Genomic DNA, 44,325 nt, shown 5'->3' on the forward strand with positions numbered 1-44,325 from the left:
CGCCCGGTTACATTCCGAACCCGGAAGCTAAGCCTTACAGCGCCGATGGTACTGCAGGGGGGACCCTGTGGGAGAGTAGGACGCCGCCGAACAATTATTCAAAGAAATCCCCCGTGCCATTCGGCACGGGGGATTTCTGCGTTCAGGGCCTTTACGGCTGTACCAGTTTCGTTTCGTACGCCAGGATCACCGCCTGTACCCGGTCTCGGGAACCAGTCTTCGCGAGGACGCGACCCACGTGGGTTTTCACGGTGGACTCCGCGAGGTGGAAGCGCGTGGCTATCTCATGGTTCGTCCAGCCCTTCCCGATGACGGTGAGGATTTCCCGTTCCCGGTCCGTGAGGGTGGCCAGGCGGGGATGTGGGGACGAGGGATCGGAGCCGATGCCGGCCGGGAGGTGGTGGACGTAGGCGTCCAGGAGGCGGCGGGTCAGGCTGGGGGCGACCACCGCGTCGCCCGAGGCGACCGCGCGGATGCCGGAGAGCAGGTCTTCCGGCTGGGCGTCCTTGATCAGGAAGCCGGAGGCTCCCGCGCGCAGGCCGGCGTAGGCGTACTCGTCGAGGTCGAAGGTCGTGAGGATCAGGATGCGGGTGCGGTCGCCGGTGGCGGTGATGCGGCGGGTGGCCTCGATACCGTCCAGACCGGGCATGCGGATGTCCATCAGGACGACGTCGGGGTGGAGCTCGGCCGTCATGCGGACCGCCTCGCTGCCGTTGGACGCCTCGGCCAGGACATGGAGGTCCTCCTGGCTCTCCAGCAGCATGCGGAAACCCAGACGCTGCAGGGGCTGGTCGTCGGCGATGAGGACGGTGGTCACTGCGGGCTTTCCTCCGGTAGGTGCAGGTGGACGCGCCAGCCCCGTTCGGGGTGCGGGCGGGGGCCGGCTTCGAGTGTGCCGCCGTAGAGGGACGTGCGTTCGCGCATTCCGGGGAGTCCGCGGCCGCCGTCCGTGGCGGGTGGGCCGCCCCGGCCGGTGTCGGTGACGGTGGCGGTGACGGCGCCCGTGTCGGCGTAGGAGAGCGTGATCGTGGCGGTCGCTTCGGGGCCGGCGTGTTTGAGGGTATTGGTGAGGGCCTCTTGGATGACTCGGTAGACGGTCAGCTGACGGCCCGGGGGGATGGTGGGGGTGCCCCGGACGGTCATGTCGACGGGGAGACCCGCGGCCCGTACGCCTTCGAGGAGCTGGTCCAGGTCGGTCAGGGTGGGCTGGGGGGTGAGTTCCGGGTTCGGGCCCGCGGTGTCCTCCTCGCGCAGGACGTCCAGGAGGCGGCGTAGTTCGTTGAGGGCCTGGCGGCTGGTGGTGGAGATGGCGTCGAGGGCCTGGGCGGCGCGTTCGGGAGACTTGGTGGCGGCGTAGCGGCCGCCGTCGGCCAGGCCGGTGATGACGGAGAGGTTGTGGCCGATGATGTCGTGCATCTCGCGGGCGATGCGGGTGCGTTCGGCGGCCGCGGCGAGGCGGGCCTGCTGGTCGCGCTCCCTCTCCAGACGGCGGGCACGGTCCTCGAGAGCCTCGGTGTAGTCGCGGCGGGTGCGGACCGTGACGCCGATCGCGGCCGCGAGGAGGACGGAGGTCAGCACCGGGATGACGTCCTCGTCCCAACTGCCCTGCGGGTGGCGGACGGCGGCGACGACGGTCGGTGCGACGACGAGGGCCGTGGCCCACCACAGCGAGCGCAGGGGCCTGCGCAGCGCGATGTGGAAGATCACCGCCAGTTGGAGCAGGGCGGCCTGCAGTACGGCGCCGGACCAGGCGTTGACCAAGGCGAACGGGGCCATGGCGAGGAGGACGGCCCTGGGGTGGCCGCGGCGCCAGAGCAGGGGGAGGGACAACCCGAGGCTCATGACGAACACGAGGGGAACCGGGGTGTCCGGTTCGCGGGCGACGTTGCGCCAGCCGCCGTCGGCGTCGATCAGCGCCGCCAGCGTCCAGAAGACGGTGAGGTGCAGGTCCCACAGCAGGGGATGGCGGCGGTCGAAGGTCTGCACACGTCGTACGGCGCGCTGTACGTACCGGGTGAGGGGCTCCGTCGGCTCGGTGGCCCGCTCGCCTCGGGCGGCCTCGCGGGTGGTGGCGTCCCTGTGCTGCGGCACCGTGTACATGGTGGGGTGTCCGTTCGCCGTGATCGTGCTTCGATTCTGCGCCGGGACGGGGTGATCCGGCGTCCGGCTGGGGGGCGTATTCGGGGTGAGGCGTGTAGTACCCGGGTACTACGGTGACCCGCATGAACTACGTGATCCGGTCCGTGCGGGCCGATGAGTGGGCCGCGGCGCGGGAGCTGCGGCTCCTGGCGCTGCGGGATCCGGTCGCTCCCCTCGCCTTTCTGGAGACGTACCAGGAGGCTCTGGCGAAGCCGGAGGCCTTCTGGCGGGAGCGGACGGCGGGGGTCGCCGAGGGCGCCGACGGGGCGCAGCAGGTCATCGCCGAGGGACCGGACGGTGAGTGGGTCGGGACGTTGACCGTGCTGGTGGAGGAGGCCGGGACGAAGGACTGGGCGGGGTTCCCGGTGGAGCGGCGGCAGGGGCATGTCGTCGGGGTGTTCGTGCGGCCCGAGTTCCGCGGGATAGGGCTGACGGAGGTGCTGTTCGACGCCGGGCTGGAGTGGGCGTGGGCGCGGGGGGTGGAGCGGGTGCGGCTCATCGTGCACGAGGAGAACGGGCGGGCGCAGGCCTTCTACCGCAGGGTGGGGTTCGTGCCGAGCGGGGTGGTCGTGCCGCTGGCGGCGGGGCCGGATCCGGACGCCCGGGAGCTGGAGTTCGTCCTGGAGGGCCCCTGAGGCGGGCGGCTACACCGGCAGTTCTGTGTCGGGCCAGCGGGTGCGGGCCTGCTCGCGGGAGCGGAGGAGGGCCAGGGTGGGCAGGCCGCGGTCGGTGCCGGTGGTCAGGAGGTCCGGGAGCTGGGCGAGGGGGGCCACGGCCGCGACGTCGTCCAGGACCAGGGTGAGTGGTGGGTCGAGGCGACCGGAGGATGACCGTTCGGCCATGCGCCGGCCGCGCTCGACCACGCTGGAGACGAGGGCCGTGAGGAGAGGCATCGCGCCGGGGCGGGTCCTCGGGTCCTCGATGGATTCACCTACCACGTAAAGCGTTCCCCCTTCGTTCACGAAGGAATCCAAGGCGAGGGCATCGGTTCGGTTGGGAGTGCAGGCCTCGCGGATGTTCACCGTGGAGAGGGCGGACAGGGCCCGGGTGGTCAGCTCCTGGGCGATGTCGCGGCGCTCGGGGTGGGAGGTGAGGGCGGCTTCCAGTTCGCCGGCCGCGCCGGGGGCCGCCTTGGGGTTCGTCCGGAGGGTACGCACCGCTTCCTGGATTCCGGTGCCCTGGGACCAGCGGTGGACGTGGCGGATGGTGCGGCCGTCGATGGCGGCGGCGTGCAGGTAGCTGCGCAGGAGGGTCTCGGCGGTGTCGGTGACGGCCTGGTCCAGGCGGGCGGTGGGGCGTACGGGGGTCAGCAGGGCGGCGGCTCGCGCCGCCGCGGTGGGCTTGTCCTCGCAGCCGGCGGTGGGGGACCAGTGGAGGCGGGCCGGGGTGTCGCAGAGGTGGGCGGGGTCGTAGAGGAGGACGGGGCCGAGTTTGGCTCGGGCGTCCTTGGTGGTCTGCCACAGGGCGGGGGCGGAGGTGACGACGAGGGCGGGGCCCTCCGCGTCGCGGACGGTGCCGGCCGCGGTGGTGTGGCGGGTTTCCGGGGGGCCGTAGTGGACCGCGCCCTCGGTGCGGTGCGTTTCCCAGCCGCCCGTCCGTTCGGCGGCGAGCAGCGAAGTGGCGGGCTCCTGGGGAGGCGGCGTCGGCCGCGGCGGTGACGCCGGCTCCGAGGTGGGCTGGGCGAGGGCCTGTGCCGGTGGCTGGGCGAGGGACGGGGCCGGTGGGGCGGCCTGCTCCGTCGGCTGCTCGGGCATCCGCGGTGTCGGTACCTCGTGGCGGTCCGGACCGGGATGCGCGACCGCCGTCCTTCGCCGCGCCCGCACGGCCCGCCACCTGGCCACCGTGCCCATCACGAACACGGTGAGGACGAACAGCAGCATCAGCTGGCCGATGAGCAGGCCCCAGAAGAGGCCGTAGCCGGAGAGCGCGCTGGCTTCCGCGTCAGGCCAGGCGCCCGCGATGTCGTGGGGGCGGGCGACGAGGTGGCGCATGGCCAGGGGGGTGCGGGTGAAGGTGACGCCGGCGGGCCAGGTGCCGTGGGAGAGGACGGCTGCCAGTCCGGTGGCCGTCCACACCAGCAGCGTCATGCCGAGCAGGAACGCGAGCAGGCCGACCAGGAGGCCGTCGGGGATGCCGCCCTGGGCTCCCCGCTGGCCTCCCCGGCCCTGAGGGTCGTCACCCGGTCTCATGGCACCCCCGCCCCTACGCCACGGTCGACTCGGACGAGCCGTCCAAGTCGGGCAAGTGCTGTTCCATGAAGGCCGCCGCCCGCTGTTCCTGCTCCATCTCGGCGGCGCGCAGCGCGTCGTCGGCGAGGTCGACGGACGACTCGGTCATCGCGCGGTCGGTGAAGACGAGGGGGCGTTCCGTCTCGGTGACCAGGTGTTTGACGACCTGCACGTTGCCGTTGACGTCCCAGACCGCGATGCCGGGGGTGAGCGTCGGGATGATCTCCACGGCCCAGCGGGGCAGGCCGAGGACCCGGCCCGTCGCCCTGGCCTCGTCCGCCTTCTGGGCGTAGATCGTCCTGGTCGACGCCATCTTCAGGATCGCGGCCGCCTCCTTCGCCGCCGCTCCGTCGACCACGTCGGACAGGTGGTGGACGACGGCCACGAAGGACAGGCCGAGGCGGCGGCCGAACTTCAGCAGCCGCTGGAACAGCTGGGCCACGAACGGGCTGTTGATGATGTGCCAGGCCTCCTCGACCAGGAAGATGCGCTTCTTCCGGTCGGGGCGGATCCAGGTGTGCTCCAGCCACACGCCGACGATCGCCATCAGGATCGGCATGGCGATGGAGTTGCGGTCGATGTGGGAGAGGTCGAAGACGATCAGCGGGGCGTCCAGGTCGATGCCGACGGTCGTCGGGCCGTCGAACATGCCCCGGAGGTCACCGTCGACCAGGCGGTCCAGGACCAGCGCCACGTCCAGGCCCCAGGCGCGTACGTCGTCTATGGCGACGTTCATCGCCTCCGCCGACTCCGGTTCGGGGTGCCGTAGCTGTTCGACGATGTCGGAGAGGACCGGCTGGCGTTCGACGATCGTCTCGTTGACGTAGGCGTGGGCGACCTTGAGGGCGAAGCCGGAGCGTTCGTCCAGGCCGTGGCCCATCGCGACCTCGATGATGGTGCGCAGGAGCGCGAGCTGGCCCGTCGTGGTGATCGAGGGGTCCAGCGGGTTGAGGCGGATGCCGTGGTCCAGGGCGGCCATCGGGTCCAGGCGGATGGGAGTTATGCCCAGCGCCTGCGCGATGAGGTTCCACTCGCCGACGCCGTCCTCGCCCTGGGCGTCCAGGACGACGACCTGGCGGTCGCGGAAGCGGAGCTGGCGCAGGACGTACGTCTTCTCCAGCGCCGACTTGCCGTTGCCGGACTCGCCGAGGACCAGCCAGTGCGGGGCCGGGAGCTGTTGGCCGTACAGCTGGAAGGGGTCGTAGATGTAGCCCTTGCCGGAGTAGACCTCGCGCCCGATGATCACGCCCGAGTCGCCGAGGCCGGGGGCGGCGGTCGGGAGGTAGACCGCCTGGGCCTGGCCGGTGGAGGTGCGGACCGGCAGGCGGGTCGTCTCGACCTTGCCGAAGAGGAAGGACGTGAAGGCGTCGGTGAGGACGGTCAGCGGGTCCCGCATGTGAAGCCCTACCTTCGGATGCCGGTGGCGAACGGAAGTGTGTTCACGAAGGCGCGGTGGTGCTCTCGGTCGCACCACTCCAGCTTGAGGTACGACTTGCCGGCCGAGGCCCTTATCGTCCGCTTGTCGCGGGCGAGGGCCTCGGGGTTGCGGGAGGAGACGGTGATGTAGCCGACCAGGTTCACGCCGGCGGCGCCGCTGGCCAGGTCCTCGCCGCGCTGGTCGAGGCGGGAGTGGGCGGCGACGTCACGGGGGTCCACGGTGCGGTTCATCTTGGCGGCGCGGCTCGCCTCCGCCGCGTCGTTCGTCTTTTCGGTCAGCATGCGCTCGATGGCCACCTCGGTGGGCTCGAGATCCATCGTCACGGCGACCGTCCGGATGACGTCGGGGGTGTGGACGAGGAGCGGGGCGAGGAAGTTCACGCCGACCGGGGTCATCGGCCACTCCTTGATCCAGGCGGTGGCGTGGCACCAGGGGGCGCGGGTGGAGGACTCGCGGGTCTTGGCCTTGAGGTAGGTGGGCTCCATGGCGTCCAGCTCGGCCGGCCAGGCGTTGCGCCTGGTCATCGCCTGGATGTGGTCGATCGGGTGGTCCGGGTCGTACATGGAGTGGATGAGCGAGGCGAGGCGGCCCTGGCCGAGGGGCTGGCGGACGCGGATGTCCGCCTCCTGGAGGCGGGAGCAGATGTCGGTCAGCTCGCGGGCCATGACGACGGCGAGTCCCGCGTCGCGGTCCAGCTTGCGGCCGGACTGGGGGCGGGCGGCGCGGGCCATGGCGTGGGCCTCGGCGGCCAGCTCACGCGTGTAGTGCATGCAGGCGACGAGGTAGGCGCGGTGCTGCTCGCTGCTCGTGGAGACCATCGACTGGAGCTGGTCGTACGACTGCTGCAGCCACGGCAGCGCCCGGTCGTCGCCGCGCTGGGCGACGTCCTTGGCGTGGGCGTCGGGGTCGGCGGGGAGGGTGCGGGCGAGCATCTGGAGGCGGGTGACGAAGCCGTCGCCGTTGGCCACGTGCTTGAGCAGGGTGCCGAAGCGGTCGACGAGGGCCTCCTGGTCCTCGCTGTCGCGCAGGCCGACGCCGGGGCCCTCGATCTCGATCGCGGCCGTGACCGTACGGCGGTCGGCGTGCAGGAGCACGGCGATCTCGTCGGGTCCGAAGGGGGCGGCGAGCCAGGTGATGCGGCCGATGCCGGGCGGCGGGCCGATCTCGACCTCCTCGCCGTCGAGCCGGGTGCCTGCCTCCATGGCGCCGGAGCGGTACGTCGTGCCCTGGCGCAGGGTGCGCTTGTAGCTGCGGTTGATCTCGAACCACTTGTAGAACGTGCGGTGCTTGTACGGCACGTAGACCACGGCCAGCGCGAGCATCGGGAAGCCGGCGAGCAGCATGATGCGCAGGGCGAGGAGGGGGACGAGGAGCCCGCACATCATGCCGAGGAACGCGCCGACGACGATGAGCGCGATCTCGCCGGTCTCGCGGTTGCGGCCGACGATCGCGTTGGGCCGGGCGCGGCCGATCAGATATGTACGGCGGGGCGTGACCGCGTGGGACACGTGGGACTCGGTCGTCAACGCCCTTCACCTCCCGTGCGGTTGGTACTGCTGTTGCGGGTGTTGCTGGCGTGCGGGGTGTTGACCGCGCTGCTCGTGCGGGGCGCGGGTGCGGCGGAGGGGACAGATCCGCCGCCTCCGTTCGAGGTGCGCGAGCTGTGGGCGGCGACGCCGCCGGCGGTCTGGTTGGCCGGGCGGGCGCCACCGGAGGCGCCGCCGTTGCTGTCGGCGCGGGTGCTGTGCGTCTTGATGCCCTGGGCGACGAGGGTCGCCGGGGAGCTGATGACGGCGGCGGCCTTGCCTTCGGCGCCCTGCATGAGGCGGTTGTTGCGGGAGTTCGCGATCTCGTCGCCGAAGCCGGGGACGAAGCGGTAGATCATGGCGCTCGCGAAGATGGCGAGCAGGATGATGGCGAGGCCGGAGACGACGGCGGAGAAGGCGTCCGGGCCGTCGTCGGCGGACAGGGCGCCGGCGAGGCCGAGCACGATCACTATGACCGGCTTGATCAGGATGACGGCGATCATGATGCCCGCCCAGCGGCGGACGTGGCCCCACAGGTTCTTGTCGACCAGACCGGCGTAGACGACCGTGCCGAGCAGGGCGCCGACGTAGAGGAGGGCGGCCCGGATGACGAGCTCCAGCCAGAGCACGCCGGCGGCGAGGATGGAGACCAGGGAGACCACGATCAGCATGATCGGGCCGCCGCCGATGTCCTCGCCCTTCTCCAGGGCGGCGGAGAAGGTGCCGAAGAAGGTGTCGGTCTGGTCGCCGGTGGCCTTCGCGAGGACCTCGGTGATGCCGTCCGTCGCCGATACGACCGTGTAGAGGATCAGCGGGGTGAAGGCGGAGGCCAGGACGGTGAGCCACAGGAAGCCGACGGCTTCGCCGATGGCGGTGGTCAGGGGGACGCCGCGGACCGCCCGCTTGGCCACGGCCAGCAGCCACAGCAGGAGGGTGAGGACGGTCGAGGCCGCGAAGACGACGGCGTACTGCTGGAGGAACGTGGGGTTGGTGAAGTCGACGTTCGCCGTGTCCTTCACGGCCTCGCTGAGCTTGTCGACGGTCCACGCGGCGGCCTCGGCACAGCCCTTGGCGAGGGAGGAGAGGGGGTCGAGGGTGTCGGAGACGCCGGGGTTGGTGGTGGTGCCGGAGCGGCTCTCGCCCCGGTTGCAGTACTCCGCGGCGGGTCCTCGGATGAGGTCGCAGGTGCTGTCGCTCGGAGAAGGCGACGCCGAGGGGGAGGGGGACGTCGATCCGGAGGGGGACGCCGACCCGGAGGGGTTCGGGTCGGGTGTCGGCGCGGCGAAGGCACGGCTCGCCAGCAGCACCGCAGTGGTCTGAACGGCGGCGAGGGCAGCCGTCAGCTTCAGGGGGAGGTGCTTAGCGCGCATAGGTGAACCCTCCGTACTCCTCGACGGCCTTCGTCATGTCGTCGGCGGTGGAGGCCTTCTGGTCGCGCCCGACCGGAACGGGCCCGTCCTTCTGCTGGAAGTCCAGGACTTTCCAGTCGTTGTCGACCCACGTGAGCCGGTAGGTGGTGGTGTACCAGCTCTCGGACACGGGATTGGTCGAGGCTTCGCCCGAGAGGCCGAAGAGCGACGTGTACCAGACCTCGACGGTGGCCGCGTTGGCGCTGGACGCCGTGACCTTGGTGCCGACGGGGACTACCCGCGAGACGAAGGTCTGGCCTTCCGGGGCGGTCCCGTCCGCGTCCAGGCCGATGTTGCTCAGGAACGTTCCGTTCGAGTACGCGGTGTCCAGGGCGGTCTGTCGGGCGGCGGCTACGTCGGGGGCGTACACGGTGTCGACGATCTCGTGCCGCCGGGCCGTGTTGAACATCTCCGCGGACCCCAGGGCCACGCAGTAATTGGCCGCGGCACTCTGCGCACCCTGCTCATCGGGTGCGTACCCCGTGGGGATGCCCCCGCTCGTCGTCCCCACCGGCTTCGTCCCGGTCGGGGTCGTGGCGGCTGCCTTCGGCCTGTCCGCCTCGCCCGTGGTCGTGGAGGATGCGGAATCGTCTCCTCCACGGTTCGCGAAGGCGATCGCGGCGATGAGGAGGACGACCACGCCGACCACCGTGACCATGCTCCGTGAGGAGGAGCGGCCGGGGCGGCGGGCGCCGCCGTAGGGGTCGGTGTCGGGCAGGCGCATGCGCGTGCCCGCGGGTTCACCGTAGTCCTGTTCGTCGCCGGGACTCATGCCGCGTACGCCCCCTCGCTGCCGTACCGGAACACGTAGAAGTACGACGGTAGCCGTGCTGGTTCCCGCGCGGGCGCGGTGTGGTGACTCGACATCAGGGAGACGCAACCTCAGCCGGTGGGCACGACGGGTGGGTGGGGTGGAGGGGGCCGGGCGTGCCCGGACGGGTCTGGGTGGGCCCGGGCGGCTAGACGGCCATGCCGTACACGATCGTGAACAGGGTGCCGAGTGAGCCGATGATGAAGACGCCCGTCAGTCCGGCGATGATGAGGCCCTTGCCCTGTTCCGCGCTGAAGGTGTCCCGCAGGGCCGTGGCGCCGATGCGTTGCTTGGCCGCACCCCAGATGGCGATGCCGAGGCAGATCAGGATGGCGACCGCCATCACGACCTCGATCATCACCTTCGCCTCGTTGCCCAGGCTGCCGAAAGGCCCCCAGTCCGGAGCGATCCCGCCGATGATGGTGTTGATGTCTCCCTTGTCGGCCGCAAAGAGCATGTAAGTCACCGCCCCTGGTGGGTAGTTCCGCAGTCGTCCCCTGCGGTGTGCAGAGGTCACGCCTCATTGTCGCCGACAAAGTCGCCGTCGTATGTCGACTTGGCGTCATTGACGGTCGGGATTCGTACGAATGACTCGTACGGTCACTCTGTGTATCACGGCAGGTCACCCCGGGCAATGAGGTCGGTGCGGAACCTGTCGTGTGGTTCCGTCGTTGTCCCACTTCACGGCCCGTGCCGTTTCTGACGGCTGGTCGGGTGAGAGGCCGTCTCGATGTTCTCATGCCGACCCAAGGCGTACGGCCCCACGGTTGACCGTGGCTGTCGAGGGGTGTGACGCGATGACGGAGGGTCAGGCGGGCACCCGGTGAAGGCGGTCGTGCCCTGCGGGGTGCCCGAGGCCCGTGAGGGTGTCGTAGCCGGCCGGGCGGGGCGGTGGGTGCGTGGGCGCCGCGCTCGCGTGGGCCGGGGTGCCGCATCCGGCACATGGTGCGGGGGCGGCGGGGTGAATGACGCGGGCTTGACCTCAAGCGTGGTTGAGCTACGAGCATCGGCGGCATGGAGAACACGGAGGGGAGGGCCGCTGTGACGGCTGAGGGGAAGAGTGACGTGACGGCCGGTGCGACGAGTGATGTGACGGTCGGTACGGCCAGGGATGTGACGGCCGGTCGGGAGGCCGATCTCGAAGCGATCCGGGCCGTGGTGGCGACCGTGCAGCACAGCCAGCGCAACGAGCTCCCCGACGAGTTCGTCTCCCTCTTCCGCGAGGACGCCCTGTGGACGACGGCCCACGGCAGACGCCTCTACGACCGCGCCGAGATCGCCGAGTTCACGCACCGGGTGCTGCCCGGCGCGATGGGGGACGGGACGGTCACGTACGAGGTGGAGCACGTGCTGTTCATCCGGCCGGACGTCGCCGCCGTGAAGGCCCGCGCGCAGTACTGGACGAAGGACGGCGGCGAGCCGGTCGGGCATCCCAACAGTCCGCTGTACGTGATGGCGAAGGAAGACGGGCGGTGGCTGATGGTCGCCTGCCAGAACACGGAGGTGATCGACGGCTGACCGCTCACGCCCGGGTGCGGCGGCGGTGGTGGTGGACAGTGACCGCCGCGAGCAGGGGGCCCAGGCGAGCAGGGGCCCCAGGCGACCAGGGGGATGTAGGAGGCGTTGACGATCCACTGGCCCCACGGGGCGATGTCCATCCGGGCCTGGAGGGTCGTCCACACGAGGAGCACGCCGTACACGGTACAGGCGAGGGCGCCGAGGGCGGCGGGGACGACGGCGGCGAGTACGGGGACGGAAGGGCGCGCCGCCCGCGTCGCGACCGTGACCGGCGTCAGGTGAGTTCGACGCCCTCCACGAAGTGGTCGAACTCACCCGCCTGCACGCCCAGGACGAACGCGTCCCACTTCCGGCGGTTCGTCGTCACGACGTTCTCGGGAGCGCTGGTCTCGCGGAGGTAGACGGGGGCCTCACCGTCGTCGCCCTCGCCGAAGGCGATCTCGATCCAGGGGCCGGGGCCGGTCGCCTCCGGCGGGGCGGCGCGGACCCAGGTGAGGTCGGGGGGGATGTCAGCCACGGGGGGTGTCCTCCTCCAGCTTGAGGGTGGTCAGCAGGGCGGCGAAGGCGGCCGGGGCCGCCGTGAGTATCGCGGCGGTGGGGTCGCTGCTTTCGGTGAGGTGGACGTGGTGGGGGGTGGCGGCGACGTGGACGCAGGAGTTGCCCTGTGCGCAGTAGGACGACTTCTGCCAGGAGAGGGCGGGCATTCGGGTTTCCTCACAGGTCCTGGACGACTTTGTGGATGAGATCCCGCGACTCCGAGGGGGAGAGTGCGCAGGCCTCCATACGGTTCAGCAGGATCCGGTACTTGTCGAGTTGGGCCTCGGAGTCGAGGAACACCGGGCCGTGCGACTGGTCGAGGTTGATGGTGTCGAGTTGCGGTACCGGGCCCGCGCAGAAGTAGATCGACTGACCCGAGCCGGGGAAGGTCCCGGCGTCGAACGGGATTACCTGAACGGTGATGTGTTCCCGCTCGCTCATGCCCAGGAGGTGCTGGAGCTGGGCGCGGGTCACGGAGGATCCGCCGAACTTCATGCGCAGGGCCGCCTCATGGATGATCGCTTGGTGAGGGGTCGGTGAGTCCTGGTAGAGCACGGCCTGGCGCTTGATGCGGAACGAGACGCGGTGCTCGATGTCGGGCGGTGACATCTCCGGTACGTCCTGACGGAAGATCTCGCGGGCGTAGTCCGTGGTCTGGAAGAGGCCGGGGATGTGGACGGTCACGGCGGTTCTGAACCCCGTGGCGTGGTGTTCGACCTCGGCCATGTCCAGCAGGGCGGCGGGCAGGATCTCGCGGTACTCCTCCCACCAGCCGCGCTTGCGGTCGGGGGTCATGGCGGCGAGCGCCTCGATCAACGCCTTGTCCGAGCAGTCGTAGGCGCAGGCGATGCTGCGCAGCCGGTCGGGGCTCACGCCGTGGCGGCCGGCCTCCATGTTGCTGACCTGGTTCTGCTTGACCCCCAGCAGTTGTGCCGCCTGTGTCGAACTCAGGCCCGCGCGCTCGCGCAGCTTGCGCAGCTCGGCGCCCAGGCGGACCTGGCGGCCGGTGGGGGTGCTTCTCATGGCCAACGTTCGACTCCTTGTCACCCACACGCGTGATTGCTGAAGAGCTTTGACGATCTAAGTCTAAGAACTTACAGGTTGCCGTTACCTTCGTTGGCAGGCGCCCACTCCGCCCAGAAGTACCCCGCCCGACGGGGCGGCACCGTCACTGGGTCACCACCACCTGCACGCGCCCAACTCCTCACAGTGATCGGAGACTTCCGTGCCCACCGTAACCCCGCCCTGGTCCTACACCCTCCAACTCCCGCACGACCCGCGCGCACCGGGGGTCGCCCGGGTCACCCTCCGTGCCGTCCTCGCCGCCCACTCCCTCGCCGAACTCACCCCCACCGCCGAACTGCTGGCCGCCGAGCTCCTCGCCAACGCGCACCTCCACACCACCGGTGACTACGGCCTGCGGCTGCGCTCGGTGGACGCGGGTGGGCTGCGGGTCGGGGTGTGGGACAACGACCCCCGCGTGCCGCCGGGGTTCGCCGCGACCGACGGCGTCTCCCTCGTCGTGCCGCCGGACGACGACGCCGAGCACGGGCGCGGGCTGCATCTCGTGCGGGCCTGTGCGGAGCGATGGGGGGCCGCCGAGCTGCGGGCGGGAAAGGTGCTGTGGGCCGAGTGCCGATGAGCCGTGTCTGACCGGACTCTCACCTTCGTGGGACACCGTGGGGACGATGAAGCGCAGCGCCCGTCTCCTTCTCGTCTCCGTCGTGCTGCTGGCCGTCATCGCCGTCTCGGAGGTGGCGGCCGATGACGGGACAGGCCCCCTGGGCGTGACCGTCGTGGCGGCGGCGACGGCGCGATCCGCGTCGGTCGGCGCGCTGTTCGCCTCCGACGACCTCACCGGCGGCCACTTCTGCACCGCCTCCGTCGTCCACAGCCCGCACCACGACCTCGTCGTCACCGCCGCGCACTGTCTGGGCGGGGACGGCGACGGCGGTCTCTTCTTCGTCCCCGGATACCGGGACGGGGAGGCCCCCTACGGGGTCTGGAAGGTCAAGCGGGTCTTCCTGCCCGACGGCTGGGCCGAGGGGCAGGACGAGGACAGCGACGTGGCGTTCGCGGTGCTTCACGACCGGGGCGGGAAGGGGGTCGAGGACGTCGTCGGTGGCCATCGGTTCGTCGCCCGGGCCGCCACGGGTGCGGGCGTCGTGACGGTCACCGGCTACCCCGACTCCCGGGACGCCCCGATCACCTGCACCAACTGGGCCACCCTCCACAGCTCCACCCAGCAGCGGATCGACTGCCCCGACTTCACCGGCGGGACCAGCGGCAGCCCGTGGGTCGACGGGGACGGGGAGGTGGTCGGGGTCCTCGGGGGGCACGAGCAGGGCGGGGCCACGGCGGACATCTCGTACAGCGTGGTGCTCGGGCCGGAGGCCGCGGAGCTGTACCGGGACGCGGCCACCGACCCGTAGGTGCGGCTCCTAGGCGATGCGGTGGACCAGTTGGGTGGTCAGCTCGTAGCGGGCACCCACGACGGCCAGTTTCCCGGTGGTGATCCTCTCGGCGAGGTCGGGTTCGGCGGCGAGGCGGGAGCGGACGGCTCGGATGTTGGCGTCGATGGTCGCGTCGACGCGGGCGTCACCGGTCTTCGTGCGGTCGATGGCCGGGGCTATCCGGTCGGCCAGGTACTGGATGTGGGCGGGCAGCGCCTCGCCGGTCAGGTCCGCCTGGACAGCCGCCTTCACGGCCCCGCACGACTGGTGGCCGAGCACCACGACCAGCGGTATCCCGAGTTCGAGGACCCCGTAGGCGATGCTGCCGAGGACGGCCTCGTCCAGGACCTCGCCGGCGCTGCGCACGGTCATCAGGTCGCCGAGCCCCTGGTCGAAGACGAGCTCCGGGGGCACGCGGGAGTCGATGCAGCCGAGGACCACGGCGAACGGGTGCTGGCTGGAGACGAGGGTCTGGCGGACGGCGGGGGTCTCGTCCGGGTGCCGCTCGCGGAATGCGCGCCACCGGCGGTTGCCCGCGGCCAGTTCCCGCAGGGCCTCGTCGGCGGTGGTGGGGCGCGGGGTGGCGGCCGGGGTACGGGAGGAGGCGGAGGCGGGGGCCGCCGCGAGGGCCGTACCGCCCAGGGCCACGGCCCCGGCGAGGCCGCCGCGCAGCAGCGATCGGCGGGCGAAGGCGCGGCGGACGGATCTGAGGGGGGTGTCTTCGGAGTTCACGGAGGGGAACGTATGCCCGAGTCCGGGGCGTGGCGCACGGGTTGCCGAATCATGGGCGGGGATGGGAAATCCGGGGCCGAATGATGGGGAGTGCTTGACGTGCGCGATGGCTGCCGTTGACGTGTCGGGGTGTCTGCGGGGACAGGTTCGGGGTGCGTGCGGGGACACATTCGGGGGCGCGCTTCCCTTGGCCTTCACCGTCACCTGATCCGTGACCCGACCCCGTTCCACGCACCGCGCCGGCCGTCTCCCGACCCTTGGGGGCGGCCCGTTCTCCCGCGGCTCCCGGCCCGGGCCCGGAGTGCCGAACCGGTCGCTGTGGCAGGGTCGTTCAGTGGACGTACTCAAGGCGCGGGATCCCGCCCGGACAGGCGCGTAGATCCTCCTCGCCCGGCTGTCGAACCGACCCACCTCGACGACTTCCGGAGCCGCTCGCCCCAGGGCCGGGTCGACCCGGCGATCCCCGTGGCGAACGACCCGGGTGACTGGACCGCGGTCGTCTATCACGTCAAGGGCGGCCCCAGCGCCTACCGGAGCACCGGTTGTACCGGCTTCCGGGTGGGAAGCTCGTAAACTGACGCGAGCGGACTCCCCTTGGGTGATGGGCGGTTGACGGTGCGTAAGGCATGGGTCGTGGCGGGTGCCGTCGGCGCGGCGGGACTCAGCTTCGTGATGCTGCTCGTCATCGGCGTGTACGTCGTCGCCGGGAACATCGTCAACGGCGTGGGCGGCAGGAGCGTGGGACTGGCCAAGGGAGCGGTCCCGGCCGCGTACCAGGCGCTCGTGCAGAAGTGGGGCAACCTCTGCTCCGCGATCAACCCCGCGCTGCTCGCCGCCCAGCTGTACCAGGAGAGCGGATTCAATCCGAACGCCAAGAGCCCGGCGGCCGCTCAGGGGATCGCACAGTTCATCCCCGGGACGTGGGCCACGCACGGAATCGACGGCGACGGGGACGGCGACCGGGACGTCTGGGACCCGAATGACGCGATTCCATCGGCCGCGTCGTACGACTGCGAGCTCGCGTCGTACGTGAAGGACGTCCCCGGGAACGCCACGCACAACATGCTCGCGTCCTACAACGCGGGGGCGTACGCGGTCATCAAGTACGGGGGTGTGCCGCCGTACAAGGAGACCCAGAACTACGTGAAGAGGATCACGACGCTCGCGGAGTCCTTCGCCGCCCCCGTCACCCGTGTCGACCCCTCCGAGCAGGCCGCCGGGGCCATCTACTACGCGCAGAAGAAGCTCGGTACGCCGTATCTCTGGGGTGGGAACGGTACGCCTGAGCAGGGCGGACGGTTCGACTGTTCCGGGTTGACCAAGGCGGCGTACGAGAGTGTCGGGATCACCCTGCCCCGGGTGGCGAACGATCAGTACAACGCGGGGCCGCACCCCTCGCGGGACGAACTGCTGCCGGGGGACCTGGTGTTCTTCTCGCCCGATCCGAACAACTCCCGGGCCATCGATCACGTCGGGATCTACGTCGGTGGGGGATACATGATCGACGCGCCCTACACGGGGGCCGTCATCCGGTTCGACCCGATCGACACCCGGAAGTACTTCGGCGCCACCCGGGTGACGGAAGATGGCGCGAAAGCACTGCCCACGACTGTCTGAACCGGCTCATAAGCACCCCGCTGAGCTGCGGCGACGTATCTCTCTTCGATAACGTCTGCGTGATCATTCAGTGGAGAGTGGAACGTATCAACGGGGGACGTGCGTTCCTGTTGACGTAGCCGAGCAATGCCTGTGACCGACTGGAACGGCGGAAGCGGATCTACAACCCACGGGGGTGGGTACGAGCGGCGTGCGTGAGGCGCGCCGGGCAGAACACGACGAAGGGGCCGCAGCACCATGGCTGGACTCGCCGCATCCGGGTCGAACCCCGACGTCGACCTGCTCTACGACATCAACGGCCTCGCCAAGGACGCCCCGCACTGGCTGGACCGGGTCGTCGAGTTCGTCGGCGAGTACGGGCTGCTGCTGGCCATGGTCCTGCTGGTGCTCTGGTGCTGGTGGACCGTGCGGCGCCGCCCCGGCTCGGCCGAGGAGGCCGCCTCCTCCGTGGCCGCCCTGGTCTGGGCGCCGCTGGCCGCCGGGGTCGCGGTGCTGGTGAACGTGCCGATACGCGGCTTCGTGGAGCGGCCCCGGCCGTTCTACGACCACCAGGGGCTCGAGGTCCTCGTCTCCGGCAAGACGGACTACTCCTTCGTGAGCGACCACGCCACCATCACCATGGCGATGGGGGTCGCGCTGTTCGTCGCCAACCGGAAGTTCGGGCTGCTCGGGCTCGGGCTCGGGCTGCTGGAGGGCTTCTGCCGGGTCTACATGGGGGTGCACTACCCGACGGACGTCGTCGGCGGATTCGCGCTCGGTACGGCCGTGGCGCTGCTGCTGTCCCCGGTGGCTTCCCTGCTCCTCACCCCGGTGCTGAAGGCGGTGGAGCGGTCCCCCCGGGTGGGGTGGGTCGTGCGCAGTCGCTCCGCTCGGATGGCGGCCGGGAGCGACGCGGTGGTTCCGGGGGCCCGGGTCGAGGCCTCGGCCGGGGAGCGGGATCTCGCCGCGTAGCCGGCGTCCGGGTGGCGAGCTGGAGACCCTGGGGTACCGGAGCCCCTTGGGGTACTAGAGCCCCTGCGGGTAGGTGAAGACGCCCCTCGGGTCGTACTGCTTCTTCAGCTGGGTCAGGCGGGGGAGCGCGTCGCCGTAGTAGGCCTTCTTCCAGTTCCTCAGGGTCGGGTCCGCGTAGTTCTGGTACGCGGCGCCCGAGGCGTACGGCCGCATGGCGCCGTGAGCCGAGCCCAGCCAGGACTGGGCCGTGGTGCCGGCCGTGCCGGCGCGCCAGGAGGCGATGTACTGGGCCAGCATGCGGGAGCGGCGGTGGACGAAGGCCGTGGCCGTGGGGGAGACCCGGTTCACCGCGCCGCCCAGCGCCGTGAGGGCGATGCTTCCGGAACCGCCGCGTATCGTCCTCATCTGCTGGAGCAGCGTCTGGACGCCGGCCGCCGTCAGTGAGCGGTCGAAGAAGTCGGAGCGGGCCGCGTACGTCTCCCGGCCCAGCTTGCCCTGGGGGGAGCGGCCCGGGGTCGAGCCCGGCAGGTGGCACTGGGCGTCGGTGGTGAAGGAGGAGCAGCCGGCGTAGACCTCCATGGCCTCCTCGTAGGAGCGGCGGCGCAGGGAGACGCCGGTCGCGGGGGCGCCCACCCGGTCGGCCAGGCGGTCCACGGCGTTCTGGAGCTGGCCGTAGGTGCCGATGCAGAAGGCGGCGACGGAGACCCTGGGCGTGCCGCCGGGCGTGTTCGACAGGTGCAGGGAGGACCAGATCTCGTCCGGCTGGGCCGGGCCCCACTCCTGCCAGGCCCTCACCACCGCGGCCGCCCTCGACCAGGGCCAGGACAGGGAGCAGGTCACGGCCTGCGGCGCCGGGTGGGTCCGGAAGTGCAGTTCCGTGACCACGCCGAAGTTGGCGTTGCCGGCGCCGCGCAGGGCCCAGAACAGGTCCTTGTTGCGGGTGGCGTCGGCGGTGAGCTGTTTGCCGTCCGCCGTGACGATCGTCGCCTGCGTGAGGCTGTCGCAGGTCAGGCCGTACGCGCGGGAGACCACGCCGTGGCCGCCGCCGAGGACCAGGCCGGAGACGCCGACCGTGGGGCAGGAGCCCGCCGGTATCGTCACGCCCTTCGCGGCCAGCGCGCGGTAGACGTCGATCAGCTTGGCGCCGGCGCCCACCACGGCCGAGCCGCCGCTCGCGCGGACCCGGCTCAGCCGGGAGACGTCGAGGACCAGCCGTCCGTTGCCGGAGGACCAGCCGCCGTAGGAGTGGCCGCCGTTGCGGATGGCCACCTTGGTGCCGTGGGCGCGTGCGTACGCCAGGGCGGTGCGGATGTCGTCGGTGTGGGCGACGTAGGCGACCGCGGCGGGCTTGAGCGCGTCGAAGCGCGTGTTGTACAGCTGCCGGGCGGCCGGCCAGGAGGTGTCGCCGGGGCGGATCAGGGTGCCGTCCAAGTCCCGGGCGAGGGCTGCCCAGTTCGCGGCGGCCACGGCGCTCGTGGTGGTCAGCGAGGTGTTCCTGGCCGACGCGCTCCCGCCGTCGTCCGCCGCCCTGCACGCGGCCGTCGCGACCGCCGCGACCGCGGCCGTGCCACCCGCGATGAACGTACGCCGTTCCATGTCCCGCGCCTTCCGTCGGCTTCATGGAGCGAGACGGGAGGGGAGGGCGGCGGGTTCCCGGGTCCGGGGAATTCGCCGCACGGGCGGCCGGGCAGCGGAGGAGGAGGGGGAGCGGGCGCAGGGGAGGGGGGAGAGCGGGGCAGGGGAGGGGGTTCAGCCGCGTGCGTGGCCCTCCGCGTCCGCTCGGGCGAGGCTTCTCGCTCTGCGCGCCGGGCCGCGCCAGCCACAGGCGCACCGGGCGTGACAGAAGGGGCCGTGTTCGACGGTGGTGGTCCGGTGGAGTTCCCCGTCGGCGGGGGAGGGGGCCGAGCGCTCCTGCTGGGTCACACGGAGAACGTTACCCAGCGCCGGTGACGGCCTCACCTGGCGACCCGAGCCTTCCGCCACGCGTGACGAGGCCCGCCCGACCGTCGTTAACGGCAACGACAGGGGGCCCGTGACGGACGTACCGGCTGGGGGTAGACAGGCGATGGCGGAGCGGCAGCAGCGGCGGTGGGGAACGGCGGTCGTCGCGGGGCTCGTGGCCGGGATCTGCGCCGGCGCCGCCGGATGCTCCGGCAGCGGGGCCGCCGCCGAGGACGCCCACGCGGGAGATCCGGTCGAGACGCTGCGCCGGGCCGCCGACACGCTGGTGCGGACGGGCAGTTCCCAGGCGCGGACGTCCATGGAGATGGCCACCGGCGGGACCCGCGTGACCATCCGGGGCGAGGGCGTCTACGACTACCGCAAGCAGCTGGGGCGGTTGCGGGTCGTGCTCCCGCAGGACCCGGCCGGGACCAGCGAGCACCGGCCCATCACCGAACTCCTCGCGCCGGGCGCGCTGTTCATGAAGAACCGGGGCGCCGGAGTGCCCGCGGACAAGTGGGTGCGGGTGGAGACGGCGGCGCTGTCCGACGGCAACCTGGTCACCGGCGGCGCCACCGATCCGTACGCGGCCGCCGAGATCCTGCGCGGGACGCGCACGGCGACGTACGTCGGGAGGACGGAGCTGGCCGGGACCGAGGTGCGGCACTACCGCGGGACGGCCGACCTGGCCGCGGCCGCCGAGAAGGCCTCCGCGGGCGGCCGGGATGCCCTGGGCGCGGCGGCGAAAGGGTTCGCCACGGCCGAGGTGCCGTTCGACGTCTACCTCGACGACGAGGGCCGGATCCGCAAGGTCCGGCACCGCTTCAGCTTCGTCAACGGCCGCCATAAGGAAGCCGTCGCGGTCGCCTCGACGACGCTGCTGTACGACTTCGGCGCCCCCGTCGACGTACGGCTGCCGGCCGCGCGGGACATCTACGCGGGGCGGATCGCCGAGGAGTGAGCGGGCTCCGGCCCGCCGGGGGACGGACGGATCCGGCCACCGGGCGGGCAAGGACTAGCCCGTCCGTGCCATGCGCGGTATGTACGCCGCTCCCTACTCTAGGAAGCCGGTGACGGCAGAGACGAGGTGATGCGCGTGGCTCGGGTCGGCGGTACGGCGGTTCAGGACCACGTGGCCCTCGCCGAGATCGAGCTGTGCGGAGAGCTGATCATCGCGGCTTCGGCGGCGGAGGAGCGGCTCAGTCTGGCCAGCATCGACGAGGTGCTGAGAGTCGCGGAGGAGCGGGACGCCTCCGGCGGCCGAGTCGGTGGCTGAGCCGACGGCTGAGTCCCGCGGGCCCCGTGTGCGGGGTCAGGTGCGCAGCAGGCGGCCGATCGCCTTCGTGGCCTCCTCCACCTTCGCGTCGATCTCGTCGCCGCCCTTGAGGGCCGCGTCGGCGACGCAGTGGCGCAGGTGCTCCTCCAGCAGCTGCAGCGCGAAGGACTGCAGGGCCTTGGTGGAGGCGGACACCTGGGTGAGTATGTCGATGCAGTAGGTGTCCTCGTCGACCATCCGCTGCAGGCCGCGGATCTGGCCCTCGATGCGGCGCAGGCGCTTGAGGTGTTCGTCCTTCTGCTTGTGGTACCCGTGCACGGCCGGATGGGCCGGTGCGGCTTCGGGAGCCGCCGGGGCGGCCGCCGTGGGTACGGCTGCTGCCCCGGGTGCGGCGGAGGGCGCTCCCGCGCCGGCCTCGGTGGTGGTCATCGCGTCCTCCAGACATATACCCCTAGTGGGTATATTGTACCGAACTTTGGCGGGTATGAGGGCTTCAGGGAGCCGCTTCGCGAGGCCTGTGGACTGGACCACCCGCTGGCCCCGCTGCCGGTAGCCCCACCCGATGGGCGACACTGGGGGACGGCCCATTAGCCGTGGCCGGATGATGCGCCTAGCATCAGCCTGACCGAAACCGATGCATCCTGAGGACCCCAAGTGCGCTTTCGTCTGACCCCCAGGGAGACGAGCTTCTACGACATGTTCGCCGCGTCCGCGGACAACATCGTCACCGGCTCGAAACTCCTCATGGAACTGCTCGGGGCGGACACCGCCGGCCGGGCCGAGATCGCAGAGCGTATGCGGGCCGCGGAACACGCCGGTGACGACGCCACGCATGCGATCTTCCACCAGCTGAACTCCTCGTTCATCACGCCGTTCGACCGCGAGGACATCTACTCCCTCGCCTCGTCCCTCGACGACATCATGGACTTCATGGAGGAGGCCGTCGACCTCGTCGTCCTCTACAACGTCGAGGAACTGCCCAAGGGCGTCGAGCAGCAGATCGAGGTGCTGGCGCGGGCGGCGGAGCTGACGGCCGAGGCCATGCCGAACCTGCGGACCATGGAGAACCTCACCGAGTACTGGATCGAGGTCAACCGGCTGGAGAACCAGGCGGACCAGATCCACCGCAAGCTGCTCGCCCACCTCTTCAACGGCAAGTACGACGCGATCGAGGTGCTGAAGCTCAAGCAGATCGTGGACGTGCTGGAGGAGGCCGCGGACGCGTTCGAGCACGTGGCGAACACGGTGGAGACCATCGCGGTCAAGGAGTCCTGACCTCCTCATGGACACCTTCGCTCTGGTCGCGACCATCCTGGTCGCGCTCTTCTTCACGTACACGAACGGCTTCCACGACTCGGCCAACGCGATCGCGACGTCCGTGTCGACGCGGGCGCTGACGCCTCGGGCGGCGCTGGCGATGGCCGCGGTGATGAACCTCGCCGGTGCCTTCCTCGGCTCCGGGGTCGCCAAGACCGTCAGTGAGGGGCTCATCCAGACACCCGAGGGGTCGACGGGGATGGGGATCCTCTTCGCGGCGCTGGTCGGCGCGATCACGTGGAACCTCGTCACCTGGTACTTCGGGCTGCCGTCCTCGTCCTCGCACGCCCTCTTCGGCGGCATGGTCGGGGCGGCGCTCGCCGGGGGGACCACCGTCTACTGGCACGGGGTGCTGGAGAAGGTCGTCATCCCGATGTTCGTCTCGCCGGTGGTGGGTCTGCTGGTCGGCTACCTGGTGATGACCGCGATCCTGTGGATCTTCCGGCGGGCCAATCCGCACAAGGCCAAGCGGGGGTTCCGGATCGCGCAGACGGTGTCCGCGGCCGGGATGGCGCTGGGGCACGGTCTGCAGGACGCGCAGAAGACGATGGGCATCGTGGTGATGGCCCTGGTCATCGCCGACGTCGAGGACTACGGCGATCCGATCCCGGTGTGGGTCAAGATCGTGTGCGCGGTGATGCTGTCGCTGGGGACGTACGCGGGTGGGTGGCGCATCATGCGTACGCTCGGGCGGAAGATCATCGAGCTCGATCCGCCGCAGGGGTTCGCGGCGGAGACGACGGGGGCGTCGATCATGTTCACGACGGCCTTCCTGTTCAAGGCGCCGATCTCCACGACGCATGTGATCACCTCGGCCATCATGGGCGTCGGGGCGACGAAGCGGATCAACGCCGTGCGGTGGGGGGTCGCCAAGAACATCGTGCTGGGGTGGTTCATCACGATGCCGGCGGCGGCGACGGTGGCGGCGTGCGCGTTCTGGATCGTGAACCTGGCGTTCCTGTAGGGGGTGGGGGCGTTGGCGGGGCGCACCCTCGCCCACCCGCCTGCCCGTCTCGGTGGGTTGAGGGTGGCCCGGGGCTTCTCCCGTGCCCCCGAGCTGGATGTGCGTCCCGCGCCCCTCTTGCGGGGGCACCACCGTCCACGTCCCGGCCTTCGACGACCGCACGGGCTTTGCCCCTCGCCCTCGGTGGCGTGGCCCGCTGCACCCCTCACGGGGCTTCGCCCCCAGCACCCCAGGTTCCCTGCCCACCGTCTCGGTCGGTTGAGGGGGCGCGCCTCGGGGGCTTCGCCCGTGGACCCGGGCGGGGCGTGCCCCCTGCGCCGTTTGCGGGGCTTCGACCCCGGGCCGTGGTGGGGACTCGGCCCGTGCGCCTCGGGTGGGGCTTCGACCCTGGGTCGCTTGTGGGGCTTCGACCCGTCCTCTCCTCGCGGTCTCCCCCGCCACCGACACCACAGGCCCGCCCCCTGGTCAGGGGGCGGGCCCTTGTGGCCCCGCGGTGGCACCGCCATGCAGCACCGCGAGGGGTCGGGTGGGGTGCGGCTCAGCCGAAGCGGCCGGAGATGTAGTCCTCCGTGGCCTGGACGGACGGGTTGGAGAAGATGCGCTCCGTGTCGTCGATCTCGATCAGCCTGCCGGGCTGGCCGACCGCCGCGAGGTTGAAGAACGCGGTGCGGTCGGAGACGCGGGCGGCCTGCTGCATGTTGTGCGTGACGATGACGATCGTGAAGCGTTCCTTCAGCTCGCCGATCAGGTCCTCGATGGCCAGCGTCGAGATGGGGTCCAGGGCCGAGCAGGGCTCGTCCATGAGGAGGACGTTCGGTTCGACCGCGATCGCCCGCGCGATGCACAGGCGCTGCTGCTGGCCGCCCGAGAGGCCCGAGCCGGGCTTGTTGAGGCGGTCCTTGACCTCGTTCCAGAGGTTCGCGCCCTTGAGGGACTTCTCGACGATGTCCTGCAGTTCGCTCTTCTTGTAGTTGCCGTTCAGACGCAGGCCCGCGGCCACGTTGTCGAAGATCGACATCGTGGGGAACGGGTTCGGGCGCTGGAAGACCATGCCGACCTCGCGGCGGACGGACACCGGGTCGATGCCGTGGCCGTACAGGTCCTCGTCGTCCAGGAGGACCTTGCCCTCGACCCGTCCGCCGGAGGTGACCTCGTGCATGCGGTTCAGGGTGCGCAGGAACGTCGACTTGCCGCAGCCGGACGGCCCGATGAACGCCGTCACCGAGCGCGGCTCGACCGTCATCGAGATGTCCTCGATCGCCTTGTGGGAGCCGTAGTACGCGGTCAGTCCGCTTACGTCGATTCGCTTGGCCATGTGTCTCTACTTCTCTTCCGGATCGGTCGGTCGCTGATGGCCGCGTCAGCGACCGGTCTTCGGGGCCTTCCAGCGGGCGATGCCGCGGGCCAGCAGGTTGAGGATCATCACGAAGGCGATCAGTGTGAGCGAGGCCGCCCAGGCACGGTCGTAGGCGGCTTCCGAACCCGCGCTCTGCGCGTACTGCTGGTAGATGTACAGCGGCAGTGACGCCTGCGCGCCCTCGAAGGGGTTCGCGTTGATGAACGGGTTGCCGAAGACGAGGAGCAGGACGGGGGCCGTCTCGCCGGCGATACGGGCCACCGCGAGCATGACGCCCGTGATGATGCCGCCGACGGAGGTCGGGACGACCACCTTCAGGATCGTCCGCCACTTCGGGACGCCGAGGGCGAGAGAGGCTTCGCGCAGCTCGTTCGGGACGAGCTTGAGCATTTCCTCGGTCGAGCGAACGACCACCGGCATCATCAGGATCGCCAGGGCCAGCGAACCGGCGAAGCCGAAGGGCTGCATGTCGAACATCAGCATGAGGCTGAGGATGAACAGGCCGGCCACGATGGACGGGATGCCCGTCATGACGTCCACGAAGAAGGTGACCGCGCGGGCGAGGTTGCCCCGGCCGTACTCCACCAGGTAGATCGCGGTGAGGATGCCGATCGGGGCGCCCATCAGGGTGGCGAGGCCGACCTGCTCCAGGCTGCCGAGGATGGCGTGGTAGATGCCACCGCCCGGCTCGGAGTCGGCGACGACGCCCATGGAGTGGGTCAGGAAGTAGACGTCCAGGACCTTCACGCCGCGCTGGACCGTCGCCCAGATCAGCGAGGCCAGCGGTATGAGCGCGATCAGGAAGGCGACCCAGACCAGGGCCGTGGCGACGCGGTCCTTCGCCTGGCGGCGGCCCTCGACGCGGGCGGCGATGCCGTAGGTGCCGAGGACGAACAGGACACCGGCGATCAGGCCCCACTGGATGCGGCTGTGCAGGCCGGCGGCGAGGCCGATGGCGATGGCGACGGCGACGGAGCCGGCCGCGATGGCCCAGGGGCTCCACTTGGGCAGGCTGGCGCCGCGCAGGCTGCTGGGGCGCTTGGCGGTGACGACGGCGTGGCTCATGCGTTGGCCCCCGAGTACTCCTTGCGGCGGGCGATGATCGCGCGGGCCGCGCCGTTGACCAGCAGGGTGATGACGAACAGGACCAGACCGGAGGCGATGAGCGCGTCCCGGCCGAACTCGGTCGCCTCGTTGAACTTGCTGGCGATGTTCTGGGCGAAGGTGCCGCCGCCCGGGTTGAGCAGGCTGGCGTGGATGTCGAAGTCCGGGGACAGGACCGTGGCCACCGCCATCGTCTCGCCCAGCGCGCGGCCGAGGCCGAGCATCGACGCGGAGATCACGCCGGAGCGGCCGAAGGGCAGGACCGACATGCGGACGACTTCCCAGCGGGTGGCGCCCAGCGCCAGGGCCGCTTCCTCGTGCATCTGCGGGACCTGGCGGAAGACCTCGCGGCTGACGTTGGTGATGATCGGCAGGATCATGATCGCGAGGAGGATGCCGACCGTGAGCATCGAGCGCGGGGCGCCCTCGTCCCAGGAGAAGATCCCGGTCCAGCCGAGGTACTCGTTGAGCCAGCCGAACAGCCCGTCGAGCTGCGGTACGAGGATCAGGGCGCCCCACAGGCCGTACACGATGGACGGGACGGCGGCGAGCAGGTCGATCACGTACGCGATGGGGCCGCGCAGCCGGCGCGGGGCGTAGTGGGTGAGGAACAGGGCGATGGCGACCGCGATCGGGACGGCGATGGCCATGGCGATGACCGAGGAGACGACCGTGCCGAAGGCGAGGACGGCGATGCCGAACTTCGGCGGAACGAGGTTGGTGTTCCACTCGAAGGCGGTGAGGAAGTTCGCCTCGTCCTTGCTGATGGCGAGGGTCGCGCGGTAGGTGAGGAAGACCGCTATCGCGGCCATGATCACCAGCAGCAGGATGCCCGACCCGCGGGAGAGACCGAGAAAGATCCGGTCACCGGGTCGGGTGGCGCCGCGGGCGGCGCGCTTCTGCTCGGCCGGCGTCGGCGGAGCCACGGGGGGAGGGACGGCGTCTGTTGGCTTCTGCGTCGAAATGTCCATGAGGTTCTCCGGTCTGCGGAGCCGCTCGCGCGTGAGCGACCCGGGCGGGGCCGGGTGTGCGGGCGGCCCCTGGCGGCGGTGCACCGGACGGTGCGGCCCGGGCCGGGCTTCCCGGCGCCGGACCGCACCTTCAGATCAGCTCAGGCCCTCGATGGTGGTGCGGACCTTGGCGATGATGGCGTCGGGGATCGGCGCGTAGTCGATGCCGGAGAGGATGCCCTGGCCCTCCGCGCTGGCGATGTAGCGCAGGAACGCCTTGGTGGCGGGCAGGGTGTCGGCCTTGTTGCCCTTGTCGCAGACGATCTCGTACGTCACCAGGGTGATCGGGTAGGCGCCGTCGGCCTTGGTGCCGTAGTTGATCTTCAGCGCCAGGTCCTGGCCGGTGCCGACGACCTGGGCGTCCGCGATGGCCTTGGTGGCGCCGTCGGAGGAGGCCTTCACCGGGGTGGAGGCGCCGGTGTCGATGGCGACCGTGCCCAGACCGTCCTTGGCGTACGACAGCTCCATGTAGCCGATGGCGCCGTTGGTCTGCTTCACGCCCTGGGCGACACCGGAGGAGCCGGACGCGGACTGGCCACCCTTGGCCTGCCAGGCCTTGCCGCCGGAGTAGGGCCAGTCGCTCTTGGCGGTGGCGATCAGGTACTTGGTGAAGTTGTCCGTGGTGCCGGACTCGTCCGAGCGGTGGTACGGCTGGATCTTCAGGTCGGGCAGCTTCGCGTCGGGGTTGAGCTTCTTGATCGCCGCGTCGTTCCAGTTGGTGATCTTGCCGTTGAAGATCTTGGCGATCGTCGGGGCGTCCAGGACGAGGTTGTCCACGCCGGAGACGTTGTAGGCGACGGCGATCGGACCGCCGACCATCGGCAGGTCGATGCCCTGGCCGCCGGAGCAGACCTGCTTGGAGGCGGTGACCTCTTCGGGCTTCAGCGCGGAGTCGGAACCGGCGAAGGCGACCTGGCCCTGCGTGAACGCGGTGACACCGGCGCCCGAGCCGGAGCCCTTGTAGTTGACCTGCACCCCGTTGCAGGCCTGCGTGAAGTTCTTGACCCAGGCGTCGATCGCGTTCTTCTGCGCGGACGACCCGTCGGCGAGCAGCTGGCCCTTGGCGTCGTCACACTTGATGGAGCCGGCCGCGGCGGTGGCGGAGGAGGTGCTGTCACCGTTGCCCGAACCGGTGTCGTCGGAGCCGCACGCCGTGAGGGCCAGGGCGCCGGAGACGGCGAGAGCACCGAGGGTGAGGGCCCGCCGGTTCATGCGCTGAAGCTTCACTTGAGGGAGATTCCTTCCAGGAGCCGCCGTCCTGAATCCGGCGGCGTGCGAAGTCTGGGTGGCGCGAGCGCGTCCTTCAGGTCGCGCGCCGCACCGCGTAAGGCCGAAATTAGGCAGATCAGGTGAAGCCGCCTACGGGCGCGAATGAACGCGAGGTGAACCCCTGTGGACGGTGCGGTTAGGTCACGGAACGCTCACGTCGAGGACACGGCGTGATTCCGGAGCGACGGCACGTGATGGCGGATCACGCCGGGTGCGGGGTGTGCAGCAGAGCGTCCACCAGGGAGCGGTCCCTCGGCTGGGTGAGCCGCTCACGGGCGGCCCTCGGGGGCAGCCACAGCACCCGGTCCACCTCGTCGTTCGGCGTGAAGTCGCCGGAGACGGCCTCGGCCGCCCAGTAGCGGACCTCCTTGGGGCGCCCTTGCGCGCAGTAGCGGACCGTGGGCAGCACAGCGCCCGGAAGGGGCGTGTAGCCCGTCTCCTCGGCCACCTCGCGCACCGCGCCGGCCAGCGGGTCCTCGCCGCGCTTCAGCTTCCCCTTGGGATGCGACCAGTCGTCGTACTTCGGCCGGTGGACCAGGCATATCTCCAGCTCGCCGTCGGCCGGCGAGCGGCGCCACAGGACGCATCCGGCCGCCTGGACGGGGGTGTCGTGGGGGGTGCTCACCGGGTCACCGCCTTCTGGTGCGGACTGGTCGTTCCGGGTCGTTCCGGTTTCTCCGGTTCCTTTGGGTTCTCCCCGGTTACTTGCGTTTCCTTGCGATTCTTCCGGCTCCCTAGGGTTTCTTCCGGGTCTTCCGGCTTCCCCTGGTTGTTTCCGGGTCTTCCGGCGTCTCCTGGTTCCCTCCGGGTCTTCGGGCTTCTCCTGGGTGCGCCGGCTTCTTCCCGCTGTACGGAGTCCTGGGAGTGCCGCCGTCTCCTGCTGCCGGGCTACGGCGTGCTCGTGCCGATGGGCTGTTTCTGCCAGGCGAGCTGGAAGGCGTACCGGGCCGCCTCCACCTCGTGCCGCTGGTCCGCGTGCAGCACGCCGAGCGCGTACGCCGTCGCGGGCGCTATGCGCGGCGTACGGGCCGCCTGGGCCGCGGCGGCCGCCGCCTCGGAGGCGTCCCGGTGCCGGTCGAGGGCCTGGCCGGCGGAGAACAGCCGTCCGTCGAGGACGGGGTGGTCGGTGTCGGGGGCGTACAGGACCTCCAGGGCGTAGCGGTGCAGCCGCAGCAGCAGGCGCACCTGGTGCCACGGGGCGTCCTGCGGGTGCGGGGCCGGGTCCGGGGACAGGCCGTGGACCAGGGCCTCCGCGTTGTACGGGTGGCCCGCGGTGACGAGCGGCAGCGCGGCGACGGCGTCCGTGAGGCGCTCCTCGGCGGCGGCCGCGAGGGGGCGCAGGTCGGTGCCGGCGGCGCCGGAGGTGAGAGGGACCTCGCTGGCCAGGACGGCGACCTTGTCCGCGACGGCGTGGAAGCGGGAGGAGCCCAGCGCCTGGAGGGCGGTGGAGTGGGCCCGGGTGCGGGCCAGGGTCAGCTGGCGGTCCAGCAGGGCGCCCGCCTTGGCCGCGCCCACGGTGAGGGTGCCGCGGTCCGGGGTGGCCGGACGGGCGGTGCCGGCGTGGCCGGACACCGCCGGGACAGCGGTCGCGCCGGCGGTGCGGCCGCCCGCGGCCACGGAGCCGCCGGTGCCCACCGTCGCCGTGCCCCCGGCGGTACGACCACCGGCCGGGCCGGCGGAAGCGGCGCCTCCCGCCCCGGCCGCCGCGCCGGTGCCCCTCACGGACGCCGCCGCGGCCACGCCCGCCCCGGCCGCCCGGGACGGGTCCCCCGCCTCCGGCGCCTTCTGCGCCGGCAGCGCCGGGGCACCCGACAAGCGGTGCAGCGCCAGCAGCAGCCGTTCCAGACGGGCCTCGCAGGCGTGTTCCAGGGCGAGCGTGCCGGACACCCACGCCAGTTCCGGGCGGATCTCCTCGGACCAGTCGGGGTCGAGGAGGGGGCGGAAGGTGTGCAGGCTGCCGCTGATGCGGCGGGCCGAGCGGCGCAGGGCGCGGGCCGCGTCGACGGTGTCCCCCGCGTGCGCCGAGCCGTTCGGCGCTCCGCCACCGCTCTCCCGGTGCAGGCGCAGCGCGCGGAGGAACTCCGTGGCCTGGGCCCGGAGGTACGCCGCGAGGGCGTCCCCCGTCGTCACGGGCCCGGCCGTGGAGGCCGTCGGGTCAGGGTGTCGCTGTGCCACGCCGGCGCCTCCGGGCGTCTATGAGCATCTCCTGGACGTTGCGCAGGGGCCCGCCGTCCGCGTCGGTGGCGTGCCGGGTCCACTCGCCGTCCGGGCCGAGGTGCCAGGAGGCGGTGGTGTCCGACATGCCGGTCTCCAACAGCCGGTTCAGGGCCGCCCGGTGGGCCGGGTCGGTGACCCTGACCAGGGCCTCGATACGGCGGTCGAGGTTGCGGTGCATCATGTCCGCGCTGCCGATCCACACCTCGGGCTCGCCGCCGTTGCCGAAGGCGAACACCCGGGAGTGCTCGAGGAAGCGGCCGAGGATCGAACGGACGCGGATGTTCTCCGACAGGCCGGGCACGCCCGGGCGGACCGCGCAGATGCCGCGCACCCAGACGTCGACGGGCACGCCGGCCTGGGACGCCCCGTAGAGGGCGTCGATGACGGCCTCGTCCACCATCGAGTTGACCTTGATGCGGACGTAGGCGGGACGGCCGGCACGGTGGTGCTGGATCTCCTTGTTGATCCGCGAGACCAGGCCGTCGCGCAGGGACTTGGGGGCGACCAGCAGCCGACGGTAGGTCTCGCGGCGGGAGTAGCCGGATAGCCGGTTGAAGAGGTCGGAGAGGTCCGCGCCGACCTGCGGGTCGGCGGTGAGCACGCCGAGGTCCTCGTAGAGGCGGGCCGTCTTCGGGTGGTAGTTGCCGGTGCCGACGTGGCTGTACCGCCGGAGCGTCTCGCCCTCCTGACGGACCACCAGGGACAGCTTGCAGTGGGTCTTCAGGCCGACCAGGCCGTAGACCACGTGGCAGCCGGCCTCCTCCAGCTTGCGGGCCCACTTGATGTTGGCGTGCTCGTCGAAGCGGGCCTTGATCTCGACCAGGACGAGGACCTGCTTGCCGGACTCGGCGGCGTCGATGAGCGCGTCGACGATCGGGGAGTCGCCGGAGGTCCGGTACAGGGTCTGCTTGATGGCGAGGACGTCCGGGTCGGCGGCCGCCTGCTCCAGGAAGGCCTGGACGGAGGTGGAGAAGCTGTCGTACGGGTGGTGCAGCAGCACGTCGCGGTTGCGCAGCGCGCCGAAGATGTCGGGCGGGGACGCGGACTCGACCTCGGCGAGGTCGCGGTGGGTGCCGGCGATGAACTTGGGGTACTTCAGCTCCTGCCGGTCCAGGCTGTGGATGCGGAAGAGGCCGGTGAGGTCCAGGGGACCCGGCAGCGGGTACACCTCGGCCTCGCTGATCTTCAGCTCGCGCACCAGCAGGTCGAGCACCTCGCGGTCGATGGACTCCTCGACCTCCAGGCGCACCGGCGGGCCGAAGCGGCGCCGCATGAGCTCCTTCTCCAGGGCCTGGAGCAGGTTCTCCGTGTCGTCCTCCTCGACCTCGAGGTCCTCGTTGCGGGTGAGGCGGAAGGCGTGGTGCTCCAGCACCTCCATGCCCGGGAACAGCTCCTCCAGGTGGGCGGCGATGACGTCCTCGAGGGGGACGTAGCGGCCCGGGGAGCACTCCAGGAAGCGGGACAGCAGCGGCGGCACCTTGACCCGCGCGAAGTGCTTGTGGCCGCTGACGGGGTTGCGTACGACGACCGCGAGGTTGAGCGAGAGACCCGAGATGTACGGGAACGGGTGCGCCGGGTCGACCGCCAGCGGGGTCAGGACCGGGAAGATCTGGTGCCGGAAGAGCGTGAAGAGCCGCGCCTGCTCCTTCTCCGTCAGCTCGCTCCAGCGGACCAGGTGGATGCCCTCCTCCGCGAGCGCGGGGGCGACGTCCTCGTGGTAACAGGCGGCGTGCCGGGCCATCAGCTCGCGGGAGCGGGCCCAGATCATCTCCAGGACCTCGCGCGGCTGGAGACCGGAGGCGGAGCGGGTCGCCACCCCGGTGGCGATACGGCGCTTCAGACCGGCCACCCGGACCATGAAGAACTCGTCGAGGTTGCTGGCGAAGATGGCGAGGAAGTTCGCCCGCTCCAGGAGGGGCGTGTTCGGGTCCTCGGCGAGCTCCAGGACGCGTTCGTTGAACGCGAGCCAGCTGCGCTCCCGGTCGAGGAAACGACCCTGCGGCAGCTGGAGCCCGTCCTGCCGCGACTCCTCGTACAGGTCGAGGTCGGCATCGATGTCGGGTTCCAGGTCGGAGACCGCGGCGGCCACGGTGTGCGGGCGGTGCGCGGCTATGGAGCCCACGGAGGGCTGGGGGTGCTGGACCTGCGCCTGGGTCTGCTGGACCTGTGCCTGGGTGTGCTGGCTCATGAACCCATTGTTCCGCGCCGGGACCGAGACAGGCGCGTCGGAACGTGCGGGTGGGAGCGCGGCAACGTCTCCCTCTGCGCGGTTGCGCTCCGGGGGTGGCGAAGGCTCGGGCACGGCGGGCTTCATTCGCCGAGCGTCGCAAGGTCGTCTGAACCGATGGTTACGGAGACATGGCGTGTGGGATATCGCGGGGCGGCTCGCGGGGGTGGGGTGGTGGCGCGGGGCGAGAGCGCACGGGGTGGCGGGGTGGCGGCTCTCGGGCTTGCCGGGTGGGGTGTTCGCGGGGAGGCCACCGTCACGGGCCGGTCGTCCCGCCCGGCACCGGTCGTGGCCCTCCCGCCGGCGGAGGTTCCGGAGGGAGGGGAGGGAGGGGCAGGCGGGGCGTACGCCGGGGCGGCCGGGTCAGGCCGTGCGGCGGCGGAGGACGCGGAAGGCGGCCGCGGCCGCGAGGGCGGCGACGGCGAGGACGATGCCGGTCTCCACGAGCTGGAGCGGCCAGAAATGGGACTCGGGGTGGTACGTCGTGTAGAAGCCGGTGACACCCCGGTCGTCCAGGCAGCCGCGGCGGAAGGCGGCCGTGCCCTCGCACTGCCAGAACTGCACGTCCGGCACGCGCCGGCCGTGGACCACGGCGCCCGTCTCCAACGCCCACGCGGTATCCGGCGGATCGAGCACCTGGGTCGCCGAGGAGCGGGACACCGCGGGCCACAGGGCGGAGCGGTACTCGGTCAGGACGCGGACGAACAGCCAGGTCACGGCGACGGAGACGCCGAGGGCCGGAAGGGCGCGGCGCAGCAGCAGCGCGGTGAGGGCGCCCACGGCGACGGCGCACACGGCGTACGCGACCGCGACGGGGCCGCGGGCCACGAAATCGTGGTCCTCCATCCACCCGGTGCCCATCAGGAGGTCCTCGTTGGCCCCCCGGACCCAGCGGTACACCAGAACCAGGAGGGTCGCGCCGACGGTCACCACGAGCGCGGGGACGGCGAGCTCGGCGGTCAGCCAGCGGGTGGGCGGGACGCCCTGGGTCCAGGCGAACCGCGCGGTGCCGTTCTCCAGCTCGCGGCCGATCAGCGCCCCGCCCGCGAACGCGGCGACGGCCAGGAAGGCGTGGGCGGACAGCAGACCGATCCACCCGAGGGGCGCGCCGAAGCCGAAGGTGCTGAACGTCGTGTCGCACCAGTCCTGGCCCGCGAGGTCGCAGGCCTCCATGCGCGCGCGCTCCTCGACCGCGGTGACCTCGGTGAGCCACACCAGCCAGCCGGTCAGGCCCAGCACGGCCAGGCCCCACAGCAGGAGGGCGGCGCGGTGCAGACGCAGGACGGTGCGGACGGTGCCCCAGCGGGGTGCCGGTCCCACGGCCCCGCTGCCGGGAGTGCTGGTGGCGACGACGGCGGTCATACGGCGGCCTCCCGGCGGACGCGCGAGGTGGCCGTCGACCGCCTGAGCAGCAGGAACGCGGCCAGGGTGAGGGCGGCGGCGACGGTCAGGACGAGGGCGGCGGTGGTGAGCTGCAGGGGCCAGAAGTGCGACTCGGGGTGGTGGGCGACGTAGAAGCCGGTGACGTCGAGCCGGTCGTACACATCGGCACAGCCGTCGACGTACGACGGTCCGCAGCCGGGGTCGTCGATGTGCGCGCCGGTGGAGGTGACGAGCCCCGCGTCGACCTGGACGCCGTCGTACACGTAGCCGGTGTCGCGGCTGGTGACGCGGGTGACGGCCGGCCACAGGTGCGGCATGGCCAGATCGGCCAGGAACCGCAGGGCGGCGGTGAGGCCCAGGCCGAGCAGCAGCGCGGGCAGGGTACGGCGCAGCAGCAGGCCCGCGAGGGCGCCGGCGGCCAGGCCGGCCAGGGCGAGGGCGACCGTGACGGGACTGTTGGCGTGCAGGGTCGGGTTGTCGTACCAGGTCTTGGCGGTGTCGACGCGGCCCTGGCTCGCCGACCAGGCGACGCGGTGCAGCAGCACCAGCAGGCTCGTGCCCGCGGCGACCAGGACGGCGGGAGCGGCGAGCTTGAGCGTCAGCCAGCGCAGCGGTGACAGGCCCTGCGTCCACGCGAGACGGGCGGTGCCGCTCTCCATCTCACGGCCGACGAGGGCGGCGCCCGACCAGGCGGCCACGAGGAACGGGAGGACGTTCAAGGGGATGTTCGTGTACGTGTACACGTCCTTGAAGCGCAGGATCGCGTCCTGGTCGTAGCGGCAGGGGCCGCCGTCGCGGCAGGCGTCGTACTGGCGCCAGCCCTCGGCGGCGGCGTCGGTGAGGGGGCCCCACAGCCACAGCAGGGCCAGGGCGAGCAGGGCGACGAGGGCGGCCCAGACGAAGAGGGCCGGGCGGTGCAGGCGCAGCAGCCAGCGGAGGTGGCGGCGGGTGGTGGTGTCACCGGCCCGCGGTGTCGTCCGCGTCGTCGACGCGTTCGGACCCGAGGTCTTCGGGGGCTCGGGGCTGGGAGTGGCGAGGCGGGTCATGCGGCGGGCTCCTCGGGCGTCGCGGGGACCAGGGGGGCCGCCTGGGGGTTGCGGAGGTGGGCGAGGACCAGTTCCTCCAGGGTCGGGCGCGTGGGGCGCCAGGCGTCGTCGAGCGGGCCGGCCGGGCGCAGCAGCGCGGTGAGCTGGCGGCCGGTGACCCGATGCTCGACGACGGTGTGCGGGGTCAGGTCCGCGGACTCCGAGGGCGCGCTCACGCGCGCGTGGGCGTCGAGCAGCGCGTCGATCTCGCCGGCCAGCCGGATCCGGCCGCCGCCGACCAGCAGGAGGTGGTCGCAGGAGTCCTCCAGTTCGGCGACGACGTGCGAGGACATCACGATCGTGGTGCCGTGCTGCGCCGCCTGTGCCATCAGGGTGCCCATCAGCTCGTGCCGGGCGAGCGGGTCGAGGTCGGCCATCGGCTCGTCCAGGAGCAGCAGCTCCGGCCGCTTGCCGAGGGCCAGGGCGAGGGCGACGCGGGTGCGCTGGCCGCCGGAGAGGGCGCGGATCTTCGTCTTGGGGTCGAGATCGCCCGCGGAAACGATCCGCTCGGCGGTTCCGGCGTCCCAGCGGCCCGGGTTGAGATCGGCGCCCACGCGCAGCGTCTCGGCGACCGTGAGCTGCGGGTACAGCGGCTTGGCCTGGGCGACGTAACCGACACGCGCGCGTGCCGACGCGGGGTCGGTGCCGAGGACGGTGACCGTGCCCTCGGAGGGGACCAGCAGCCCGGCGGCGAGGGCGAGCAGCGTGGACTTGCCCGCGCCGTTGGGGCCGACGACGGCACAGACGCGCCCGGTGGGCAGCCGGAACGAGCAGTCGCGCAGCGCCCAGCCACCGCGCCGGCCGAATCGCTTGCCGAGCGCGGTCGCCGCCATGGCGGTGTCGGTCATGAGGGGTCCCCCTGGGAGTACTGGTCGGAGTGCCGGTCGCGGTGCTGGTCGGGGTGCGTGTCGCGGTGCGTGTCGCGGTGCTGGTCGCGGTGCCGGTCCGGATCGGCGAGGTGTCCGCCGAAGTGGCGGTCGAGTACGGCGGTGAAGAGCGCGGCCACGTCGTCGCGGTCCAGGCCGGCCGCACGGGCCCGCACGGCCCAGGTGTCCAGCTCGGTGCGCAGGGGCGAGTCGGCCGGGGCGGTGCTCAGCCCGCGCCGCACGAAGGTGCCGAGGCCGCGGCGGGCCTCGACGAGTCCGTCGCGCTCCAGCTCGCGGTAGGCCTTCAGCACGGTGTTCGGGTTGATGGCGGTCGCCTCGACCACCTCGCGGGCCGTGGGCAGCTTGTCACCGGGGCGCAGCATGCCGAGGCGGAGGGCCTGTTTCGTCTGCTGGACGATCTGGACGTAGGTGGCCACGCCGCTGTGCCGGTCGATGCGGTATTCGACCACGTCGACAACCACCCTTTCACTAATTGAGTAGTGAAAGGGTGGTGGAAGGAGGGACGGTGCGTCAAGGGGTTCGGGGCGGACCGGAGCGGGGTCTGAGGGGGCCGGAGGCGGGCCGGAGGTGTGGGCCAGGCCTGGAGTGGGGCGGGAGGTCGGTGTCGAGACCCCGGACCACCCGGCCCGCGGCGGGGCCGACACCTTCTCGTGCGGGGTCTCCAGGGCGGGGTCGGTGGACCGGGCCTGAGGTGCGGCGGGAGGCCGGTGCCGAGACGGTGGTGAACCGGGCCTGAGGTGCGGCGGAAAATTCGTGGGGCGAATCGCGAACCGATCGGCGGGGCTCGTCCGATGAGGGGATGTGAGCGAAACGAGAAGCGACGGGGAGCTGCTGCGGGCCATCGCGGCAGACGGGGACCGTCACGCCTTCGAGGAGCTGTACCGGCGGTACGCGCCGTGGCTGACCGCGCGCATGCGCAGCCGCTGCGCCGACCCCGGGATAGTCGACGACGTCGTCCAGGAGACGTTCCTCGCGGTGTGGCGCGGCAGCGCCCGCTATCGCGAGGAGGGCGATGTGGCCGGGTGGCTGTGGCGCATCGGCGCCCGCCGACTGGTCGACGCCGTGCGCGGCGACGGCGCGCGCGGACGACTGCGCCAGGCACTGGCCCGGCTGCGCCACCGCGACGAGGCATCGGCGGAGGACCGCGTGCTCGCGGGGGTGGAGCACGGGGACCTCGCCGGGGCGCTCACCCGCCTCTCCCCGGAGCTGCGGGCGGTCCTCCAGGCCACCGTCATCGACGGACTCACCACGCGGGAGGCGGCCGCCCTGCTCGGCATCCCCGCCGGCACGGTCAAGACGCGGGCACAGCGGGCCCGCAAGCAACTGCGGGAGGCGCTGGCATGACGTGGCACGTGGCAGAAGAGGACCTGCGTGCGTACGCGCGGGGCGAGCTCGCGCCGCCCCTGCTGTGGTCCGCCGACACGCATCTCACGGGGTGCGCCCAGTGCCGGGCCCGGCTCGCGGACACCGTCGACCCGGTCGCGCTGGACGCAGGCTGGGAGCGGCTGGACGCCGAGCTGGACGCGCCCCGGCCGAGCCTGTCCGAGCGGCTGCTGGTGCGGCTCGGCGTGGCCGACCACACCGCACGGCTGCTGACGGCGACCCCGGTGCTGCGCCGGTCCTGGCTGCTGGCGGTGGTCTCCCTATTGGTCATGACGGTCCTCACGGTCCACCTGGTGGACCGGCCCGCCCTGTTCCTCGCCCTCGCCCCGCTGCTCCCGCTCGCCGGCGTCGCCCTCTCCTACGGCCCGGCGCTCGACCCGACCTACGAGATGGCCGTCGTCGCCCCCCTGCACGGCTTCCGGCTGCTGATGATCCGTACGGTCGCGGTACTCACCGCCGGCCTGGTGTTCAACGGCCTGGCGACCCTCGCCCTGCCGGAGTACGGGCTGCTGGCCCTGACCTGGCTGCTGCCCGCGCTCGCCCTCACCGCGACCGGCCTGGCGCTGACTCCCCGACTGGGGTCGACCCTCGCGCCCGCCCTGGTCGGCGGCGTCTGGCTGACGCTGCTGATGGTGGCCCAGGCCCACACCCAGGGCACGCTCGTGCCGTTCACGGCGGCCGGACAGTCCGCCTCGGCGGCGGTCGCGGCCCTCGCCACCGTGCTGCTCTACCAGACCCGTGACCGCTTCGACGCCCGTCCCGTCGGCGGCTTCCCGGACGGGGGCGCGGTATGACACCGCCTCCCGACCCCGCCCGCCGACCGGACTTCCAGGAGCCCTCCATGACCACCGCGCCCACCACCGTGACGGCCACCGGCCTGTCCCTGCGCTACGGCGGCACCCACGCCCTCGACGGCGTCTCGCTGCGGCTGACCCGGGGCGTCACCGGCCTCCTCGGCCCCAACGGCGCCGGCAAGACGACCCTGTTGCGGGTGCTGGCCACGGCCGTGCCGCCCGACCGGGGCGAGTTCACGGTCCTGGGCCACGACCCGGGCACGGCGGCCGGCCGCCTGGCCCTGCGCCGCTCCCTCGGCTACCTCCCGCAGACCCCCGGCTTCCACCCGGACTTCACGGCCTTCGACTTCGTCGACTACGTGGCGATCCTGAAGGAGCTGACCGACCGCGGCGCCCGGCACCGGGAAGTGCGACGCGTGCTGGAGGCCGTCGACCTGTCCGACGTGCGCGGCAAGCGCATCAAGCGGCTGTCCGGCGGCATGCGGCAGCGCGTCGCCCTGGCCGCCGCGCTCGTCGGCGACCCCGGCTTCCTCGTCCTGGACGAGCCGACCGTCGGGCTCGACCCCGAACAGCGCATGCGCTTCCGGGAGTTGGTCGCCGAGGCCGGTGAGGGCCGTACAGTCCTGCTGTCCACCCACCAGACGGAGGACGTGGCGATGCTCTGCCACCGGGTGGTGGTCCTGGCCCGTGGGCGCGTCCGTTTCGAGGGCACCCCCGCCGAGCTGACCGCCCGCGCGGCCGGCCGGGTCTGGAGCAGCGCGGAGCGCGACCCGGGAGCCCTGGCCGGCTGGCGCACCGGCACCGGCACCTTCCGCAACATCGGTGACCCCCCGCAGGGCGCCGCTCTCCTCGAACCCACCCTGGAGGACGGCTACCTGCTCGCCCTCGACAGCGACAGCAGGACGGTGACGGCATGAACTCCACGATCACGCCACTGCGGGAACCGGCCCCCACGCTTCCCGGCCCCGAGCGGTCGGCCCGCCGCACCGGCGCGGTCCTCGCCCTGGCCCGCTTCGAGACCCGCGAACTGCTGCTTCAGATCCCGGTGCTGGTCTTCACCGTCCTCTACGTGGGTCTCGTCGTCATGGGACTGATGCGGCAGGAGGGCATGGACGCCTACCCCATCCTCCACATGGTCGACCGCGAGACCCAGACGGCACCCCTGCTGCTCGCCCTCGCCCTGCTCATCTGCACCAACGCGGCCGCGCTGCGCTCGCGGAAGCACGGCACGGTCCAGCAGTTCGACGTTCTCGCCATGGACCCCTGGCGGCGCACCCTCGCCCATCTGCTCTCCGTGGTGCCGTTCGCGGTGCTCACCGCGGCCGTCGTCGCGGCCGAGTTCACCTGGGAGGCCCTGAAGCCCGGCGCGATCGGCCACGGGTCGCTCGGTGAACTGGCCGTCGGCCCCCTGACCGTCCTGCTGTCCGGCATCACGGGCGTGCTGCTGGCCCGGCTGGTGCCCACCTCGTTCGCGCCCCTGATGTTCGTGGTCGCCACCTACGTGCTGATCATGATCGCCTCGGCGGCCGGGGCCGGGGGCGCGTGGGTGAGCCGGCTCGCCCCGGTCATCGGCTCCGACATCGAGGGCGGCGACGACCCGGTTCCCTCCGACCTGCTCGGCCGCCCCGCCGCCTGGCACGCGCTCTATGTGGCGGGCCTGTGCGCGCTGGTGAGCTGCGGGGCTCTCCTGCTCGCCGGCGGCCGCACCCGCGCCGTCCGGACGGCGACCGCCCTCGCCCTCGCGGCCACCACGGCCGGCGTGATCGGCCAGCTCCCGCGCGACACGGCGTCCCTGGAGGCGGCGCGGAAGACGGCGTCCACGACCCCGCAGAAGGTCCAGTCGTGCACCACGTACGCCGGGTCGACGTACTGCGCCTTCCCCGAGTGGAGCGGCGTGCGCGACGACTGGGCCCGAGTCGTCGACCGGGTCCGGTCCGCGGCGGGGGGCGCCGCCGCCGAAACGCGTCTGACGGTGCGCCAGCGCGTCGACCTGAGCGGGGGCATGGAGGTCGACACCTCACTGACCCCCTCCACCGTCCCCGACCAGGTGACCGTCGGCACCCGCTGGGGCGGCAACCGGGTCCCGGAGTTCGCGGTCGGTGTCGCCTCCGTCCTCGTGGCGGGCTCGGAGGACGCGGCCCAGAGCCTGTGCGGCGCCAGACCGGTGACGATCATGTGGCTCGTCCTGGGCACCGACCCCACCCCCTTGTCCACCTTCGGGAACGTGCGCCTGGACGACAGCACCAGCGGCTCCGGAATCGTCCTCGCCCCGACGAACGGCCTGTCCCTGACGGAACACCAGACTGCGGTCGTCCGCGAGCTCCTGACCCGTCCTCGGGCCGAGGTGTCCGCCCGGGTCAAGACGCACTGGACGGAACTGACGTCCCCAAAGACGTCCACAGCGGAGGCGGCAGAGCTGCTGGGCGTCGCGGCACCGAAGGGGGCGGAATCGTGCGAGGAGTAGAGGAGCGCGGCTCAGGACCGGCCGGCCCGCGCGACGGCGGGCGCCAGGATCCCGGTGCGCCGGGACGCCCCGGCACGCGGGCGTCGCTCAGCCCCGCCCTGCTCCGGGCCCTCGTCCCGGCACTCTGGCAGGCGCTTCCCTGGCGGGTGCCGGCCGCGGCAGGGGGATGGGGGCTGGTGCTCCTCGGGGCGGTGCGGTGGGCGGGGTGGACGCCGGGGGAGGGTGAGGCGGCGGTGCTGCTGCGGTGCGTCGCGTTGAGCGGGGCGCTGGGGCTGGCCTTCCTGTTCGACGACCCCGCGCGGCACACGACCGCGACCACTCCGCTCGGCCGGCCGCTCAGAGCCGGCCTGCGCCTGGCCCTCGTCGCTCCGCTCGTGGCCCTGTGGTGGACGGCGGCCCTGCTGCTCGTCCCCGGGCCGAACCACCCGCCCCTCGGTCCGGCGACCCTGGAGGCCGCGGCGATGGCCGCGGCCGCTCTCGCCCTCGCCTCGGCCGCCGTCCGCTTCACGGACGCGGCGGCAGTGGGGAAGGCGACGGCGATCCGGCTCGCGGCCACCGCGGCCGTGGTCGTGCTCGTGCCGGAGCGGTGGGGGCTGTCGGCGGCGCCCGGGGAGACGTGGTGGGAGGCGACGCAGGTGAGATGGGCGGTGGTGCTGGGAGTGACAGCGGCGGCGACGGCACTGTGCACACCGGAGCCGCTCAGACGCCGGTCGATACGACTCGGCCCGTCCGGCGCCGCGTAGCCGGGGCATGGTGCACCGCATCGGTCCGGCGCCTGGTGGCCGGGGTCGGGTGATCCAGCCCGTGCGGCGCCCCGTGGCCGGGGTCAGGACATCCAGCCCGTCCGGCGTTTGAGGACGAGGCCCGTTCAGGGCCGAAGCGGAATCCTGGGGGCGGCAGCCCTCAGCAACGTCCACACCGACACCGGTGTCACCACGACCGACGTCACCTCCACACCGGCGTCGACCCGACCGACGTCACCTCGACACCGGCGTCGACCCGACCGACGTCACCTCGACACCGGCGTCGACCCGACCGACGTCACCTCGACACCGGCGTCACCCCGGCCAACGTGACCTCGTCACCCCGACCGACGTCACCCCGACCGACGTCACCCCAACACCGACGTCACCCCAACACCGACGTCACCCCGACCGACGTCACCCCCCAACCACACTCATGTCTCCGTCCGGTACATCAGGTCCGTCTCATGCGTGAGGAAGCCCAACCGCTCGTACACCGACACCGCCGCCTTGTTGTCCGCGTCGACGTACAGCATCGCCGTGGGCAGGCCCTGCGCCGCGAGATGCCGCAGGCCGATCGTGGTCAGGGACTTGCCGAGGCCGCCGCCCTGGGCGCCGGGCGCGACGCCGAGGACGTACACCTCGCCGAGTTGTTCCTCGGCGTGGACCTTGGTCCAGTGGAAGCCGACGAGCTGGTCACCGCGGAAGGCGAGGAAGAAGCCGGCGGGGTCGAACCAGGGCTCGGCCTTGCGGTCGTCGAGGTCGCGTTGGGTGAGGGTGCCCTGTTCCGGGTGGTGGGCGAAGGCGGCGGCGTTGACGGCGAGCCAGGCACCGTCGTCCTGGCCGGGGACGAAGGCGCGGACGGTGACACCCTCGGGCAGCGCCGGCTCGGGCAGTTCGAGGTCGGTCAGGGACCGGCGCATCTGGCGCAGTTCACGAAAGAGTGTCAGCCCGAGGACCTGCGCCAGGTGCCGGGCGGCGGAGTGCCCGCCGTGGGCCCAGACCCGAAGCCGCTTGCCGGACGCGGCGAGCAGGGCCGAGCCCAGCGCGCGGCCGTGTCCGTGCCCGCGGTGCAGGGGGTGGACGACGAGTTCGGCGGCGGGGGCCTCGACGGGGTCGGTGTCCTCCAGCTGGGCGTAGCCGACGAGTTCGTCGCCCACGCTGAGCAGCAGATGGGCGACGCCCTCGCGGGCGCCACCGCGCAGCTGCAGCCGGCCCTGTTCGGACACCGCCTGCTGGCCGTCGTTCCGGGCGGCCTCCGCGAGCAGGTCGAGGACGGCCTCGGTCTGTTCGGGAGAGAGCGCGGAATAGGTCTCGATGGATCGGGAGCCGTGGGTCCGTGCGGTGTCGTCGCTGGTCATGCGTACGAGGGTAAGGGGCGGGCCACGCAAAGTGGCGGCATGCGGAAAGGCGAACGGACCAGCGGAGTCGACGGCAGGCGGAGGGCAAAGGGAAACCAGGATGTAACCATGAACCCCCTGTCGCGCTACGCGCGTTGACTCTAGGCTGCGGCCCGACGGGGCCACTCATCTCACACGCCTCTCAGGGCCTGGCCGGCCCGGAGGACGCCGACACCACAGGGGGGCGCATGCCAGCCACTTCCCAGTCGTATCCGAGCCGCAGACGCCGTACGTACGGGCTGCTCGCGGCCGCCGCCGGTCTGGCCACCGCCGGCGCGCTGGTCGCCGCGCTGCCCGCGGGCGCACAGGACGCCAAGGACGGCAAGCCGCTGCCCAGCCGCTACCAGGACGTGCAGCTGCTGTCCTTCAACGACCTGCACGGCAACCTGGAGCCGCCGTCCGGCTCGTCCGGCCGGGTCACGGAGATCCAGGCGGACGGTACGACGAAGACGATCGACGCGGGCGGTGTGGAGTACCTCGCCACGCACCTGCGCCAGGCCCGTGAGGGCAACAAGTACTCCGTCACCGCGGCCGGCGGCGACATGGTCGGCGCCTCCCCGCTGATCTCCGGCCTCTTCCACGACGAGCCCACCATCGAGGCGCTGAACAAGCTGGAGCTGGACGTCACGTCCGTCGGCAACCACGAGTTCGACGAGGGCGCCAAGGAGCTGGCCCGCCTGCAGAACGGCGGCTGCCACCCGACGGACGGCTGCTACACCGACGAGGGTTTCGCGGGCGCAGACTTCCCGTACCTCGCGGCGAACGTGCTGGACGAGAAGACCGGCAAGCCGGTCCTGAAGCCGTACTGGGTCTGGAAGAAGAAGGACGTCAAGATCGGCTTCATCGGCGTGACCCTGGAGGACACGCCGGGCGTCGTCTCCGCCGAGGGCGTCAAGGGCCTGAAGTTCAAGGACGAGGTGGAGACCGTCAACAAGTACGCCAAGGTGCTCCAGCGCCAGGGCGTGCAGTCGATCGTGGCGCTCATCCACGAGGGCGGTCTGCCCGCGTCGACGTCGTACAACTACGACTGCGACTCGCCGGGCGCGGGTGACGGCATCTCCGGCCCGATCGTCGACATCGCGAAGAACATCACGCCGTCGGTGGACGCGCTGGTGACGGGCCACACGCACGCCGCGTACGCGTGCACCGTCAACGACCCGTCGGGCAAGCCGCGCACGGTGACCTCGGCGGCGTCGTTCGGCCGCCTGTACACGGACACCACGCTGACGTACGACCGCTTCACCGGTGACATCGCCCGGACGTCGGTGAAGTCGGCGAACCACGTGGTCACCCGGACCGTGGCCAAGGCGCCCGACATGACCGAGCTGATCAGCAAGTGGAACACGCTGGCCGCTCCCATCGGCAACCGCGCCATCGGCTACATCTCCGCCGACATCCCCAACTCGGGCACCGAGTCCCCGATGGGTGACCTGATCGCGGACGCGCAGCTGGCGTACGGCCAGCGGCTGGACCCGGAGACCGACCTCGCGCTGATGAACCCGGGTGGTGTCCGGGCGGGCCTGACCTACGCGGCCAAGGGCGGTGAGGGCGACGGCGTGGTGACGTACGCCGAGGGCTTCACCGTGCAGCCGTTCTCCAACACCGTGAACCTGCAGGACTTCACCGGCGCGCAGCTGATCCAGGTGCTCAAGGAGCAGGTGAGCGGCTCGAACGCGGCCTCGCCGAAGATTCTCCAGCCGTCCTCCGGGCTGACGTACACGCTGGACCTGACGAAGACCGGCGCCGACCGGGTCGTCACGGACTCCATCAAGCTGAACGGCGCGGCCATCGACCCGGCCGCCACCTACCGCGTCGCGACGAACAGCTTCCTCGCGGGCGGCGGCGACGGCATCACCACCCTGGGCCAGGGCACCAACGACCTCGTGGGCACGGACGACCTGACCGCGCTGGAGCAGTACCTGACGGCCAACTCCTCGGCCGGCGACCCGATCGCGCCCCCGGTGGCGAACCGGATCACGATCGTGCAGTAACCCCGGCAACGCCCTCACCGGCACGTCGTTTCTCCCGAGGCGGGGGGGGGGCCCCCCCCGCCCCCCCCCCGCGGGCCATAAAAAATAGGTTGGAGAGGGCGCGTAGAGCGTGGCGGCGAGTGTAGATTAAAACGACCAGCACAAAGAAAAAAAA

General features: G+C 71.7%; 41 protein-coding genes, 1 rRNA gene and 1 pseudogene. 17 read left to right on the plus strand and 26 right to left on the minus strand.

The features are described from left to right. Positions 1-92, plus strand: a 5S ribosomal RNA gene (gene rrf, locus ACIBBD_RS37820); the annotation flags it as partial. 59 nt (positions 93-151) lie between these two features. On the opposite strand, the gene ACIBBD_RS37825 is transcribed toward rrf, so the two are convergent. Together ACIBBD_RS37825 and ACIBBD_RS37830 are read right to left on the minus strand one after the other, a co-directional pair. Next, positions 152-817, minus strand: coding sequence for a response regulator (locus ACIBBD_RS37825; protein WP_399424417.1), 666 nt, complete (start codon positions 815-817; stop codon positions 152-154). Further along, the gene (locus tag ACIBBD_RS37830) at positions 814-2,100 is read right to left on the minus strand and encodes a sensor histidine kinase (RefSeq protein WP_399424418.1); all 1,287 of its coding nucleotides are present in this window, start codon (positions 2,098-2,100) and stop codon (positions 814-816) included. The genes ACIBBD_RS37825 and ACIBBD_RS37830 overlap by 4 nt, the downstream gene beginning before the upstream one ends. Before the next feature lie 122 nt (positions 2,101-2,222). Between ACIBBD_RS37830 and ACIBBD_RS37835 the strand changes: the two genes are divergently transcribed. After that, complete coding sequence (locus tag ACIBBD_RS37835; protein ID WP_399424420.1) at positions 2,223-2,774, plus strand: GNAT family N-acetyltransferase; 552 nt, start codon at positions 2,223-2,225, stop codon at positions 2,772-2,774. Positions 2,775-2,783: 9 nt separating this feature from the next. On the opposite strand, the gene ACIBBD_RS37840 is transcribed toward ACIBBD_RS37835, so the two are convergent. From ACIBBD_RS37840 to ACIBBD_RS37865, 6 genes are all read right to left on the minus strand, one after another. Further along, positions 2,784-4,328, minus strand: a complete 1,545-nt coding sequence (locus tag ACIBBD_RS37840) for a type IV secretory system conjugative DNA transfer family protein (protein WP_399424422.1) — start codon at positions 4,326-4,328, stop codon at positions 2,784-2,786. A 13-nt stretch (positions 4,329-4,341) separates the two neighbouring features. After that, entirely contained in the window at positions 4,342-5,763 is a 1,422-nt protein-coding gene (locus tag ACIBBD_RS37845; RefSeq protein WP_399424424.1) for an ATP-binding protein, read from the minus strand. A gap of 8 nt (positions 5,764-5,771) precedes the next feature. Beyond that, entirely contained in the window at positions 5,772-7,331 is a 1,560-nt protein-coding gene (locus ACIBBD_RS37850; protein WP_399424425.1) for an SCO6880 family protein, read from the minus strand. After that, positions 7,328-8,701: a hypothetical protein gene (locus ACIBBD_RS37855; RefSeq protein ID WP_399424427.1), complete on the minus strand. Its 1,374-nt coding sequence runs from the start codon at positions 8,699-8,701 to the stop codon at positions 7,328-7,330. The genes ACIBBD_RS37850 and ACIBBD_RS37855 overlap by 4 nt, the downstream gene beginning before the upstream one ends. Further along, a complete protein-coding gene (locus ACIBBD_RS37860) occupies positions 8,691-9,512 on the minus strand; it encodes a hypothetical protein (protein ID WP_399424429.1) in 822 nt (273 codons plus the stop codon). The genes ACIBBD_RS37855 and ACIBBD_RS37860 overlap by 11 nt, the downstream gene beginning before the upstream one ends. A gap of 187 nt (positions 9,513-9,699) precedes the next feature. Further along, entirely contained in the window at positions 9,700-10,008 is a 309-nt protein-coding gene (locus ACIBBD_RS37865) for a hypothetical protein (RefSeq protein ID WP_004000049.1), read from the minus strand. A gap of 632 nt (positions 10,009-10,640) precedes the next feature. On the opposite strand from ACIBBD_RS37865, the gene ACIBBD_RS37870 reads away from it, so the two are divergent. After that, entirely contained in the window at positions 10,641-11,069 is a 429-nt protein-coding gene (locus tag ACIBBD_RS37870) for an SgcJ/EcaC family oxidoreductase (protein WP_399424480.1), read from the plus strand. Between the two features lie 274 nt (positions 11,070-11,343). Here ACIBBD_RS37870 and ACIBBD_RS37875 read toward each other — a convergent pair whose 3' ends face one another. From ACIBBD_RS37875 to ACIBBD_RS37885, 3 genes are read right to left on the minus strand one after another with little or no spacing between them, the layout of a single operon-like run. Continuing rightward, positions 11,344-11,586: a DUF397 domain-containing protein gene (locus tag ACIBBD_RS37875; protein WP_399424431.1), complete on the minus strand. Its 243-nt coding sequence runs from the start codon at positions 11,584-11,586 to the stop codon at positions 11,344-11,346. Next, on the minus strand, positions 11,579-11,773 hold the full coding sequence (locus ACIBBD_RS37880; protein ID WP_399424433.1) for a DUF397 domain-containing protein: 195 nt from the start codon (positions 11,771-11,773) through the stop codon (positions 11,579-11,581). The genes ACIBBD_RS37875 and ACIBBD_RS37880 overlap by 8 nt, the downstream gene beginning before the upstream one ends. 10 nt (positions 11,774-11,783) lie before the next feature. Then, positions 11,784-12,629, minus strand: coding sequence for a helix-turn-helix domain-containing protein (locus ACIBBD_RS37885; RefSeq protein WP_399424435.1), 846 nt, complete (start codon positions 12,627-12,629; stop codon positions 11,784-11,786). Positions 12,630-12,831: 202 nt separating this feature from the next. On the opposite strand from ACIBBD_RS37885, the gene ACIBBD_RS37890 reads away from it, so the two are divergent. Beyond that, positions 12,832-13,248 carry an ATP-binding protein gene (locus tag ACIBBD_RS37890; RefSeq protein ID WP_399424437.1) on the plus strand — a complete coding sequence of 139 codons (417 nt, stop codon included), beginning with the start codon at positions 12,832-12,834 and terminating at the stop codon, positions 13,246-13,248. A 46-nt stretch (positions 13,249-13,294) separates the two neighbouring features. Continuing rightward, entirely contained in the window at positions 13,295-14,038 is a 744-nt protein-coding gene (locus ACIBBD_RS37895) for a trypsin-like serine peptidase (protein WP_399424439.1), read from the plus strand. Between the two features lie 9 nt (positions 14,039-14,047). Here ACIBBD_RS37895 and ACIBBD_RS37900 read toward each other — a convergent pair whose 3' ends face one another. Continuing rightward, on the minus strand, positions 14,048-14,791 hold the full coding sequence (locus ACIBBD_RS37900) for a carbonic anhydrase (RefSeq protein ID WP_399424441.1): 744 nt from the start codon (positions 14,789-14,791) through the stop codon (positions 14,048-14,050). A 609-nt stretch (positions 14,792-15,400) separates the two neighbouring features. Between ACIBBD_RS37900 and ACIBBD_RS37905 the strand changes: the two genes are divergently transcribed. Together ACIBBD_RS37905 and ACIBBD_RS37910 are read left to right on the plus strand one after the other, a co-directional pair. Beyond that, a complete protein-coding gene (locus ACIBBD_RS37905; protein WP_399424442.1) occupies positions 15,401-16,408 on the plus strand; it encodes an NlpC/P60 family protein in 1,008 nt (335 codons plus the stop codon). A 237-nt stretch (positions 16,409-16,645) separates the two neighbouring features. Further along, positions 16,646-17,359 (plus strand): phosphatase PAP2 family protein, encoded by a 714-nt coding sequence (locus ACIBBD_RS37910; RefSeq protein WP_399424444.1) that lies wholly within the window; start codon positions 16,646-16,648, stop codon positions 17,357-17,359. Positions 17,360-17,413: 54 nt separating this feature from the next. On the opposite strand, the gene ACIBBD_RS37915 is transcribed toward ACIBBD_RS37910, so the two are convergent. Continuing rightward, a complete protein-coding gene (locus tag ACIBBD_RS37915; RefSeq protein WP_399424445.1) occupies positions 17,414-18,955 on the minus strand; it encodes an FAD-binding oxidoreductase in 1,542 nt (513 codons plus the stop codon). A 469-nt stretch (positions 18,956-19,424) separates the two neighbouring features. On the opposite strand from ACIBBD_RS37915, the gene ACIBBD_RS37920 reads away from it, so the two are divergent. Then, complete coding sequence (locus ACIBBD_RS37920; RefSeq protein WP_399424447.1) at positions 19,425-20,261, plus strand: hypothetical protein; 837 nt, start codon at positions 19,425-19,427, stop codon at positions 20,259-20,261. Between the two features lie 129 nt (positions 20,262-20,390). Next, a complete protein-coding gene (locus tag ACIBBD_RS37925; RefSeq protein WP_399424449.1) occupies positions 20,391-20,576 on the plus strand; it encodes a hypothetical protein in 186 nt (61 codons plus the stop codon). Positions 20,577-20,612: 36 nt separating this feature from the next. Here the strand turns inward: ACIBBD_RS37925 and ACIBBD_RS37930 are convergent, their stop codons facing one another. Further along, positions 20,613-21,005, minus strand: a complete 393-nt coding sequence (locus ACIBBD_RS37930) for a metal-sensitive transcriptional regulator (RefSeq protein WP_399424450.1) — start codon at positions 21,003-21,005, stop codon at positions 20,613-20,615. 225 nt (positions 21,006-21,230) lie between these two features. Between ACIBBD_RS37930 and ACIBBD_RS37935 the strand changes: the two genes are divergently transcribed. Next, positions 21,231-21,851 (plus strand): DUF47 domain-containing protein, encoded by a 621-nt coding sequence (locus ACIBBD_RS37935; RefSeq protein WP_187748798.1) that lies wholly within the window; start codon positions 21,231-21,233, stop codon positions 21,849-21,851. Positions 21,852-21,858: 7 nt separating this feature from the next. After that, positions 21,859-22,857: an anion permease gene (locus ACIBBD_RS37940; protein ID WP_399424452.1), complete on the plus strand. Its 999-nt coding sequence runs from the start codon at positions 21,859-21,861 to the stop codon at positions 22,855-22,857. Positions 22,858-23,395: 538 nt separating this feature from the next. On the opposite strand, the gene pstB is transcribed toward ACIBBD_RS37940, so the two are convergent. From pstB to ACIBBD_RS37995, 11 genes and pseudogenes are all read right to left on the minus strand, one after another. Then, the gene (gene pstB / locus ACIBBD_RS37945; RefSeq protein WP_399424454.1) at positions 23,396-24,172 is read right to left on the minus strand and encodes a phosphate ABC transporter ATP-binding protein PstB; all 777 of its coding nucleotides are present in this window, start codon (positions 24,170-24,172) and stop codon (positions 23,396-23,398) included. Between the two features lie 45 nt (positions 24,173-24,217). Beyond that, positions 24,218-25,279: a phosphate ABC transporter permease PstA gene (gene pstA / locus ACIBBD_RS37950; RefSeq protein ID WP_399424455.1), complete on the minus strand. Its 1,062-nt coding sequence runs from the start codon at positions 25,277-25,279 to the stop codon at positions 24,218-24,220. Next, on the minus strand, positions 25,276-26,289 hold the full coding sequence (gene pstC / locus ACIBBD_RS37955) for a phosphate ABC transporter permease subunit PstC (RefSeq protein ID WP_399424457.1): 1,014 nt from the start codon (positions 26,287-26,289) through the stop codon (positions 25,276-25,278). The genes pstA and pstC overlap by 4 nt, the downstream gene beginning before the upstream one ends. A 135-nt stretch (positions 26,290-26,424) precedes the next feature. Next, the gene (gene pstS / locus ACIBBD_RS37960; protein WP_399424458.1) at positions 26,425-27,555 is read right to left on the minus strand and encodes a phosphate ABC transporter substrate-binding protein PstS; all 1,131 of its coding nucleotides are present in this window, start codon (positions 27,553-27,555) and stop codon (positions 26,425-26,427) included. Between the two features lie 244 nt (positions 27,556-27,799). Beyond that, the gene (locus ACIBBD_RS37965; protein WP_399424459.1) at positions 27,800-28,222 is read right to left on the minus strand and encodes an NUDIX hydrolase; all 423 of its coding nucleotides are present in this window, start codon (positions 28,220-28,222) and stop codon (positions 27,800-27,802) included. Positions 28,223-28,485: 263 nt separating this feature from the next. Beyond that, positions 28,486-29,772, minus strand: coding sequence for a CHAD domain-containing protein (locus ACIBBD_RS37970; protein WP_399424460.1), 1,287 nt, complete (start codon positions 29,770-29,772; stop codon positions 28,486-28,488). After that, on the minus strand, positions 29,753-32,128 hold the full coding sequence (locus tag ACIBBD_RS37975) for an RNA degradosome polyphosphate kinase (protein ID WP_399424462.1): 2,376 nt from the start codon (positions 32,126-32,128) through the stop codon (positions 29,753-29,755). Before ACIBBD_RS37975 ends, ACIBBD_RS37970 begins: the two co-directional genes overlap by 20 nt. A gap of 276 nt (positions 32,129-32,404) precedes the next feature. Further along, the gene (locus tag ACIBBD_RS37980) at positions 32,405-33,403 is read right to left on the minus strand and encodes a hypothetical protein (protein WP_399424464.1); all 999 of its coding nucleotides are present in this window, start codon (positions 33,401-33,403) and stop codon (positions 32,405-32,407) included. Next, positions 33,400-34,470, minus strand: coding sequence for an ABC transporter permease (locus tag ACIBBD_RS37985; protein ID WP_399424465.1), 1,071 nt, complete (start codon positions 34,468-34,470; stop codon positions 33,400-33,402). Before ACIBBD_RS37985 ends, ACIBBD_RS37980 begins: the two co-directional genes overlap by 4 nt. After that, entirely contained in the window at positions 34,467-35,357 is an 891-nt protein-coding gene (locus ACIBBD_RS37990; protein ID WP_399424467.1) for an ABC transporter ATP-binding protein, read from the minus strand. The genes ACIBBD_RS37985 and ACIBBD_RS37990 overlap by 4 nt, the downstream gene beginning before the upstream one ends. 113 nt (positions 35,358-35,470) lie before the next feature. Next, positions 35,471-35,845: pseudogene (locus ACIBBD_RS37995) on the minus strand (GntR family transcriptional regulator); the annotation flags it as partial. A 352-nt stretch (positions 35,846-36,197) separates the two neighbouring features. Between ACIBBD_RS37995 and ACIBBD_RS38000 the strand changes: the two are divergent. Genes ACIBBD_RS38000 through ACIBBD_RS38020 form a run of 5 tightly spaced genes read left to right on the plus strand, consistent with a single transcriptional unit; the run spans position 36,198 to position 40,780 of the window. Then, positions 36,198-36,740, plus strand: a complete 543-nt coding sequence (locus ACIBBD_RS38000) for an RNA polymerase sigma factor (protein ID WP_392002825.1) — start codon at positions 36,198-36,200, stop codon at positions 36,738-36,740. Then, on the plus strand, positions 36,737-37,573 hold the full coding sequence (locus ACIBBD_RS38005; protein WP_399424469.1) for a zf-HC2 domain-containing protein: 837 nt from the start codon (positions 36,737-36,739) through the stop codon (positions 37,571-37,573). The genes ACIBBD_RS38000 and ACIBBD_RS38005 overlap by 4 nt, the downstream gene beginning before the upstream one ends. A 47-nt stretch (positions 37,574-37,620) precedes the next feature. Further along, the gene (locus ACIBBD_RS38010) at positions 37,621-38,490 is read left to right on the plus strand and encodes an ABC transporter ATP-binding protein (RefSeq protein ID WP_399424471.1); all 870 of its coding nucleotides are present in this window, start codon (positions 37,621-37,623) and stop codon (positions 38,488-38,490) included. Beyond that, on the plus strand, positions 38,487-40,037 hold the full coding sequence (locus ACIBBD_RS38015) for an ABC transporter permease (RefSeq protein WP_399424472.1): 1,551 nt from the start codon (positions 38,487-38,489) through the stop codon (positions 40,035-40,037). The genes ACIBBD_RS38010 and ACIBBD_RS38015 overlap by 4 nt, the downstream gene beginning before the upstream one ends. Continuing rightward, positions 40,025-40,780, plus strand: a complete 756-nt coding sequence (locus ACIBBD_RS38020) for an ABC transporter (protein ID WP_399424474.1) — start codon at positions 40,025-40,027, stop codon at positions 40,778-40,780. The genes ACIBBD_RS38015 and ACIBBD_RS38020 overlap by 13 nt, the downstream gene beginning before the upstream one ends. Positions 40,781-41,214: 434 nt before the next feature. Here the strand turns inward: ACIBBD_RS38020 and mshD are convergent, their stop codons facing one another. Then, the gene (mshD, locus tag ACIBBD_RS38025) at positions 41,215-42,141 is read right to left on the minus strand and encodes a mycothiol synthase (RefSeq protein WP_399424476.1); all 927 of its coding nucleotides are present in this window, start codon (positions 42,139-42,141) and stop codon (positions 41,215-41,217) included. A gap of 227 nt (positions 42,142-42,368) precedes the next feature. Between mshD and ACIBBD_RS38030 the strand changes: the two genes are divergently transcribed. Next, positions 42,369-44,171 carry a bifunctional metallophosphatase/5'-nucleotidase gene (locus tag ACIBBD_RS38030; protein WP_399424478.1) on the plus strand — a complete coding sequence of 601 codons (1,803 nt, stop codon included), beginning with the start codon at positions 42,369-42,371 and terminating at the stop codon, positions 44,169-44,171. Positions 44,172-44,325: the final 154 nt, after the last annotated feature.

The organism is Streptomyces sp. NPDC051315, assembly GCF_044455165.1.
Classification (GTDB): domain Bacteria; phylum Actinomycetota; class Actinomycetes; order Streptomycetales; family Streptomycetaceae; genus Streptomyces.

What these genes read in the sequence shown, in the direction of transcription:
- ACIBBD_RS37830 (WP_399424418.1), bottom strand. Translation starts at nt 2,100, where the DNA reads ATGTACACGGTGCCGCAGCACAGGGACGCCACCACCCGCGAGGCCGCC.
- ACIBBD_RS37835 (WP_399424420.1), top strand. Translation starts at nt 2,223, where the DNA reads ATGAACTACGTGATCCGGTCCGTGCGGGCCGATGAGTGGGCCGCGGCG.
- ACIBBD_RS37840 (WP_399424422.1), bottom strand. Translation starts at nt 4,328, where the DNA reads ATGAGACCGGGTGACGACCCTCAGGGCCGGGGAGGCCAGCGGGGAGCC.
- ACIBBD_RS37845 (WP_399424424.1), bottom strand. Translation starts at nt 5,763, where the DNA reads ATGCGGGACCCGCTGACCGTCCTCACCGACGCCTTCACGTCCTTCCTC.
- ACIBBD_RS37855 (WP_399424427.1), bottom strand. Translation starts at nt 8,701, where the DNA reads ATGCGCGCTAAGCACCTCCCCCTGAAGCTGACGGCTGCCCTCGCCGCC.
- ACIBBD_RS37860 (WP_399424429.1), bottom strand. Translation starts at nt 9,512, where the DNA reads ATGAGTCCCGGCGACGAACAGGACTACGGTGAACCCGCGGGCACGCGC.
- ACIBBD_RS37865 (WP_004000049.1), bottom strand. Translation starts at nt 10,008, where the DNA reads ATGCTCTTTGCGGCCGACAAGGGAGACATCAACACCATCATCGGCGGG.
- ACIBBD_RS37880 (WP_399424433.1), bottom strand. Translation starts at nt 11,773, where the DNA reads ATGCCCGCCCTCTCCTGGCAGAAGTCGTCCTACTGCGCACAGGGCAAC.
- ACIBBD_RS37885 (WP_399424435.1), bottom strand. Translation starts at nt 12,629, where the DNA reads ATGAGAAGCACCCCCACCGGCCGCCAGGTCCGCCTGGGCGCCGAGCTG.
- ACIBBD_RS37895 (WP_399424439.1), top strand. Translation starts at nt 13,295, where the DNA reads ATGAAGCGCAGCGCCCGTCTCCTTCTCGTCTCCGTCGTGCTGCTGGCC.
- ACIBBD_RS37910 (WP_399424444.1), top strand. Translation starts at nt 16,646, where the DNA reads ATGGCTGGACTCGCCGCATCCGGGTCGAACCCCGACGTCGACCTGCTC.
- ACIBBD_RS37915 (WP_399424445.1), bottom strand. Translation starts at nt 18,955, where the DNA reads ATGGAACGGCGTACGTTCATCGCGGGTGGCACGGCCGCGGTCGCGGCG.
- ACIBBD_RS37920 (WP_399424447.1), top strand. Translation starts at nt 19,425, where the DNA reads ATGGCGGAGCGGCAGCAGCGGCGGTGGGGAACGGCGGTCGTCGCGGGG.
- ACIBBD_RS37925 (WP_399424449.1), top strand. Translation starts at nt 20,391, where the DNA reads ATGCGCGTGGCTCGGGTCGGCGGTACGGCGGTTCAGGACCACGTGGCC.
- ACIBBD_RS37930 (WP_399424450.1), bottom strand. Translation starts at nt 21,005, where the DNA reads ATGACCACCACCGAGGCCGGCGCGGGAGCGCCCTCCGCCGCACCCGGG.
- ACIBBD_RS37940 (WP_399424452.1), top strand. Translation starts at nt 21,859, where the DNA reads ATGGACACCTTCGCTCTGGTCGCGACCATCCTGGTCGCGCTCTTCTTC.
- pstB (WP_399424454.1), bottom strand. Translation starts at nt 24,172, where the DNA reads ATGGCCAAGCGAATCGACGTAAGCGGACTGACCGCGTACTACGGCTCC.
- pstA (WP_399424455.1), bottom strand. Translation starts at nt 25,279, where the DNA reads ATGAGCCACGCCGTCGTCACCGCCAAGCGCCCCAGCAGCCTGCGCGGC.
- pstC (WP_399424457.1), bottom strand. Translation starts at nt 26,289, where the DNA reads ATGGACATTTCGACGCAGAAGCCAACAGACGCCGTCCCTCCCCCCGTG.
- ACIBBD_RS37975 (WP_399424462.1), bottom strand. Translation starts at nt 32,128, where the DNA reads ATGAAGCCCGCCGTGCCCGAGCCTTCGCCACCCCCGGAGCGCAACCGC.
- ACIBBD_RS37980 (WP_399424464.1), bottom strand. Translation starts at nt 33,403, where the DNA reads ATGACCGCCGTCGTCGCCACCAGCACTCCCGGCAGCGGGGCCGTGGGA.
- ACIBBD_RS37985 (WP_399424465.1), bottom strand. Translation starts at nt 34,470, where the DNA reads ATGACCCGCCTCGCCACTCCCAGCCCCGAGCCCCCGAAGACCTCGGGT.
- ACIBBD_RS37990 (WP_399424467.1), bottom strand. Translation starts at nt 35,357, where the DNA reads ATGACCGACACCGCCATGGCGGCGACCGCGCTCGGCAAGCGATTCGGC.
- ACIBBD_RS38005 (WP_399424469.1), top strand. Translation starts at nt 36,737, where the DNA reads ATGACGTGGCACGTGGCAGAAGAGGACCTGCGTGCGTACGCGCGGGGC.
- ACIBBD_RS38010 (WP_399424471.1), top strand. Translation starts at nt 37,621, where the DNA reads ATGACCACCGCGCCCACCACCGTGACGGCCACCGGCCTGTCCCTGCGC.
- ACIBBD_RS38015 (WP_399424472.1), top strand. Translation starts at nt 38,487, where the DNA reads ATGAACTCCACGATCACGCCACTGCGGGAACCGGCCCCCACGCTTCCC.
- mshD (WP_399424476.1), bottom strand. Translation starts at nt 42,141, where the DNA reads ATGACCAGCGACGACACCGCACGGACCCACGGCTCCCGATCCATCGAG.
- ACIBBD_RS38030 (WP_399424478.1), top strand. Translation starts at nt 42,369, where the DNA reads ATGCCAGCCACTTCCCAGTCGTATCCGAGCCGCAGACGCCGTACGTAC.